Annotated in this window: 45 protein-coding genes, 1 tRNA gene and 2 riboswitches; of the genes, 19 read left to right on the forward strand and 27 right to left on the reverse strand. The window is 41.9% G+C overall.

What is annotated here, in order from left to right; genetic code table 11:
• Nucleotides 1-672 (forward strand): RNA-guided endonuclease InsQ/TnpB family protein (locus tag H6G32_RS19980; protein WP_190461386.1); only part of this gene is annotated, 672 nt, incomplete at its 5' end.
• A gap of 102 nt (nucleotides 673-774) precedes the next feature.
• Here the strand turns inward: H6G32_RS19980 and H6G32_RS19985 are convergent.
• A complete protein-coding gene (locus tag H6G32_RS19985) occupies nucleotides 775-1,155 on the reverse strand; it encodes a DUF4359 domain-containing protein (protein WP_190461388.1) in 381 nt (126 codons plus the stop codon).
• A 113-nt stretch (nucleotides 1,156-1,268) separates the two neighbouring features.
• Here H6G32_RS19985 and H6G32_RS19990 point away from each other — a divergent pair.
• Nucleotides 1,269-1,341: transfer RNA gene (locus H6G32_RS19990), tRNA-His, on the forward strand.
• Between the two features lie 169 nt (nucleotides 1,342-1,510).
• Here the strand turns inward: H6G32_RS19990 and H6G32_RS19995 are convergent.
• Both H6G32_RS19995 and cax read right to left on the reverse strand, forming a co-directional pair.
• On the reverse strand, nucleotides 1,511-2,062 hold the full coding sequence (locus H6G32_RS19995) for a peptidoglycan-binding domain-containing protein (protein ID WP_190461389.1): 552 nt from the start codon (nucleotides 2,060-2,062) through the stop codon (nucleotides 1,511-1,513).
• Nucleotides 2,063-2,595: 533 nt separating this feature from the next.
• A complete protein-coding gene (cax, locus tag H6G32_RS20000) occupies nucleotides 2,596-3,675 on the reverse strand; it encodes a calcium/proton exchanger (RefSeq protein WP_190461391.1) in 1,080 nt (359 codons plus the stop codon).
• 612 nt (nucleotides 3,676-4,287) lie between these two features.
• On the opposite strand from cax, the gene H6G32_RS20005 reads away from it, so the two are divergent.
• Nucleotides 4,288-6,999, forward strand: a complete 2,712-nt coding sequence (locus H6G32_RS20005) for a DUF3536 domain-containing protein (protein ID WP_190461393.1) — start codon at nucleotides 4,288-4,290, stop codon at nucleotides 6,997-6,999.
• 75 nt (nucleotides 7,000-7,074) lie between these two features.
• On the opposite strand, the gene H6G32_RS20010 is transcribed toward H6G32_RS20005, so the two are convergent.
• The 4 genes from H6G32_RS20010 to H6G32_RS20025 all read right to left on the reverse strand — a co-directional run bounded on the left by H6G32_RS20010 (nucleotide 7,075) and on the right by H6G32_RS20025 (nucleotide 11,490).
• On the reverse strand, nucleotides 7,075-7,320 hold the full coding sequence (locus tag H6G32_RS20010) for an HNH endonuclease (protein WP_190461395.1): 246 nt from the start codon (nucleotides 7,318-7,320) through the stop codon (nucleotides 7,075-7,077).
• On the reverse strand, nucleotides 7,317-8,504 hold the full coding sequence (locus tag H6G32_RS20015; RefSeq protein WP_190461397.1) for a DUF2252 domain-containing protein: 1,188 nt from the start codon (nucleotides 8,502-8,504) through the stop codon (nucleotides 7,317-7,319). Before H6G32_RS20015 ends, H6G32_RS20010 begins: the two co-directional genes overlap by 4 nt.
• Before the next feature lie 72 nt (nucleotides 8,505-8,576).
• Nucleotides 8,577-8,945, reverse strand: coding sequence for a KGK domain-containing protein (locus H6G32_RS20020; protein ID WP_190461399.1), 369 nt, complete (start codon nucleotides 8,943-8,945; stop codon nucleotides 8,577-8,579).
• 115 nt (nucleotides 8,946-9,060) lie between these two features.
• Nucleotides 9,061-11,490, reverse strand: coding sequence for a dynamin-like GTPase family protein (locus H6G32_RS20025; RefSeq protein ID WP_190461471.1), 2,430 nt, complete (start codon nucleotides 11,488-11,490; stop codon nucleotides 9,061-9,063).
• Nucleotides 11,491-12,377: 887 nt separating this feature from the next.
• On the opposite strand from H6G32_RS20025, the gene pip reads away from it, so the two are divergent.
• Nucleotides 12,378-13,325: a prolyl aminopeptidase gene (gene pip / locus H6G32_RS20030; protein WP_190461401.1), complete on the forward strand. Its 948-nt coding sequence runs from the start codon at nucleotides 12,378-12,380 to the stop codon at nucleotides 13,323-13,325.
• Nucleotides 13,326-13,448: 123 nt separating this feature from the next.
• Here the strand turns inward: pip and H6G32_RS20035 are convergent, their stop codons facing one another.
• Together H6G32_RS20035 and H6G32_RS20040 are read right to left on the reverse strand one after the other, a co-directional pair.
• On the reverse strand, nucleotides 13,449-14,054 hold the full coding sequence (locus H6G32_RS20035; protein ID WP_190461403.1) for a hypothetical protein: 606 nt from the start codon (nucleotides 14,052-14,054) through the stop codon (nucleotides 13,449-13,451).
• A gap of 525 nt (nucleotides 14,055-14,579) precedes the next feature.
• Nucleotides 14,580-15,539 (reverse strand): RsmB/NOP family class I SAM-dependent RNA methyltransferase, encoded by a 960-nt coding sequence (locus tag H6G32_RS20040; protein WP_190461405.1) that lies wholly within the window; start codon nucleotides 15,537-15,539, stop codon nucleotides 14,580-14,582.
• A gap of 201 nt (nucleotides 15,540-15,740) precedes the next feature.
• Here H6G32_RS20040 and H6G32_RS20045 point away from each other — a divergent pair, with 201 nt between their 5' ends.
• Nucleotides 15,741-17,174 carry a DUF2157 domain-containing protein gene (locus tag H6G32_RS20045; RefSeq protein ID WP_190461407.1) on the forward strand — a complete coding sequence of 478 codons (1,434 nt, stop codon included), beginning with the start codon at nucleotides 15,741-15,743 and terminating at the stop codon, nucleotides 17,172-17,174.
• Nucleotides 17,175-17,260: 86 nt separating this feature from the next.
• Entirely contained in the window at nucleotides 17,261-17,971 is a 711-nt protein-coding gene (locus H6G32_RS20050; RefSeq protein ID WP_190461410.1) for a GDYXXLXY domain-containing protein, read from the forward strand.
• Here H6G32_RS20050 and H6G32_RS20055 read toward each other — a convergent pair.
• The 6 genes from H6G32_RS20055 to H6G32_RS20080 all read right to left on the reverse strand — a co-directional run bounded on the left by H6G32_RS20055 (nucleotide 17,968) and on the right by H6G32_RS20080 (nucleotide 23,357).
• Nucleotides 17,968-18,207, reverse strand: a complete 240-nt coding sequence (locus H6G32_RS20055) for a hypothetical protein (RefSeq protein ID WP_190461412.1) — start codon at nucleotides 18,205-18,207, stop codon at nucleotides 17,968-17,970. The genes H6G32_RS20050 and H6G32_RS20055 overlap by 4 nt on opposite strands.
• A gap of 164 nt (nucleotides 18,208-18,371) precedes the next feature.
• Nucleotides 18,372-20,201, reverse strand: coding sequence for a signal peptide peptidase SppA (gene sppA / locus H6G32_RS20060; RefSeq protein WP_190461414.1), 1,830 nt, complete (start codon nucleotides 20,199-20,201; stop codon nucleotides 18,372-18,374).
• Nucleotides 20,202-20,312: 111 nt separating this feature from the next.
• A complete protein-coding gene (fni, locus tag H6G32_RS20065; RefSeq protein ID WP_190461416.1) occupies nucleotides 20,313-21,362 on the reverse strand; it encodes a type 2 isopentenyl-diphosphate Delta-isomerase in 1,050 nt (349 codons plus the stop codon).
• Nucleotides 21,363-21,424: 62 nt separating this feature from the next.
• Nucleotides 21,425-22,060, reverse strand: a complete 636-nt coding sequence (locus H6G32_RS20070; RefSeq protein ID WP_190461417.1) for a PAP/fibrillin family protein — start codon at nucleotides 22,058-22,060, stop codon at nucleotides 21,425-21,427.
• Nucleotides 22,061-22,310: 250 nt separating this feature from the next.
• Entirely contained in the window at nucleotides 22,311-22,757 is a 447-nt protein-coding gene (locus H6G32_RS20075) for a DUF2127 domain-containing protein (protein ID WP_190461420.1), read from the reverse strand.
• Between the two features lie 114 nt (nucleotides 22,758-22,871).
• On the reverse strand, nucleotides 22,872-23,357 hold the full coding sequence (locus H6G32_RS20080) for a DUF937 domain-containing protein (RefSeq protein ID WP_190461421.1): 486 nt from the start codon (nucleotides 23,355-23,357) through the stop codon (nucleotides 22,872-22,874).
• A gap of 200 nt (nucleotides 23,358-23,557) precedes the next feature.
• Here H6G32_RS20080 and H6G32_RS20085 point away from each other — a divergent pair, with 200 nt between their 5' ends.
• Nucleotides 23,558-25,111, forward strand: a complete 1,554-nt coding sequence (locus tag H6G32_RS20085) for a YcjF family protein (protein WP_190461423.1) — start codon at nucleotides 23,558-23,560, stop codon at nucleotides 25,109-25,111.
• A gap of 137 nt (nucleotides 25,112-25,248) precedes the next feature.
• Nucleotides 25,249-27,024, forward strand: a complete 1,776-nt coding sequence (locus tag H6G32_RS20090) for a serine/threonine-protein kinase (RefSeq protein ID WP_190461425.1) — start codon at nucleotides 25,249-25,251, stop codon at nucleotides 27,022-27,024.
• Between the two features lie 117 nt (nucleotides 27,025-27,141).
• Here H6G32_RS20090 and H6G32_RS20095 read toward each other — a convergent pair whose 3' ends face one another.
• Entirely contained in the window at nucleotides 27,142-29,256 is a 2,115-nt protein-coding gene (locus tag H6G32_RS20095) for a serine/threonine-protein kinase (RefSeq protein WP_190461427.1), read from the reverse strand.
• A 121-nt stretch (nucleotides 29,257-29,377) separates the two neighbouring features.
• On the opposite strand from H6G32_RS20095, the gene H6G32_RS20100 reads away from it, so the two are divergent.
• Nucleotides 29,378-30,079 (forward strand): rhomboid family intramembrane serine protease, encoded by a 702-nt coding sequence (locus tag H6G32_RS20100; RefSeq protein WP_190461429.1) that lies wholly within the window; start codon nucleotides 29,378-29,380, stop codon nucleotides 30,077-30,079.
• Nucleotides 30,080-30,123: 44 nt separating this feature from the next.
• Complete coding sequence (locus H6G32_RS20105) at nucleotides 30,124-30,942, forward strand: Uma2 family endonuclease (protein WP_190461431.1); 819 nt, start codon at nucleotides 30,124-30,126, stop codon at nucleotides 30,940-30,942.
• Nucleotides 30,943-31,028: 86 nt separating this feature from the next.
• Here the strand turns inward: H6G32_RS20105 and H6G32_RS20110 are convergent, their stop codons facing one another.
• The gene (locus tag H6G32_RS20110) at nucleotides 31,029-34,133 is read right to left on the reverse strand and encodes an MFS transporter (RefSeq protein WP_190461434.1); all 3,105 of its coding nucleotides are present in this window, start codon (nucleotides 34,131-34,133) and stop codon (nucleotides 31,029-31,031) included.
• Nucleotides 34,134-34,722: 589 nt separating this feature from the next.
• Here H6G32_RS20110 and H6G32_RS20115 point away from each other — a divergent pair.
• Both H6G32_RS20115 and H6G32_RS20120 read left to right on the forward strand, forming a co-directional pair.
• Nucleotides 34,723-34,923, forward strand: coding sequence for a chlorophyll a/b-binding protein (locus H6G32_RS20115; RefSeq protein ID WP_190461435.1), 201 nt, complete (start codon nucleotides 34,723-34,725; stop codon nucleotides 34,921-34,923).
• A gap of 41 nt (nucleotides 34,924-34,964) precedes the next feature.
• Entirely contained in the window at nucleotides 34,965-35,168 is a 204-nt protein-coding gene (locus H6G32_RS20120) for a chlorophyll a/b-binding protein (protein ID WP_190461437.1), read from the forward strand.
• 139 nt (nucleotides 35,169-35,307) lie between these two features.
• Here H6G32_RS20120 and H6G32_RS20125 read toward each other — a convergent pair whose 3' ends face one another.
• The 4 genes from H6G32_RS20125 to ntrB all read right to left on the reverse strand — a co-directional run bounded on the left by H6G32_RS20125 (nucleotide 35,308) and on the right by ntrB (nucleotide 39,602).
• Nucleotides 35,308-35,952 carry a universal stress protein gene (locus tag H6G32_RS20125; protein ID WP_190461440.1) on the reverse strand — a complete coding sequence of 215 codons (645 nt, stop codon included), beginning with the start codon at nucleotides 35,950-35,952 and terminating at the stop codon, nucleotides 35,308-35,310.
• A 166-nt stretch (nucleotides 35,953-36,118) separates the two neighbouring features.
• A riboswitch (cyclic di-AMP (ydaO/yuaA leader) is annotated at nucleotides 36,119-36,237 on the reverse strand.
• 30 nt (nucleotides 36,238-36,267) lie between these two features.
• Complete coding sequence (locus H6G32_RS20130; protein WP_190461473.1) at nucleotides 36,268-37,104, reverse strand: ABC transporter ATP-binding protein; 837 nt, start codon at nucleotides 37,102-37,104, stop codon at nucleotides 36,268-36,270.
• A 53-nt stretch (nucleotides 37,105-37,157) separates the two neighbouring features.
• Nucleotides 37,158-38,600 (reverse strand): ABC transporter substrate-binding protein, encoded by a 1,443-nt coding sequence (locus H6G32_RS20135; RefSeq protein ID WP_190461443.1) that lies wholly within the window; start codon nucleotides 38,598-38,600, stop codon nucleotides 37,158-37,160.
• 150 nt (nucleotides 38,601-38,750) lie between these two features.
• Entirely contained in the window at nucleotides 38,751-39,602 is an 852-nt protein-coding gene (ntrB, locus tag H6G32_RS20140) for a nitrate ABC transporter permease (protein ID WP_190461445.1), read from the reverse strand.
• A gap of 97 nt (nucleotides 39,603-39,699) precedes the next feature.
• A riboswitch (cyclic di-AMP (ydaO/yuaA leader) is annotated at nucleotides 39,700-39,901 on the reverse strand.
• 426 nt (nucleotides 39,902-40,327) lie between these two features.
• Here ntrB and H6G32_RS20145 point away from each other — a divergent pair.
• Nucleotides 40,328-41,515: a sensor histidine kinase gene (locus H6G32_RS20145; protein WP_190461447.1), complete on the forward strand. Its 1,188-nt coding sequence runs from the start codon at nucleotides 40,328-40,330 to the stop codon at nucleotides 41,513-41,515.
• Between the two features lie 160 nt (nucleotides 41,516-41,675).
• On the opposite strand, the gene rnc is transcribed toward H6G32_RS20145, so the two are convergent.
• The 4 genes from rnc to H6G32_RS20165 form a co-directional block, all read right to left on the reverse strand.
• Nucleotides 41,676-42,359 (reverse strand): ribonuclease III, encoded by a 684-nt coding sequence (gene rnc / locus H6G32_RS20150; RefSeq protein ID WP_190461449.1) that lies wholly within the window; start codon nucleotides 42,357-42,359, stop codon nucleotides 41,676-41,678.
• A 136-nt stretch (nucleotides 42,360-42,495) separates the two neighbouring features.
• Complete coding sequence (locus H6G32_RS20155) at nucleotides 42,496-43,266, reverse strand: NYN domain-containing protein (RefSeq protein ID WP_190461450.1); 771 nt, start codon at nucleotides 43,264-43,266, stop codon at nucleotides 42,496-42,498.
• Between the two features lie 801 nt (nucleotides 43,267-44,067).
• Nucleotides 44,068-44,763 (reverse strand): Uma2 family endonuclease, encoded by a 696-nt coding sequence (locus H6G32_RS20160; RefSeq protein ID WP_190461453.1) that lies wholly within the window; start codon nucleotides 44,761-44,763, stop codon nucleotides 44,068-44,070.
• Nucleotides 44,764-44,875: 112 nt separating this feature from the next.
• Entirely contained in the window at nucleotides 44,876-45,451 is a 576-nt protein-coding gene (locus tag H6G32_RS20165; RefSeq protein ID WP_190461475.1) for a Uma2 family endonuclease, read from the reverse strand.
• An 89-nt stretch (nucleotides 45,452-45,540) separates the two neighbouring features.
• Here H6G32_RS20165 and bchD point away from each other — a divergent pair, with 89 nt between their 5' ends.
• The 4 genes from bchD (at nucleotide 45,541) to H6G32_RS20185 (ending at nucleotide 51,619) form a co-directional block, all read left to right on the forward strand.
• On the forward strand, nucleotides 45,541-47,577 hold the full coding sequence (bchD, locus tag H6G32_RS20170) for a magnesium chelatase ATPase subunit D (protein ID WP_190461456.1): 2,037 nt from the start codon (nucleotides 45,541-45,543) through the stop codon (nucleotides 47,575-47,577).
• 369 nt (nucleotides 47,578-47,946) lie between these two features.
• Nucleotides 47,947-48,801, forward strand: a complete 855-nt coding sequence (locus H6G32_RS20175; RefSeq protein ID WP_190461458.1) for a bile acid:sodium symporter family protein — start codon at nucleotides 47,947-47,949, stop codon at nucleotides 48,799-48,801.
• Nucleotides 48,798-49,235, forward strand: coding sequence for a YidH family protein (locus H6G32_RS20180; protein WP_190461459.1), 438 nt, complete (start codon nucleotides 48,798-48,800; stop codon nucleotides 49,233-49,235). Before H6G32_RS20175 ends, H6G32_RS20180 begins: the two co-directional genes overlap by 4 nt.
• 29 nt (nucleotides 49,236-49,264) lie before the next feature.
• The gene (locus H6G32_RS20185) at nucleotides 49,265-51,619 is read left to right on the forward strand and encodes an arylsulfatase (RefSeq protein WP_190461461.1); all 2,355 of its coding nucleotides are present in this window, start codon (nucleotides 49,265-49,267) and stop codon (nucleotides 51,617-51,619) included.
• 358 nt (nucleotides 51,620-51,977) lie between these two features.
• On the opposite strand, the gene H6G32_RS20190 is transcribed toward H6G32_RS20185, so the two are convergent.
• The gene (locus H6G32_RS20190) at nucleotides 51,978-52,763 is read right to left on the reverse strand and encodes an RNA polymerase sigma factor SigF (protein WP_190461463.1); all 786 of its coding nucleotides are present in this window, start codon (nucleotides 52,761-52,763) and stop codon (nucleotides 51,978-51,980) included.
• Nucleotides 52,764-53,316: 553 nt separating this feature from the next.
• On the opposite strand from H6G32_RS20190, the gene H6G32_RS20195 reads away from it, so the two are divergent.
• The gene (locus tag H6G32_RS20195; RefSeq protein WP_190461465.1) at nucleotides 53,317-54,045 is read left to right on the forward strand and encodes a Bax inhibitor-1/YccA family protein; all 729 of its coding nucleotides are present in this window, start codon (nucleotides 53,317-53,319) and stop codon (nucleotides 54,043-54,045) included.
• A gap of 216 nt (nucleotides 54,046-54,261) precedes the next feature.
• A protein-coding gene (prfB, locus tag H6G32_RS20200; protein WP_190461467.1) for a peptide chain release factor 2 occupies nucleotides 54,262-55,384 on the forward strand; the annotation gives its coding sequence in 2 pieces (ribosomal slippage) (nucleotides 54,262-54,333 and nucleotides 54,335-55,384; 1,122 coding nt in all).
• 99 nt (nucleotides 55,385-55,483) lie between these two features.
• Here prfB and H6G32_RS20205 read toward each other — a convergent pair.
• Nucleotides 55,484-55,636 carry a hypothetical protein gene (locus H6G32_RS20205; protein ID WP_190461469.1) on the reverse strand — a complete coding sequence of 51 codons (153 nt, stop codon included), beginning with the start codon at nucleotides 55,634-55,636 and terminating at the stop codon, nucleotides 55,484-55,486.
• Between the last annotated feature and the right edge of the window lie 115 nt (nucleotides 55,637-55,751).

Below are 55,751 nucleotides of genomic sequence, written 5' to 3' on the forward strand. Positions count from 1 at the left end.
TTAGGAGTTAATAACTTAATGGCTGTAACTACAAATCAAACAGGCATAGCACCTATTTTGATTAAAGGCAGACCAATAAAAGCGATTAACACCTTTTATAACAAACAACGTTCCTGGTTACAATCTCAGCTAAAAATCCCACATAATCAAACCAATTGCCAAAGGTTAAAAAATCTCACTCATAAACGAAACTGTCGAGTAGAGAATTATCTACATACAGCAAGTAAAAGAGTAATAGATTGGTGTGTGCAGCATCAAATAGGAATCCTGGTTATTGGACATAATGTTACTTGGAAACAACAAATTAATTTGGGCAGAAAAAACAATCAACAATTTGTGAACATTCCACATTATAGGTTAATAGAAATGTTAACGTATAAAGCCCAATTAAAAGGAATCAAAGTAATCATTACGGAAGAATCCTATACATCTCAAGCCAGTGCTTTAGATGGAGATAAGTTGCCTAAATATGGGGATAAAAAACCTGTTTTTCAGGGAAAGAGAATAGCGAGAGGATTGTATAAAACCGGGGATAGTAGGTTATTAAATGCCGATATCAATGGGTCATTTAATATTATCAGAAAAGTAATTCCTGATGTCTTTGACCAAGGAATAAAGGGTTTGCCGTTTAACCCTGTGGTGGTTGATCCACTACGAATGACTAGACTTTAAGACTTTGAGTAAGTTTGAGTAGGTTTGGTTGAGCGGTTTTCCAGGGATTTCTATATACAAGTATTCCCAACTACTACCATATTCCCCCCGCTGCTTCTGGCCTTATTGCTGTTCAGAGCTATAAGTATAAAAATTACCAAATGCTCCCACTGTCTCAAATCTGTAAGAAGGTATCCAAGAGTTGAGTTTTAAGTCTGTACTATAAACGCTAAAAATCATGTAATTTTGCCTTACTGTAGTTGCAGCAATCAGTTCCCGGATTTGTGGGTTAGCCGAATCAACCAATTTATTGCAATTTATTTTGATTAAATTCTCTAAAAGGTTGGGTGTCTTTTTACAAACATCAGACTTTAAATACTTTGTCAACCCTTGCACTGCATACTCTTCATATTTAGGCTGATCGGGATTTGTCTGAGCCATTGTTATTGCCAAGGCGGCTAGTCCGGCTGCTCCCACATATGTAATAATGGTTAAGGCTTTCATATTTCCCAAATTTGATCCGCTATAGTCCAAGACTCTAGATTAACTGAGTCCGTTCCTTGGAAAAAAGCTCTTGATCAATTTCCCAAATACGTGCTATACTCCAAGAGTGAATGGCGAGCGTAGCCAAGTGGTTAAGGCAGTGGTTTGTGGTACCACCATTCGTGGGTTCAAGTCCCATCGTTCGCCCTGTATTACATATTACAAAAATGTTATCCTGTGGGATAATATTTTTCAGAAATCAATTAACCGAGTTAACAGCGCGAATCCCTTCCCACTGCAAAATAGCTCAAGCGCTAGGTCACAATTTACCCTTTTGAGTTTTGGTAATTTAATTGTGGGAAGGGGTAGTTTTGATTTAGATTGTCAACTTGCGCCAGGTTTTTTGACCAACTATTCCATCTACTCCTAAATTGTGATAATTTTGAAATGCTTCCACAGCTATCTCTGTCAGTGGGCCAAAAACTCCATCAACTCGAATTCCGTAGCCGTTAGATACTAACAAGCGTTGCAAGACTCTAACGGAAATACCTGAATTACCAAATTTTAGAATTGGCAAGGGTTGATTATTAAAGTTTTGGGATCGTTTTGTGATCTTTACACCGTCTTTGTCTGTCTTTTGGACTATTTGACCATCGGCTAAGGTAGACGAATCTGGGGACAGATACTTTTTACTAATTTTCTGAAGTATTTTGTTCTTTTTTAGTGTCAGTGCTGATAGTCTAGTTTGGGAAGTTCCGTTTATCTGCATGAATTCAGGTGCTGTGATTTGAACAGCAGGAACTGAGTGAGGTAACTGACTATTTGTTAACTTTTGCACGCCATTTTCTTGCTGAAATGATCGCTGCTCTGGCAAATATGGTTGTTTTGTATTTAAAGCGCCTGTCATCAGCAAGCCAATTTCAGTCATTGTAGTTCATTTTGCTAAAGCCAATATTTATTCTGACATTTAAAATTGAACTATTCCGGAATAGTAGATACTGATAATTATCAAAATAATCATGTAATGGTTTGCCTCTAGAGAAATTATCCCCTAGTCAAATCAGCATTATTTTAGCTGATTGTGGGCTATTTTTCTCTGTCATTGCGGCGTTGGATGTAAAATACAACACTTAAATTAACTGTTGCCGTCAGAGCAAATTGTCTAAATAATTGACAATTTTTTGGATCAGAGATATTAGTGCTTGTTTGAAACAGTTTGAGAGCAATAAATTATTAATTTAGAAAAAGCGATCGCGCTGGGCTAAACAAACCGCAAGCGATCGCATCTCGTCTAATTGCTAATTCAGTGGATAGAACGCATCAGTTTGACATTCTCAGGTCTAAAGACGCCCTCGTTTTACGCTTACCGAGTAATCCTATTTGGCAGGGAAGAAAAGCACGTAGTGCCTCTTCCTCCGGGGTTTTTAGCCAGCCTTCCTGATAACTACCCCATGCCATCGATTAAGGGACTGGAAAGAAATAGAAGGCGAACCCCAAGACTGTATAGGTAGCCAAGAGTAAAGTTCCTTCCAGCCAATTTGACCTACCATCGGAACTAATGGTGTTAGCAATCAATACCGACACAGCCACAGCTACTAATTCAAAGGGGTTGAAATCCAAGTCCATAGGTTGGCCAATTACCCGCCCGGCGATAACTAAAACAGGAGCGACAAATAAGGCAATCTGCATACTCGAGCCCACAGCTACAGAAACAGAAAGATCCATTTTGTCTTTCATGGCTACTGTGACTGCTGTAGCGTGTTCAGCGGCATTACCTACGATGGGAACTAGAATCACCCCTGTAAACAATGCCGTTAAACCTAGCTGAGATGTAGCTACTTCCAAAGCACTGACCAGTAATTCTGATTCAATTGCTACTAGCAGGGTACATACTAGCAAGACACCACTCCACAACAAAACATTGGGTTTTTCATGGGGGATTCCCTCGGCTTCTATCTCTGCTACACCCAATTCATAGAGATAGGCGTGGGTTTTCATAGAAAATAGCAGGGTCAGACCGTAGACCAAAATTAAGACTACAGCAACGGCAAGAGAGAGATTTTGCAGCGTTTTTTCGGGAATGCCTTGAGAGGAAAAATTCATTGCTGTGGGCAGCAGAATGGCTATGACTGCTAAGTTCATAGAAGCAGCATTCACCCGCGCCACAATTGGCTGAAATGTCTGTTCTTTGTAGCGCAGTCCGCCCAACAGCATGGAAAGACCCATCACTAATAATAAGTTGCCAATAATGGAACCGGTGATACTGGCTTTGACTACATCTACTAACCCAGCGTTGAGGGCAACTAGGGCAATGATTAGTTCTGTAGCGTTACCAAAGGTGGCGTTCAACAATCCCCCCAAGGTGGGCCCTACTACTACAGCAATTTCTTCTGTGGCTGTACCCATCCAAGCTGCTAGGGGCAGAATTGCTAATCCTGCTGTGATGAAAACTATTAAGTCACCCCACTGCAAAAAGTGGGCAGCTAAGGAAACTGGTATAAAGAGTAACAGAACGAATAAAATAATGCTTTTACCTGACATGTATCACCTTGAGTTGAGGGATTAACCCATTCGACATCGGGGCTTTCATTTCATTGGCGGTTCCGTATCCGATGGTTGAGAACCAGTATTTCACAGTTTTGGCGATCGCATAAGCATAAGATCAGATCCGACCCAAAGCGGTAAACCCTATCTTCGTGGGCAACGACAACAGATCAGACATCATTGCTCAACAGTCTGTGGAGCCAGTGAGAATTTTTACTGTTTGCAATCGGGAAGAAGATATGTAAAATAGGATTGCGATTTACTGAGCTGTTGCAATCTTTTGTTGCAAAACTATGAACTTAAGCCAGAATTTTTAGCCAAAAATGGGGTTTAATAGTTTAAAAGACCATTCAAATGAATAGCTTCTTGGCGCTGCCAACGAGAAAACCCTCCCTAACTAAATCTGTTGTTTAATTACTGTTTGTTTTGTACCTCCGGGGAACGGGCTGTGCGATAACGCAGATTTCCCGCAAGACTAAAACCACTTTCGCAAAAATATTAGTTGTATCCCATAGTTGTATATACCGGAATTTGTGTTCTAGAGACTGTAAACAGGTATACATACAATATTTTTGGCACAACTGCAAGTTTTTTTTGGATAAATATATTATGACTTCAGCTGCTGAAATGCCAGTGAGTACTGGCTCAACATTTACATTTCACCAAGATTCTCAACACAGTCCTGATAGCGATCCCCTGAAAACAGCTACGGGTGTTTATGTGACGGTTCATGGTCATTTTTACCAGCCACCACGAGAAAACCCTTATCTGGACGCGATTGAACGCCAACCGAGTGCAACACCTTTCCATGACTGGAATGAGCGCATTCACTGGGAATGCTATCGTCCCAATGCCTTTGCCAGGGTGTTAAATGACCGAGGCGAGGTTGTGGGGATTGTGAATAATTATGAGTACATGAGCTTTAATATTGGGCCAACGCTGATGTCGTGGTTGGAACGCCATGATGTGGAAGTGTATCAGCGAATTTTGGAGGCAGATGAGGCGAGTTCGCTACGTTTGCAAGGTCATGGGAATGCGATCGCCCAAGTATATAATCACATCATCATGCCTTTGGCGAACGAACGGGATAAATATACTCAAATTCGCTGGGGTAAGGAAGACTTCAAATCCCGCTTTGGACGTGATCCCGAAGGGATGTGGCTGGCTGAAACCGCTGTAGATTATGCCACCTTAGAAGCTTTGGTGGCGGAAGGGATTCGCTTTATTGTGTTAGCACCATCTCAAGCACAGCGTTGTCGTCTCCTAGCAACGAAGAATGATCCCCACCCCGAATGGCATGAAGTTGGTGGTAATCAGATTGATCCCACCCGTCCCTATCGTTGTTATTTGAAGCCCAGCCTCAGTTGTCCATCTTCACCTCTGAATGTCAGCGCTACCAGTAACGGCAGAGCCTCAAACCAGGAAAGTACAGAGGGATTACCTTATATTGATATCTTCTTCTACGATGGCCCGATATCGCGGGATATGGGTTTTAGTGATGTTGTTTATAATTCTAGTCACTTTGCTGGACGCATCGGTTCCGCAATCCGTGGGGATCATCGTCCAGCACAATTAATTTCTGTAGCGACGGATGGAGAAACCTTTGGGCATCACAAAAAGGGGACTGAGAAAACTTTAGCCTATGCCTTTACAGGTGAGTTTCCTAACCACCGTTGGACGGTGACGAACTTTGCCCACTACCTGAGCTTAAATACTCCTGCTTGGGAAGTAGAGTTAAAGTCAATCACGGCTTGGAGTTGCGCCCACGGTGTAGACAGATGGCAAGAAGATTGCGGTTGCGGTGGTGAAGGGGGCGTTTGGCATCAAAAATGGCGTCGTCCTTTGCGGAATGCCCTGAATTGGCTGCGGGATCAGCTAGTAGCGGTGTATGAGGAACAAGGTAAGCAGTTATTTCGTGATCCCTGGCAAGCAAGGGATGAATATATTCACGTAATGCGCGATCGCACACCTGCCAATGTTAACCGTTTTCTCGGACGCCATCAAAACCACAAACTGACAGCAGCCGAACAGGTAGACGCATTGCGGCTATTGGAAATGCAACGTCATGCTTTGTTGATGTACACCAGTTGCGGCTGGTTTTTTGAAGAAATTTCTCGCCCAGAGGGAACACAAATTTTGCGTTACGCCTCCCGTGCTTTAGAACTGGCGGGAGATGTGGCGGGTGTACAGTTAGAAAAAGGCTTTTTGAAACGCCTAGGTTTAGCTCCTAGTAATGTTGAACATTTTAAGCATGGTGCAGAGATTTATCGTCAACTGGTGCTAACTGCCCAAATTGGTTTTAAGCAAGTTGCTGCCCATTACGCGATTACTTCTCTATTTACCAATCATAAAAATTCTTCGCCACAAGATGGGGCTCAAAAAACTCCTCATGCTTTGCAAAATCGTGTTTATTGCTACAATGCCAACGAGTTAGATTACCAAATGCAACGCATGGGATCGTTGACTATGGTTGTCGGTAATTTAAAGCTAGTGTCAGAAATTACCTGGGAAAGTGAACATTTGGTGTTTGCTGTACTCCATTTAGGAGGCTGGGATTTCCATTGCTGTATTCAACAATTTACCGGCAGGCGTGACTACAGCCAATTGAAAGAAAAGCTGTTTGGGGCGTTGCAACAGGCAAGTGCGGCTCAATGCATTTTGGTAATGACGCAGGTTTTTGGGGATGAAACTTTTAGTTTGCAGAATCTATTTGCGGAAGAACGCCACCGGATTATGCGGCTGTTAAGTCAGGAAACACTGTCACGCTTAGACCAACTATATACCCAAGCATACCGTGAAAATTACGGTGTGATTATGGCGTTTCATCGGGATGAGCTAGAAGTGCCGCAAGAATTGCAGGTAGCAGCGGAGATTGCTTTAGGCTATCGCTGTATGACAACATTGCGATCGCTAGAGCAAGACATCACCGAAGCGCAATTAAGTTCTAATCACATAGCAGAACTAGAGGCGATCGCCACCGAAGCCAAACATCTGCGTTGCCGGCTAAATATTCCCGAAGGTAGGCAGATATTAGAACAGTTAATTGTGCGATCGCTCTGGAATTTGTTGCATGAAGCCAACGGTAGCTTTGATGCAGATATCCACAGGTTAGAAAGGCTAATTGATGTTGGATATCAGCTAAATCTGGGCATCTCCTTACAGCGATCCCAGGAACTTTACTTCAGTCGTTTACACAATCAAATCTTACCACTGTGTCTGAGCACCCTAGCGAAAGGATCTGATGCTACTCAATCTCGTCAATTGCTGAAGTTGGGACAAAAGTTAGCCGTTGATGTCAGCATGATTCTGAGCAAATTGTGATTTCAGTAGTCCACAATGTAGAGACGTTGTATACAACGTCTCCACCGGAAAGGGGGTTAGGGGGAATCTTCAAGGTTAACCCTGAAAATGTCGCCGGAAGCGGGGATCAATTTTATCCGTTTTTTCTTGGTTACAGGTAAAGCAGAGACTTTGTAAATTGCTAATATCATTTTGACCACCACGAGCCAAAGGGATAATATGATCAATAGAAAGACTAGCCTCTAAAGTTGTTTTACCACAGCTTTGACATTGGTATTTATCACGTTGAAAGACATATTTCCTTACTTCTGGCGGGATGGGAATACGGGGGGTTTTGCTCATGGTTGTTGACAAAACTCCTGATAATCTTGTTTTACACGTTGAGAATAGCTGCTGGCGTACTTCAGAAGTTCATCGCGCCAATCAGACGAGTGAGCAAAATTAATTAAATCATCTGCTGTAGCTGAACCTTGTCTACCACCACTACGCAATTGATCCCAAGCCGTCACCTCACCCATTGTTTGCATCAACTTTTCTAAACGTCCCAACTTTCCATCCCAAGCCAGCAAATTCACCTTATCTTGTGTTGGTTGCAACTCCCGCAAAGCATAGGATTTATCACCGTCAACTATCGCCTCCAACAGCGCCGGCGAGGTTCCTTGCACCCGTTTTTGAATCGCTACTACCCGCGCTGCTGGACTCTCCCACTGCGGCTGAGGGACTGTTAAATGTTGTTGCAATGAGCTTTTTTGTGTTTCCTTAAAATCTAATAGATAATTTTGGTCAGGAGAACCTTTACCTTCCACCAAAATTACATAACGTTCTAACCCTAAACTACCCGTACCAGCTATTCGCTGTTGCACATCCAAAACTTGGTAAAAATCTCCATCTTGTTGTGAAGATTTATGCCAAGCAGCGATTAGTTCTTTTACCTTGTGCTGCTGTTCTTCCGTGGCTTCAGCAGTCCGTTTATTGTCAATAATTAAGCGAAGCTTGCCTTTTTTTTCTTTTGTGTGTTTATCTAAAAATTCTGTGCGATCGCGTTTCTTCAGACTTTCTAATAAATCTTTAACTAAACCTTTAGCAGTTTCCTTTTCCACACTCCTAGCCTTTCCTTTTACTAAGGCATTAGTATAAGCATCAAGAAAGTGATTGCTTAAATGCAGTGCTTCTGATTCATTGACTCCCAGCGTGTGATAACCAACTATGATACTCGTGAGAAGTCTTACCACATCCCAGGTACAGGGTGCAAGACAAGATTCATCAAAATCATTAATATCAAAATAAACTAATCGGTTATCACCCTTATAACTGCCAAAAATTTCTAAATGCAAATCGCCACAAATCCAGGCTAGCGGCGCTGCATTTAAAGGAGAATCTTTAGGGAAGTCTTCATAAAATAAATGACAAGTACCGCGATAAAAAGTAAATATATCAGAACGCATATTCTTATATTTTAACTTCAGCAGTTCTGGGTGACGTCCTTTGTTAAATTCGTCAATTCTCTCAATGATATTATTTGTCATTTTTTATTAATGCGTTAGTTTTATGGAAATTCTCTCACCTTTGCACGAATAAAAAATGTAAATTTTTGTTGATTAACCTTCCTCATTCATCATTCGCCTTAGATCGTCAAGTGGTGATTCTGGTTCAGTGATTTCTGTTTCTTGTTCAATTTCTGGTTCATCAGGAATAAACTCTAGAGTTACTTTGATTCTCAATTTTCCTTTTTGCCAGCCTTGTGAAGCAATCTTTAAAACTTCACAATCTAACCCATCACCTAATAATTCTTGAGTATTAGGTACTGGCAAATTTCTTTCTTCAAATGTTCCGTTTAGTGTATGTCCGAATTCCTGTATAAATGCATGATTCACAGTATCTCTAAATCTACCCAGTTTAAACAATTTATCCTTGAATGAAATAACATCATCATCACCACATTTTTCTAAAGACAAATTATCTTCCATATCAACCTCATTCTTCTCTTTTCTTGCTCTGCGCCTCTGCGCCTCTGCGTGAGACAAATATTTATTAAACCACAGATAAACACAGATAATTGTCTATGTTTACCTGCGATAACTCCTAAACCTCTTTTACTTCCTCAGAAATAAGTACCTCATTCAAAAGTATCACATCAGCATCACTAATTATCGGCAAAAAATGCTCATATAACTGCATCGCCTGGAAACAACTATTAATACTTGCAACCGCCGAATTATACGTCTCAATCTTCTGTTCCACAACACTCAACAACCGACGATTATTAGCAATTTTTTCCTCAGCTTCTTGTTCCAGAGTCTTCTCCAAATAAGCACGTGCATGGGAGTACTGCTGCAAAATATGATCAGCTTGCTTTTCCGCCATTGGTAACAACTGAGTTTTCAAAATTTGGTTGATAGTTTGGCGGAAAGATTTGCGAATAGTTTGAGAAACTTTCGGCTCAAAATCTAACTTTAATAACTGTCTAATTGCCGGTTCAGCTTCCACTATACTTTCGGCGTCGTAACCTTGAGAAGTTTGTTGCAAAGTCTGCCGAAATTGATATATAGAAAAAGTACCTTCATCATAAAATCTAGGACTTTCCCGCACAAAGCGATCGCACTCTACACTAGCAGCACTCACCAACCCATAAGAAACCTGTCTTTCTACCGCTTTCACCTCTTGTTCTATCCCGCCATCATTACCTAATAAGCGATATAACTGACGATAATATTCTGACTGGCGAACATTTTCAATTAGCCGTTGGAATAGATTAGAAATTACTTGCTGAGTAGAGTCAATCAAAATATCTTCCAACTGATTTGCTAAGTAATAAAAAGCCTCCACTAAAATCGCCAATAAAGGTGCAGTAGCATTGCGAGGGTGACTGAGAGTTGCACGTCGATAAGCCTCAGCCACAGAAAAGGTATCTAGCAACTCATCCAATCGGCGAATCATCCGTGATTGTAATTGCCGAAAATCTGCTTCAAATTCATCACAAGTATTGTTAATTAATTTGTTAACTTCCATTGTGATATGCTGACTAAAGTCTTTGCCAACTTGCTGGAGTTGCTGGTTGAGGCGTTGTAACTCCTGCGCCTTCATTGCCTCAATTTCTCGTGGTTGACTGTCTAAATCTCGTTGGAAACCCTGATAATTTTTCTTCAGCTTAATACAAATATCTTCTAAATCATCAGCAAGATTTTTAAACAATTGCGGACGCTTTTCTTCGGTAAGATAGCGAGTAATCGCCGTGCGGAATTCCTCAATGCCACTATCTTGAATTAGTTGATTAATTAAAGGCATTCCCTGTTCAGCTAAAATCCGCACATAGTTTTCATTTGCTGTTTCAAAGCTGTTGACAGAAATGCGAAATTTACTAGGGGATAACTTACCAGAGTTACCACAGTAGCGATTAAATTCATTAACAAATTGTGGCGTTTCTTCTCCACCACCTAAACCTTTGACACTTTCTGCAAATACCGAGTCTAAGCCAAACCGAGTAAGTCCGTTTGTCTGCTTAATCTGACTACCATAAAATCCGAGTAATCCACTAGTTTTATAAACCCTGGTACTGTCGCGAAACTGTCCATTAATTAAATTTTCTAATCGTTGTCTTAGCTGGGGGTTATACCAAGTTTCATCAATGCGGTTGAAAATATAGAAAACGCGATCGCCTATACCGCTATTTTCCCGCATCAATTCCAAAAGTTCTGTTTCTTCCTTTGTCATGTCACCCGCAGCCGCAGGTTTGAGTACGCAGACAACCGCCGAAGTATCTGGATGTTGAATTTTCGCGTAGGTTAGTTGTGCATCCTTCTCTACTGGCGCATCAATTCCCGGCGTGTCAATAATCACATTGCCATCTTGTAACAAAAGATGGTTGCAGTAATATTCAATCCGTTTCAAAACCGCGCTGTTACTACCCCGACGCGCATATCCAGCAGCTTCCTTGACATTAGAAAAGTTAAATTGCTCCATTGAATATGTAGCATTGTTAACCGTGTGGATGCGATCGCGGTTGATCTCATATCCTTCTAACAACAGCATTAAAGCATTTGCTTGTTTTGCACGTTCTGATTTACTCTCACCACCCTCTTGTTGAATAATCGCTGCACAACCTTGACGAAGCAAGTTAATTACTTCAGCTTCATTAATATTAGCGACTGTGTTAAACCCCAACCCATGACACAAAGAAACTGCTTGTTCTCGAATCTCCGCTTCACTTAAAAAAGTCAAAACAACTCGTTCTTGATCTGGTTCTGCATACTCAATTTTGCATTCTGTTCCTGTAGCGTGTCCCTCGGCGCTATATAGCAATTCTCTTTCTAGCAGCGCATTGATTAGCATCGACTTACCCGCACTAAATGCACCTGCAAACACAATTTCAAACTTTGGCGAAATTGCTTTACCCAGAGACATTTGCACGGGTGTAATATCTTGAGAACGCAAAGAAGGTTCTTGCTGTACAAGTTGTAATATAGACTCAACTTGTGATTTCAAATTTTGACACTGAGGCGGCAAGGCTGGCATAATTAAGTAGCTAGAATTATTAAAATGCATTTTAATAATCTTTGCCTTGAATAGGACACAGTAGAATTACTGAGCATTGCTAAATTGTCTGATCTTACCCAGCTTTGACAAATTTAACTTATTGATTAGATAATGAAAATTATCGATAGCGATTTATTACTCTACACTAAAATCTTGACTACACAAAGTAGGGTATTTTATCCTAACTGTATTTTAAATGAGGCGTGAGATTATGCTTCAAAAAAGCATTTACAAAAAAAATAACCTCCAGAGAAGGGAAATCGCCGGAGGCTTTGAACAAAGACATTGAAATAGTGGACTAGTCTATATATAACTAAATCTTTTTTCTAAACATCTGCCCTCTATCTAAAGAATGGGTCAAATTAAGTTTGTAAATCATTCTGAAGATATAGATAATAATAATTTTCAACTTCCTAGAGATTAATTTGCTGTTTCTGGATTAAACACATAGCAATTCCCTTTTCATATAGCACTCGCTTAATCTAGTTCATCATGGCATTAAGGCTGGAATACAACTATCGAAGAGTCTGTTTTTTAGTCACTTAACTTTCTCTGAAAATTTTTGCAAGTTCTTTGTAACGAAATCTTTCCGGATAGTCTCGAAGTTGATTGAATAGGGTTATATACTGAACGAGCTATACAGAAAGTAGGGCATCACATAGATGTACCCTTTCAGATATAACGCCTTCTAACAAAGCCGCTTTAGGACTATCCTAGAGCGGTTTTGTATTGCAAACCTGTTGCTATAGCAATTTTAGCTAATTTGGGAAAATTAATTTTAAAGAAACCGCCAAGGAGGCTAAGAGAAGAGATAATTTCACAAATGATTTAGAATTGGTAGATATGATTTTTAGTTAGTTCCCAGAATGCGAGAACTTTATCCATTGATTGAACCTTACCGAGAAGGTAATTTACAGGTTTCTGACCTCCATACTATTCATTTTGAAGAATCTGGTAATCCCCAAGGACAGCCAATTGTGTTACTACATGGGGGGCCCGGTGGTGGATGTCCACCCTTTTATCGGCAATATTTCCACCCAAAAAAATGGCGTTTGATCATGTTTGATCAGCGTGGTTGTGGTCAAAGTAAACCCCATGCTGAATTGCGGGAAAATACCACCTGGGATTTAGTCAGTGATATCGAAAAATTGCGGGAATATTTAGGTATAGAAAAGTGGGTTGTATTTGGTGGTAGTTGGGGGAGTACTCTGTCATTAGCTTATAGTCAAACCCATCCCTCTCGCTGCACAGGTTTAATTCTCCGTGGCATTTTTATGTTAAGACAAAAAGAGTTGCGTTGGTTCTATCAAGAGGGTGCTAGCTATATTTTTCCTGATGCTTGGGAAGAATATCTCAAACCAATTCCCATTGATGAACGGGAGGATATGATCACAGCTTATTATCAACGCTTGACTAGTCCAGATTTGCAAATTCAACTAGAAGCAGCGCGTGCTTGGTCGATTTGGGAAGGGAGTACAAGTAAGCTTTTTGTAGATCCAGAACTCAAGCAACATTTTGGTGATGATAAATTTGCAGCAGCTTTTGCGCGGATTGAATGCCATTATTTTATGAATAAGGGATTTTTAGAATCAGAAAATCAATTACTTTTGAATGTATCCCGTATTCGTCATATTCCGGCTGTGATTGTTCAGGGACGCTATGATGTGGTTTGTCCGATGATATCGGCTTGGGAATTACACCAAGCGTGGACAGAGGCTGAATTTATTGTGGTTCCTGATGCTGGACATTCGATGAGTGAACCAGGGATACGCAGCACTTTGATTGAGTCTACAGATAAGTTTGCTCTTCTGTAAGTTGTCTCTTTAAACGCAGACATAAAAAGCAAGCGATCGCCTCCCACAACTCACACCAGGAGAGCGATCGCTAGAACAGCTAATGACACAGCATCGTCTATGTTAACTTAATATCTTGTCAAGCTAAAGCTTGGTAGCATTCCTCATCAGGTGCTTGTATTTCTGGCATAAACCTACACCATAAATACTCCCTATCAATACACCTAAAATGCTCACAGGTTCAGGAACTTCCGTTACATTATCCGAACTAGTAATACTGAATGTAAAAGTACCGAAATCGTTGTTAGTGAATCCTGTATTTACGAAAAAGTATTGTGTCCCCGCTGTTAAAAACACGTTATTAAAACCAGATTGACCGATTATATTTGATAAATTATCATTCCCAATCAGAACGTTAACCAATGGGGTAGTTGAGTTAAAGCTGTTTTGATATAGGAACGTAGCGTTATCCCAGCCACTAGGAGAAATAGACGTACTCAAGAAGTTGTATAAGCCACTGGTATCGACAGAAAACCCTTGGAAGCTATATGGAGTAGCAGTTGCAAATACGCTAAGACTCGTAGGAGGGTTGCTCCCATCAAATTCGGGACGATTCCAGGTTTGACCTGTTGTTGTAGCAGTATCGAAGTTAATTGTAACAGCCATTGATGGCATAGCAGATCCCACTGCAATAAATGCAGTTCCTGCAACAGTCATCGATACTTTTTTGATCACAGTTGAAATAGACATTAAATTCTTCATCTCAAACGGTTTAGTATTGACAGTAGTGATAGGTCATCAATAAGCACAGCAAAATAGAGTATTTTATAGATAAATACTCTGTAATTCATAAGTGACTAAAAAATGAACATTAACCTATATTTCCAAAAAAATATTCGCCAAACATCTGGCTTGTAAACCTAGCTCAAGATGTTTCGCTTAATTATTATTTTGGTAGGTGTTATTTGTTTTATATCATGTCAAATGATAGCGATTATAGCCGCTATTCCGCAGTCTCAACTGTCACATACTTACATAAGTTAGTTATAGATATTACTTCTATAGCAAATCAACTCGATTGAGGACTTTGATGTATGATCATTAATCATCAGCTAATTTGGTGTATAAATTTATATCTAATACCATTTCTTTTTGAAGATGCGCTTATAGAACTTACGCAAAAGTACAGGCTTTCTGGGGCAATTCATGAATTACTCCAGAGTGAATAAAGCGACACCTTACATAGAATTGATCTAACTCTCAATAAATACTTTTTTATTGTGAAATAGCCGAGTATTTACACATAGAAATTAGAGTATCTAAATTTACTTTTAACTCCTCAGATTCTGAGGTATTTTTAAATAGCGCTGTAAATGCACCAGCGCCTAACCTATCTTGAGGAAACACTCGGTAACAAGGCATGGTAGTTAAATGGGATTGATATTTTGATAAATGACTAACTTCCACCGCTTGAAATTGAGGGAAGCGTTCTAAAAACCATGCACAAACCTGCTCGTTTTCTTCAGGTGAATAGGTGCAAGTCATATAAGCTAAATATCCTTGTGGTGCAACAATTTGCGCTGAATTAGCAATAATCCTTTTTTGGCGATTGGCACTTTTATTAATCGCAGTGTGGTGAAAACATCCAGGGGCTTTTTCCCCTTTAGCTAGTAAAGATTGCCCAGTGCAAGGAGCGTCTACTATGACTAAATTACTAGATGCGGGAAACATTTCTGCAAAAATGCTGGAATCTCGATTGACTACGCCACTAGGTTTAATTTGGCAACGCTTCAAGTTAGAAATTAGCATTCCTAGGCGTTTGCCAATTACTTCATTACTGATGAGTAATTCCGGTTTTAATGCTTTCCAAGCAAAGACACTCTTGCCTCCGGGTGCGGCACACATATCAAAAACTAAAGGTACTGGCTGAGGAATTGTTAATAAAATACTAGCGGCAAATACTGAAGAAAAATCTAAACAGTAAAAATATCCCTGTTGATGTAGGGGATGTTGACCTGGTTTTTCTCCCAGGTATAAACGGTCTACAAAATCTGGTTGCCAAAGAGTTGGTATTTCTACACCAAAGGGCGAAATATCTGGCTTTTCTTGACACCAAAGTATACAGGGAGGGAAAGGCTGGGGATTCATTAAGGCATCAATAAAGCTTGCTTGTTCATCTAGATTGGTAAACAAACGGCGCGAGACTTTAAGTAATAAATTTGATGGTTTTTCCATATAATTTTTTCAAGAAAAATGTTGGATTAGAACAGTAATGAAACTGTTACAGCAGAACAATGCAATCAATAGTTTTGGCATCATACTAAAAATCTAATGACCGTCATTCAGATTGCGTTCCATTCGCGGCTTCTAGTTTTTGACTGGAAGCTAACTGTGTTTGAACGCTAGCCAAACTACCATATTGCACCGGAGAAGGTCATGATATTAGACAATTTTCAGCGAAAGTTACGCCAAGAAGCGCAACTCTGGCGGGATGAAGGACTTATTAGTTCTTCACAGCACCAACAAATAGCAGACCGCTATCAATTTAATAAACTGGAAGCTGTTACCCGCGAACGGTTCGTATTTATTGTGATTGGTATTGGCGGCATACTTTTAGGGTTAGGTGTAATTACTTTTGTAGCAGCAAATTGGCAGACATGGACAAGAGAAGTCAAGTTTATCTTGTTAATGAGTTTGTTTATGTCTACTGCTATCACTGGTTTTTATACCTGGAGAGAACCTACACTAGCTAAAGCTGAAGCAAAGAAGTCACAAGAAGGTAAACGCATACTGGGAGAGTCGTTGCTTATTCTCAGCGCTTTTATTTTAGGGGCAAATTTATTGCTGATGTCCCAAATTTTCAATATTAGCGGTTCAGCTTCTGAGCTTTTTTTGGCTTGGGGGTTGGGTGTGTTAGTTATGGCTTATGGGTTGTCGTTAAATTCTTTGGGAGTTCTGGCAATTGTCCTGGTGCAAATCGGCTATTGGATCGGATGGGGGGACTTGTGGAACTCTCCTGGGGAATTAACTTGGGCGAGGTTTATGGTGCAACATATGCCGCTGCTGTCTTGGTTGTTGTTTGTCCCCTTAGCTTATTTTTGCCGATCGCGCTGGATTTTTGGACTAGGGGCGATCGCCTTTGCGACTTCTTTGCAATTCAACCTCACACCGCTACCACTTTTAAGTTCTAGTGATCTGGCGCCTTGGGTGGCGTCTTTTGCTTTTGCACTGCCATCTGCATTATTTTGGAGTTATGATGATTTGCTGTTCCCGACGGTTAATTACAGGTTGTTTCAACCCCTAGCCCGTAGTTTATCGTTGGTGTGTTTTAGCATATTCTTTTATTTCCTGTCCTTCCGTGGGCAATGGCAATCTCTAGATTATGGTTATGATCAGGCAAACAACTTGCGGTATGTGCCGATCATTGATTTAGGGATTCTCAGCGGTTTGGCGGTGTTGCAATGGTTGTATCTGCTGCGTCAGAGAAATAACCCCCCCCGTCGGGAAGTAGTTTTTACCCTGGTGGTGATTACTACCTATCTTGCCTTCCTGACTGTAGTACCTTTTTGGCATCAAGCTATCACCCGGATTGCTGATTTGGGCATTTTTATTTTCAATGTCCTTTTAGGACTATTCTCTTGGGGATTGATTCAAGAAGGCTTGAAGTTGCGCGACAGACGCCCTTTTTGGGGCGGGATGCTGTTGTTAACGCTGCAAATTATCAGTCGGGTGTTGGAGTACAATACCGATTTACTATTTAAGTCTCTGGTATTTGTCTTGTGCGGTTCGGCGTTGATTAGTTCCGGACTCTGGTTTGAACGTCGTTTATCTGCTGCATCTAGTTCTGCTAATAAGAATATAGCAAAGTAGCAACTGGCAATTTTATATGATACTGAATCTCTGCGTATATCTGCGTTTCTATTTCCCAATTCCTCCTCCTGTTTCGGACTACCTCCATGAAAAGTAATTCCCCTGAACCGAATAAATCCTTATCTCCAGAAAAGGAATTTTCCGAAAAATTGACTTTTCGGGATTACCTGATAGCGACTGAACAAAAAGCAAATAAGCCTTTACCACTGTATCGATTAGTTGTTCCCCTATTGCTGCAAGTAGGGCTAATTCTTGCCGTACCAGCCCAAGCGCTGTATACAGATTTAACTGGCAAGACAGTAATTTTGCAAACATTGCCCGTAAACCCTAATGATGTGCTGCGGGGCTATGCTTTAAACCTTGATTATAATATTTCTCGGATCACCACTTTGAGAAGGCTGCCTGGGTGGCAGGAGTGGGTACGGAGAAATTCTGTGAGGAATAGACAAGTGGTTGCTGGTAGCAGCTTATATTTGATTTTGCAAGAGCAACAATCCTTTGGTCGTGGTATTCCCAGGGCTTGGAGACCGATACGGGTGAGTAGCGATCGCCCCAATTCTCTGCCAAACAATCAAGTAGCGTTAAAAGGTGCTTATGAAGATGGCACCATCAACTACGGTTTGGAAAACTATTACATCCCAGAAGACCAACGGCAGCAAATTAATAATGATGTGATGGGGGCACAGCAAACCAGAGAGGGGAAGCTACCACCAATAGTGGTGAAAGTGAAGGTAGATCCCCAAGGTAAAGCCGTGCCTGTGAGTATGTGGGTGCGCGATCGCAACTATCGCTTTTAATGTTCCTGGCGTAAATTCCATGCTGCGCCGCAAGCCGCCCCAGCCCCAGCTAACAATCCGGTACTCATGCCTTGGAAAGTTTTTTGTACTGGGTCTTGGGTCAGGCACTCACTTGTAACTTGACTGGCTTGCAAGCAGATGGTGCTTTCTGCCCAACTGGCAGTACCGCCTAAAATTACACCAGTGACACTACAAGAAACAATCAGCAACAATAGGCGTTTAGTTTTTCTATCCATAGGTGGATGCGTTAAATAGAGGAGAGGTAATTGGTTCTCAACTACTGTACACATCTAGGAGCTTTCTGTCAGCTGATATGCAATTTTAGCAGCGGGCTGATAATAGTTTCCTCCAAATTTAGAGAGGTTATATTTAATGTTTTTACCGTTTTTTTGGCAAAAATCTAGTCAATTTTCAAGTTAAAAGGTAAACGGGCGTAAATTCCTTGGGGGTCGTTCATTTTTTGGAGCATCTCCATTTCTTGTAGTAGTTTCTGAAATTCAGCGGTGAGAGGGTTGGCTGGTTTGAGTTGGGACTGGGATAGCCCGAAAGCTGTCCGCGTTTCTTCAGCAGACCGCCCGAAAAAGCGCTGTCCCAGGCTGCTAGGGCGCGGATACTCTTGCAATTCCCAGTTATTGCCCAGTTTGGCTTGCTTGGCTGTGTAGGCGATCGCAGTATTCAAACCGCCAATTTCATCCACCAAACCAATTTCTTTAGCGGCACTACCTGACCAAACCCGTCCTTGGGCAATCTCTGCTACCTTACTAGTTGGCAGTTTCCGACCTTGAGAAACTTTATTCAAAAACATATAGTAAATACGGTTGACACTGCGCTGGTAAATCGCCAACTCTTCGGGTGATTTGGGACGGGAAACCGTTTGTGTGTCAGCATAGCGCCCGGTCTTGACTGTATCCCAAGTGATGCCATTGTCATTCGCCAGCTTTTGACCATTAAACAGCAAGCCAAACACGCCTATAGAACCTGTAATTGTGTTGGGTTGGGCAAAAATTCGGTTGGAGTCGCTAGCAATCCAATAACCACCAGAAGCGGCGACATCACCCATTGACACAACAACCGGTTTTACCTGACGAGTTAATTTTACTTCTCGCTGCATGATTTCAGCGGCGGTAGCGCTACCACCGGGACTGTTAATTCGCAACACAACTGCTTTTACATCATTATCTTGCCGCAGTTTGTTGAAGATTTTGGCAAAGCGATCGCCACCGATTTCTCCCTCATCACCTTTACCATCAACAATTTCGCCTTCAGCATAAACAACGGCCACTTTATTTTCTGATTTCTGTTCTCTATTCTGATCGGGAACTTGGGCGTAGTTACTCAGGTCTATTTGCCGGAATGTTTTGTCTTTTTTATCGCTATCTGTTAACTTCTTGAGGTCTGCGACTACTTGATCGATGTATGCTACTTGATCCACCAAGCCTTTGTTTTTAGCTTCCCCTGCTTCTAATAATGACTGATTATCTGCGATCGCCTGCAACTGTGCTGGTTTGAGTTGGCGACTTTTTCCCACAGCAGAACGCCACTCTCCCCAGACATCATTCAATAACTTCTGAGTTTGTTCGCGGTTCTCTGGACTCAGTTTGTCGAGAATAAACGGTTCTACTGCTCCCTTAAATTTCCCCACCCGCACAACCTGAACACCAACGCCATACTTCTCCAATGCTCCCGTCAAAAACATCGATTGTGAACTCAATCCGTTGACTTCCATCACTCCCACAGGGTTAAGGGCGATGTTATTGGCTACCGAACTCAGGTAATATTCTCGTTCACTCCAGTCTTGGCTGTATGCGACAATCTTTTTGCCAGATGCACGAAACTTTTCTAGGGCTTGACGGATTTCTTTGAGGGATGCATAGCCGACGTTACTAGTTTGGCTGGAGTTGGCGCCATCTAGGTAAATACCCACAATTCGCGGATCACGACTAGCTTTTTCTAAGGTTTCCACAACTTTGCGGAGTGTGATTCTATCTTCATCTACACCTGATAGTGCCCGCTGAAGCAATCTGCTAGAACTGGGTGTACTATCGGTGATTTTCATCGACAAGTCAAAAACCAGCACTGATTTATCTTTGACTACTGGCCCGGTATCTTTAGAGGACACAGCCGCTAGCAGCAGGATAAATAATCCAGTAGTACCAATACCGGCAAAAATAGTCAGTCCTAGTAAGCTGCCAACTAAGCTAGCAAAAGTTTGTTTAAGAAAATTATTCATTAGTTATTAGTCATTGGTCATTAGTCATTAGTCATTAGTCATTAGTCATTAGTCATTAGTCATTAGTCATTGAGACAAAACAAATGACTAACTGTCATATGACCTCTTTACCTATTGTAGGCTTTGTAAACTGCCAGAGTGCTTTAACTGATACAAGCTGATGTTGCCTGTGCAAAATAATACTGTGCTGATTTCGGCGATTAATACCTCAGCTAATTCGTAAACTGCGGCTTCTGAGTCTGCTGCTGCTTGTAAGAAAGGCATTGCTAAACCAGCAATATCTGCTCCTAAGGCGATGGCCTTGGCTGCATCAAGTCCATGACGCAAACCCCCGGAAGCGATTAACGGCGTATCTGGTGCGATCGCCCGAATCCCTGTAATACAATCTGCTGTTGGTAAACCCCAATCAGCAAAAGTCTTGCCCAAACGACGTTGCAAGGCATTTTCTGCTCTTTCGCTTTCTACCTTTGCCCAAGATGTACCACCGGCACCAGCCACATCAATTGCTGCTACTCCCACAGCAATTAGTTTCTCTGCCATTGCTGCGGAAATACCATTACCTACTTCCTTGGCAATTACAGGCACTGGCAATTGGTTGCATAATTTAGCTATTTTGTCAAATAATCCCCGGAAATTAGTATCACCTTTAGTTTGAATGCACTCTTGTAGGGGGTTGAGGTGCAAAATTAAGGCATCAGCTTGGAGGATATCGATGACTCGCAGACATTCATCTACACCATATTGATAATTCAGTTGCACAGCGCCCAAATTGGCAAATAACAGCACATCAGGGGCATATTTGCGGACAGCGAAGGTATCAGCTACTTGGGGTTTTTCTACCGCTACACGCTGAGAACCAACGCCCATGGCTAATTTGTAGTGTTGCGCGACTTGTGCTAGACGCTGGTTAATGATTCCCGCTTGTGCTGTCCCCCCAGTCATGGAAGAGATTAACAGGGGTGCTAAGAGGTTTTTGCCTAAAAAATCGGTGCTAATATCGATGTCGTGGCGATCGCATTCGGGTAAACAACAGTGAGTAAAGCGATAGCGTTCTAGTCCATTGGTGACCTGCTGACACTGTACATCTTCTTCTAAACAGATGCGGATGTGATCAGCTTTGCGGTTCTGAGTTGGCGCCCAAGTGCTGGTTGGAAGGTTCACAGGTAATCACTCCAAGCTTTTACCTTATTGTTACAGTCCCTAGAAAATTCTCACAAAAATTTTTACATAGGTAGATCATTAGCTTTATTCAGAATAAATAAACTTTCATCTCCACCACGCCCAATTCGTAAAAATTCATCTAAATAAGTAATATCGAGAGTAGCAATTCTACCTTGAGGATTATTAGCCGCTACAACTTTAAATGGATTTAGTTTAGGCGTATCTATGCCGAGAATCTTTTCAATTGCTAAATAACGTTTATCAAAATCAACATTAATCCGTTTATCCGCTAAACCTGATATATCACTTATAGCAGGCTCAAAACTAGCTGTCACCTTAACATACCCCGATACTAGCCCTAGAGGATGAGTAACTTGAGCTAAATTAAAAAACAGTTTATCTGCAATATTAATCACTTGATAAACCTTACCCACCCGTAAACCCAATGGCAGAGAATCTAAAGAACGGATTTCTCTAGCTGTGGAGTATTGCAGTTGCCAAGCCCCCTCTAACAAAGCAGTAGCATGGAGGAGAGGTTGAGGATGAGGATTGAGACTTTCTAGTTCGGTTGTCAATTGTTCAATTTCTTTGGCTAAAGCTTTATCTAGCTTCAAGTTAGTAACAGGAGAACCATCACTGTTAGTTTGAATCTTCTTGAGTGTCCCTTGTAATTTTTCCTTTAAGATTTGATTATTCATCAGATAAAATACTTGTAGTTGTGGAATACGAAAGAAAACTGTAACCCAAAAACGTCACAGTATCCTTTGAGTATAGCAATGGGAAACGAGTCCCGCTATTCGCGCTAACTCTAATAAAATTGCACTTTTCACCAGCTTTTATAATTTCGATTTCAGACACGGGAGTAGATGCAAAAAGCTAGAATTTGCACTGCATTTTACCATATTGCGTCCAGATTTAGAATGAAATAGCCCTTTTAGGCGACAAAAATTAGTGCTTATGTTTAGGGAAATTTTGCAATAAATACCAAAGTACTGCCACATTCACCGCAAATATGATTAATTTTATGATGGATATACCCCGAACTAATTCATAAATTTCTGGCGGAATACTGAAACCAACTAATCCCACCACTAGAATATGCGCCCAGCGCTTTTCATACCATAAGCCAATCGCTTCAATGGCGGTAACAATCGCATAAATTCCGGCGCCAATGCCGCTAAAAGCCAAGGTTTTGCGATTGGAATTGAGGATTTTTTCTACCAGCCAATTAATCATTACTCCTTTACCTTCTAAGACATAATTGCTAGAAAGGTTTTCAAGTACTTGATAATTTTTTAATGCCAATAATAAGGCTATAGAAGTAACCATAAGCAGTGCGGCAACAAAGGATTTATAACTAACAATTGCTACTAAACCAAATGGACGCTTTTTCACATAACCTCCTTGGGGGGGTGAAAAAACTATAGTAATCCTAAATCATTCATATACAAGAAGAAAGATCCCCGACATCTCTAAGAAGTTGGGGATCTGAAGCCCTTAAATTAAAGACTACCGTCCCAAAAACCGACTAGCTAACTTGATAGCGTCAGCGATATCAACATCACCATCAAGGAAAGAAGTTATGGCTGAATTTCCACCAGCTTGCAAGAAATTTAGCACTACGGGCACTATTGAAGGTAGTAATTGTTGAATCATGCCAGCATCTAAGCCAGTGTGCTGGGCCGCAATCTCAGCTACTTGTTGTTGGATGGCTGGAGAAAATAGCGACTCAACGGCTTGGGTGTCAGGAGATGTACCAGCAAATTGATTAACAAAATCTTGCGCTGCACCATCTCCATCTGTAGCTTGCTTATCTTGTAAAGACGATCGCACTTGACCACCGACCACTGTTAAAATCGTTTGGATAGTGGCGGAGTCTGCACCAGTAGTATTTTTCAGCTGCTCTACAGTGTTGAGAAGAGTGCCGATTTGACCTAAACCGCCTTGTTGATTAGAGTTAGAGACGGCACCGAGAATTTGATCAAAAAGTCCCATAAATTGATTTCTGCCTTGGTTCTGATTGCAATCAAATTCTTGCACAAGCTGCCACTTGCTGCTGACTCTGTACCTTGAGCCAACTGAGATTGAACTTTTACAGCAGGCAGGTTTAGAGTAAACTTCCTCTGGAGAAAAACGCTGAACCCATTAAGATGAGAAGCATATGCGTACTTCATACTTACTAAACCTTGCCATTCATGCCTCTCTCGCGCATAGTTACCCTGATTGTTGGTTTAATCGTCATTTTGGGGCTAACCCTGTGGCTGATTGATTCCCTCTCACGACTCTACTGGCAGCTGTCTTATTCTCCGCTGCTCGGTAATCTGCTGCTATTGTTGCTGATAGTCCTTGTCGGCGGCTTAGTTGCAGCCTTTATCTATTATGTCTTAGTGCTTCAAGCTGGTGAACAGCGATCGCACCGTGGACGTAAGCGAGTGACACCCGCCCAAATTCCTGCGGCTAAATCTGACGCAGCTTCTACCACTCTCCAAGCTGTCAAACAACAGGTGGCGCAAATTCAAGATGAAGTGACTCGCCAAGCTTTACTCAGTCGCACGCGAGAAATTGAGGCTAATTTAGCACGGGGGGAGATTCAAGTAGTTGTGTTTGGTACGGGGAGCGCTGGCAAAACTTCCTTGGTAAATGCGATTATGGGCAGGATGGTGGGGCAGGTAGATGCACCCATGGGCACAACCCAAGTAGGGGAAACCTATTGTCTGCGGTTGAAGGGATTAGAACGGAAAATTTTAATTACAGATACGCCAGGAATTTTAGAAGCGGGTGTTGCTGGTACCGAACGGGAACAGTTAGCAAGGGCTTTGGCGACGGAAGCCAATTTACTGTTGTTTGTTGTGGATAATGACTTGCGACGCTCAGAATATGAGCCATTACGGGGTTTGGCAGAAATCGGCAAGCGATCGCTTTTAGTTCTCAACAAAACTGACTTATATACAGAAGCTGATCAGGAATCCATTCTCGCCCGCTTGCGTCAACGGGTGTTAGGGTTTATTGCCCCTAATGATGTGGTGGCGATCGCCGCTAATCCCCAAAGTGCACAATTAGAAACTGGGGAAATCTTCGAGCCAGAACCAGATATTATCCCCTTATTGCGGCGGATGGCGGCTGTTTTACGCGCTGAGGGTGAAGATTTAGTTGCAGATAACATTCTCTTACAGTCTCTGCGATTGGGAGAAGAAGCGCGAAAACTCATTGATTCCCAGCGTCGTCGTCAAGCTGATAAAATCGTCGAGCGGTTTCAGTGGATTGGTGCTGGGGTGGTATCTGTTACTCCTCTACCAGTAGTAGATTTATTAGCAACAGCCGCCGTTAATGCCCAAATGGTTGTGGAAATTGGTAGAGTTTACGGTTGCGAATTAAACATGGAACGGGGGCGAGAGTTAGCCCTTTCTTTAGGCAAAACCATCGCCGGTTTAGGCATTGTCAAGGGAGCAATTGAATTACTTTCTACCGCTTTGCAACTCAATGTTGCCACTTTTATGATCGGTAGAGCAATTCAAGGGGTGACAGCAGCTTATTTAACAAGGATTGCTGGTAAGAGTTTTATTGAGTATTTTCGTCATGACCAAGATTGGGGTGATGGTGGGATGACTGAGGTAGTGCAGCAACAGTTTCAGATCAATCGCCGGGATGAGTTTATCAAAGTATTTATCCAAGAAGCGATCGCTAAAGTGGTCAAGCCTTTAACAGACACCTTTGAAGATCAAGAAGAAAACACCAAAGAATCTCAGTGACTTACAATTTATCAAAAGGGTTTTGCTATTCCAGTAATTAACGCTATAGTGATTTATTCCTCAGGGTTCCGGAAACAAGTAGCAATGTCAGAAAAAATATATATGGATCTGTAAGTAACCAGCTACTGAATCAGCACATGATTGGTAAAATACTACAAGCACGTTACAAAATTGTCCAAAGTCTAGGTGCAGGGGTATTTGGACAAACATATATCGCCGCAGATATAGATTGTCCAGAAAACTCCAAATGCGTTGTTAAACAGCTAAAGGTGAACAGTTGCCAATCTAGCTACTTAGATTACTTAAGATTGCGCTTTCTCACAGAAACTGAAACCCTTAAGCATCTAGGATGCCATCACCAAATTCCTAAACTCATCACTTGCTTTGAAGAAAACGAGCGCTTTTACTTAATACAAGAGTATATTGTAGGACATTCTTTAACTGTGGAGTTGCCGTCCAATCAACAGTGGCGTCAACTGTGGACTGAAAGCAAAGTTGTAGAATTTCTCCAAGATGTTTTAGGTATCTTAGAATTTGTTCACTCTCAAGGTTTTATTCATTGCGATATCAAACCAGAAAACATCATCAGACGTGCCTCTGACGGCAAGTTAGTTCTAATTGATTTTGGCTCAATTCAGCCAATTGACTTTAGTTTTGATAGCGAAATACCTATTTCTAAAATTCCTGTTACCTCATTGGGTTACATACCACCAGAACAATTTATTGGTCAAAGCAAGCCCAATAGTGACCTTTATGCTTTGGGGATGATCGCCATTCAAGCTTTAACAGGAATAACTCCTCTACAATTAAACCTCAATCCTCATGGCAATGAAATTATCTGGCGTTCGGAAAACACCCCAGTTAATAATTATTTAGCTGCTGTTCTCAGCCGAATGATCCGCTATAATTTCCTAGAGCGTTTTCAGTCTGCAACTGAGGTAATACGGGTACTCCAAGAAATGTTTCGCGGAACTCAGCTACCACAAATCACACAACCACAATCTCAAGTCTCTCAACCGTCAGAGGTTGAGGATAATAATTCTCACCAGCCATCTCCATTCAGTAGATCATCTCCACTCTTAACAGGGATTAAAGTCGGACTAACTGTTAATACTTTGTTGATGGGATTGGGAACCTATTCTTTAGTTAATAATTCTTCGGTTCAATCAGAGACAGAAACTTTATATAAAGCAGCAAAAGAATATCAAGCAGGGGATTTGCAAGAGGCGATCGCACTGGCTAAATCAATCCCTTCTCACAGCAACGTTTATCCAGAAGCTCAAGCCACAATTGAAGCATGGCACCAGCAATGGCAAATTGCTACAGAACACTATCTAGTCACAGAAGAAGCCTTTAATCAGGGTAGATGGTCAGATGTATTACAGACGGCTTCAAAAGTGCCAAAGATTGCATATTGGCAATTTAAAATTAGCAAATTACTTGAGCAAGCACAAGCAAACATCGAAACACAGACGCAAGACTTACTAGGTAAAGCTTACGAAAGAGCAGAAAACAGAGATTTTTCTGCTGCTTTAGGATATCTGCGTCAAATTCCCCAAGAAAGCACTGCTGGTGCTATAGTTCAACGAAAGTTGGCTGAATACAGTCAAAAACGGCAAATCAGAGCAAACTACTTTTTTCATAAAGCCCATAAAAAAGCATCTGCTGGTGAATTTAGCAGTGCAATACAATTCCTCAGCATGATTCCCAAAGATACTTCAGTATATGCTCAAGCTCAAATTAAATTGAATGAGTATACCCAGCAGCGTCTACTTGCTGAAGCAGAAAGTATAGCTAGATTTAAAATGATTCCTACTCCACCAAAATCCAATTCATTTGTTCCCAGTAATTCAGATAGTATGAATGATAATTTCCCGATGGAAAATTCTCTACAAGAGGTAAACATTCGCTAGTTATACCATTTGAGATTTTCAAATTTTGTGATATCAAACTATCTCCGTCATTGCTCAAATTGGTTTTATGAGTAAATTGCTGGCCAAAATTTCGGGTTAGGGGCTTAATTTCGCTGTTTAAGGTGTCAAAGCAGGAGTTGGTAGGGTTGGTACGATGAGAGAGTTTGATGTTGCGGCTTCTAATTGAGCTTGTGCTTGGTTACGGGAGTCTTTTGCTTGTTGGTAATCGGGTTTGTATTTAATCGCTTGATCATAGGATGCGATCGCCTCTTGATACCGCTGCAAATTCAAAAAGGCATTACCCCTACTATACCAAGTTTCGTAATGGTCAACTTTGTAACGAATTACCTTATTATAGGATGCGATCGCATCTTCATATTTCTGCAAATTATATTGTGAGTTTCCCAGTGCATACCACAATAGATAATCATTTCGTTTTAAGGCTATCGCTTTATTATAAGATGCGATCGCTTCTTGATAACGTTGGATTTGATGTAGCGACCAGCCCCGACTATACCAGGCTTGATAGTTGCTGGGATTGTATTTAATTACTTGATTGAAAGACTCAATTGCTTCTGGATAGCGCCGCAAGTTAATCAGCATATTACCTCTTGATGACCAAGCTTGGTAATAATTTGCCTTGTATTGCACTGCTTTATCGTAAGCTGTAAATGCATCTTGGTAGCGGTTTAAATTGACTAATGCATTTCCGCTATTATACCATGCTGAGTGATAATCTGGTTTTATTTCTATTACTTTATCATAGGCGCTAAGTGCCTCATCATACTGTTTTAAATCATGTAAAGTTAACCCTTTTTTATACCAAGCTTCATAATATTCTGGGTTGAATTCAATTGCTTTGTTATAAGCTTTAATAGCGTTGTCATATTGATTTAAGTTTCTAAAAGCATCACCCTTAGCATTCCATACTTCTGGGTAGTCATTTTTCAGTTGTATTGCTCTGTCAAAAGAGGCTATCGCTTCTGAATATCGCTGTAAATTTGCCAAACAAAAGCCCCTACCGCTCCAAGCTTCTAAATAATCCGGCTGGATTTGAATGGCTTTATCATAAGCTACCAGCGCTTCTGGATATTTTTTTAATTCAAATAGTGCTTTACCTTGCCCATTCCATCCTTGAACATAATTTGGTTTGAGATTAACTGCTTTTTCATAAACTGCCAGGGCGTCTTGATAGCGCTGTAAGTCTAAGAATGTATTTCCTTGTTTATATAATTCTGTAGCATTATTATTATTGATGTGCTTAACAATAAAGACTGAGGCTATGCCACTAACACCAACTAAAAATATTGCTAATAAAAACTTTAAAAATATCTCTTTTTTATTAAATGGGCGAGTTTTGATATGATTGAGTGGAGCAGCAGGAGCCAAAGCTATTGTCCCAGAGGGGAGAGTTGTGAACTCTCCCAGCGCTTGTAATGCCAACTTTGCCGAAGGGTAACGTTGCCGGAAGTCATAACACACCATCTTGTCTAAAAATTGGGCAAATTCTGGTGAGACGGTGGCATAATTTCGCCAGACAATTTCATTAGTTTCGGCATCTTTTTCTATTTGTTCAGGGTTTATTCCCGTGAGAAATTGAATAGCAACTATCCCTAAAGCATAGATATCGCTGCTAAATTTTGGTGTTCCCTGGGCTTGCTCCCCAGGAATATAACCGGGAGTACCGATAGCCACAGTAGATTTAGTTTGACCACCGGGAGTAATCATTTGGGTAGTAATTTGTTTAACTGCACCAAAATCTATTAAGATTAACTTGCCATCTTGTTGGCGTCTGAGAATATTTCGCGGATTGACATCACGGTGAATTACTTTTTGTTGATGGACAAATTCTAAGATTTGCAAAATTTCTCGCAGCAGGGAAATAACCTCATCTTGACTGAGGGTTTTTCCTGGTGTTAATTCTTTACTCAGGTCATCACCTGCAATAAATTCCTGTACAAGATAGAATTCTGCATTCTCCTCAAAATAAGCTAAAAGTTGGGGAATGCGATCGTGAGTACCTAACTGATACAGAACTTGGGCTTCCGTAGCAAATAACCGCCTAGCAGTCTCCAAAGTTACCGGATCAGTTGACTGAGGCTTGAGTTGTTTGACAACACATTGAGGTGTTCCAGGCAATTGGGTATCATAAGCGATAAAGGTTTCACCAAATCCCCCTCCTCCCAAGTGGCTAATAATTTGGTATCTTCCAACAAGTGTGTTTCCCAGCATCTGGTTTGCCTAGTTGAGTGAAATACTACCTAATTCCAATATTGCCACAGGCTAACCGGAAACTGGAAAACTGGAGATAGGAGGAGAACTATTCATCTAAAATCCAAATGTCAAAATACAGATGATTCCTATAAGTGATAATATTCGCAGTCAAAGCAAGCCGATTATTAACTATTGGCTAATTGGTATTAACCTGGTCATGTTCCTCTGGGAACTAAAACTAGAATTTAGTGGTGAACTAAGCTATTTTGTCAAAAGTTGGGGTCTGATTCCCGCGCAAATAAACGAGGCAATTACAAATGCCATATTTGTCAACCCAGCAGCTTGGGTAGTTGTATTTTGGCGTTTATTATCCGTAGCTTTATCGATGTTTATTCACGGTAGTTTTAGTCAAATATTGGGCAATTTGCTATTTTTGTGGGTTTTTGGCAAGACTGTAGAAAATATTTTTGGGACTAGACGCTATTTAGGACTTTACTTGACTGCTGGTATGGTAACAGGGGTGGTGCAAATTCTAGCGCAACCAAGTTTAACAGTGCCATTGATTGGAGCAAATGGGGCGATTTCAGCTATTTTAGGGGCTTATGTGATGAAATTCCCTCAAGCCAAAATTGACACAATTTTGCCGCTGATAATTTTGTATATCCCCATTGAATTACCAGCTTTTTATTATTTATTTTGGTGGTTTGTGCAACAGTTTTTTTATGGAATTGGCAGTTTAAATATTTCTGGTGGTGTGAATCAATCTAGCTTTAGCTATTCGGCACAGATTGCGGGTTTAGTTATTGGTGCAGGTGCGATGCGATTGGTGCAAAAACGTTAAATTTTAATAAAATAAAAGTATCAACCAATTCCCACGCTACAGCCATGACAGAAATTAGCCTCGCGGAAACTAGCGTGAAACTGCCCCCAACTCAGGCAGAATTACCCTGTGATGATGGTATACCAATGGAAACCCAACGGCATAAATATCAAATGGATCTGCTGATTGATACCTTATTACCTTGGCTAGAACAAAGGTCTGATGGATATGTGGGGGGCAATATGTTTGTCTACTTCAGCTTGGCACAGTTGAGAAACCAAGACTTTCGGGGGCCAGATTTCTTTGCTGTTTTGGGAGTACCGAAAAAAGAGCGTCTTTCTTGGGTGGTTTGGGAAGAAGGTAAATCTCCTGATGTGGTGATTGAGTTGCTTTCTGAAAGCACTGCTGCTCAAGATAAGAATGAGAAAAAGTTAATTTATCAAAATCTGTTGCGTGTCCCGGAATATTTTTGGTTTAATCCTTTTGACCCGCAAGATTTAGCGGGGTTTTATTTAAATCATGGAGTTTACCAATCCATTACACAAAATCCTGAAAATCAACTTGTGAGTCAATCATTAGGTTTAGCATTGGTATGCTGGCAAGGTAACTATAAAGGTGTTGATGCTACTTGGTTACGCTGGGCAAATTTGGAGGGGGAATTATTGCCAACTCCCCAAGAAATGGTAGATGAGGAACGCCGAAATGCTGACCAAGCGAGGCAACAGGCTGACCAAGCACAGCAACGCGCTGACCAAGCAGAAGCTCAACTTAGAGAAGTAGCTGTAAATTTGTTGCAGAGTGGGATGTCTTTAGAACAGGTGGCGAAGTTAACAGGTCTTGCAGAATCTGAGGTAGAAAAACTAGTCAAATGGAAACTGGCGTAATTGCCGCGATCCAAATTTTTGTGTTTCATCCAAAAAAAAGCCCCCCAAGTGGGAGGCGCAAAACTTAGCAGAGACAACTTATTAAACTACACAACTACAACGGCGATCGCACCGCCTAATGCTGAGAAAATAGCAGAGACGATTGCCGTGGCAAATAGCCACCAAGCCGCGGTTGCTGCTGCTTTTCTCGTTTCCTCAGCTTGCCGCTGGGCTTGGTGCTTCACCTCTTCTAGACGGCGTTGTGTTTCCTGTTGTATGCGTTCTGCCCGTTGCAAAACGCTGTTGCGGGCGTGTTCAATTTGGTCAATAATTCGGTTGACATCTTCCTCAGAGATATCCTCACGGGAACTTAAAACTGCTACTAAGGTATTACGGTCAAAATGGGATAGGCGATCGCGCAATGCATCAAATCCCGCATGGGGATCTTCCAACAACGTGCGAATATCGCGCTTGATACTATCATAGTTAAGTTCCGGGCGATCTAAAGAGTTGAGATAGTTACGAATCCGGGCAAAAACATCCTCAACTGCATCTTGAATCCGCCGTTGAATACCCCGCACCTGTTCCACAAATTGATCCCGCACTGAGACGATATTATCTGCAATTTTAGCCGCTTCTACATCAGAAATATCTTCCCGAATTTTCAGCAGGGCGATAATTGTCGAACGGTCAAAATGAGATAGGCGATCGCTAAAACTTTCGATTCCCACCTGTGGATCATGCAACAACAGTTGCACATCGCGCTTGATACTTTCTGGGTTCAATTCTTCCTTCCCAGTCTGGCGCAAATACTCTTCCAGATAAGCTTGGAAATTTTGCACCCTTTGCTGTGTCCGGGTAGCTAGACGGCGGGGCGATCGCACAATGTTGCGAATCGAAGTTTGCACACCATCAATAATCTGATTGACTTGCTGCTCACTCAAGTCTTGCCGCTGACTCAGCAACTTCACCAAGGTATCCCGGTCTATATGTGACAACCGCCGACGTAGTGCCACAGCCCCTTCTTGAGGATTTTCAAACAGTCTAGTGAAATCCCGCTGAATCCCTTCTGGGTTGAGTTCTTCCTTACCAGTTTTCCGGAGGTAATCTGCAATGGTCGTAGTCACAGAGTCATATTGCTCCTTAGCTTTATCTGCGACAATTTGCGGTGTATGGCGGATGCTATGCCAAGACTCTTCAACCACATCAATAATTTGATTAGCTTGTTCTGGGGTTAAGTCTTGGCGCTGACTCAACAACTTCACCAAGGTATCCCGGTCAAAGCGAGACAATCGCCAGCGAATTGCCGCAATTCCCCCTTGGGGATCTTCCAGCAGTCTTTTGAAATCGGCGCGGATGGCATCAGGGTTTAATTCTTCTTTCCTAGTGTTACGCAGATATGACTCGACATTCAACCACAGGGTTTCGGTTTGATATTGTGCCTGTTCTACCAGTCCTAGAGATTCCACCAAAACGAGATCGCGCTGTGCTTCCAATTCATCTAAAATCGGGTCTATTTCTGCTGGCTGAATATCATTGCGCTCTCGCAATATCTCCCTCAACTCCTGACGCTCAACTAGGGCCATTCGCCGGGACAGGGTTTCATGATCTGCTTCTGAATCTGCCAACAGCGGTTTGAAATTCTGCTCAATTCCTTCTGGCGTTAAATCTGCTTTACTACTAACAAGTAGATAAGTTTCCACTCGCCGTTGCAAGTCTTGTACAATCTCTCTTTCTTCAACAGCAGTAACTGTCACCAACACGTTTTGGCGCACAGCTTCCAGTTGGTCAGCAACTCGCTGAATTTGGGATTGAGTCAGCAGTCCCCGTTGTTGGAGAATGTTGACAAAATCGTTGCGGGAAAGTCGCTCTAGTTCTCTTCGCACCATTCCAGGGTCAGCAGCTGGATCGTAGATCACATCGCGAAATTCCTGGGCGATTTTTTCCTGACTCAGTTGCCAAGCATAGGTGTTGAGCAGGTAGTTTTCCACATCAGCGCGAATTGGGCTGTAGGGTTGTGCTCCTGTGGGTAATCCTAGCTTGTTTGCTTGTGTAGCCACTTTTTGTCTAGCAGAGGAAAGCGATCGCCAAATTTGCTCTACATCCAAATCTGACAAATCCGCTCTTCCCAAAACAACGCCGGTAAGTGCCGATATTGCCTGTTGTATGAAACCAGCAGGTTTTGCTTCCCCTTCCTTTGAAGTATGGGTTTCGGCAATTAGCCGATCCAGTTTGGCATTGAGTTCATCTGTCTTAGCTTGTCCAGGGGGCAGTGATTTGAGATATTCAACCAATTCACCCACATGATTTTGGGTGGGACGTTGCTGACTTACCACTTGTTGCCAAACCTTGTACAAGGTATCTGCTATGCGGTTAACCTCCTTTTTGGAGAGGTTAGTGCGATTACTAACTAAATCAATAAACCGCTGACGGTCGATGTTGCCGAGGTCTGGATGATTGGCAATCTCCTTAAATTGCGGTTCATTGAGTATTTTTTCAAACTCAGCCCGCATCCTGGAGACATCTATTTCTGGAGGACGTAGCTTTTCTATGTAATCTTCTATGTTCTCCCGGATAGTCGTAGGGTCAATAGCGTTGCCAATTTCCCGACCCATAGCAGAGACAGCTGCTTCAGCCGTCGCTACCACTTGCTGATTTACAGCCTTTGCCCCTAGTGCAGCGGTAGCTGTCCCCATAATTGCCTGAAAGCCATAAGTTGCTGTGTTCACCACTGAGCCAATTAAGGAACCCACAGTTGTAGAACTCACCCAGACTAAAAGCAAAAAGTATGCACCCCAAATCACCAAACCGAGAATTGCTCCCAGTCTGGGATCTAAAATCAACAAGCTCAATTTCACAGCCAAGAAACAAGCGATTAATAGGGCGATCGTTACTGTAACTAATGTCCAAACTCCTAGCGCTGTGCCAATTTTGCGAACAGTACTGCCCAAACTGTTGACTTCCCCAATACCTGAATCTGATTCAGATGAACGCCCCAGATAGGAAATACCAGCAGCAAAAGAGAGGTTTGTTAAAACTAATTGGAAAGCAAAAGCGAGAATCACACCAGAGATTAAAGCAACAAAAAATTGCGGTCCAGAAGTCAGAACCGATGCCTGTGCTGGTGTGACGGTTGATGATCCTACTGGAATCTGTCCCACCCACAATAGTGGTTTGTAGATTTCCAGTATGATTTCCGTACTTTGAATCATTGTATTGCCTGCCTCTAAGTTTAAATTTGGAGAATTAAAGATTTCACTGTATCTATGGCAATATTTAACTCTTACATTTCACAGAATCCAGGAATTAAGGTACTCAATGCATCCCCCCAAAGTTTGAAAACATTATCTAGCGCTAGGTAGAACTTTAGGAAATTATTACTAATAACCTGCATTGAATTGACCCAATTATGAATGAAAATTCTCAGCAGAATCTGGTTTCAAAATATTAACAACCATAGACATACACAGATACTTCTGGGCGGTTATATCTGTGGCTATCTGACTCATCCCTTCTCTACGAGACGCTGCGCTGACGCTCCAATTGAAAATTAATTAAATATTTTCCATCGCCAAAACACAGCAAATTTATTTAGCTGAACTATGTCTCAGCAATGATAGTTTACATTTATTTATAATTATGATTTTTGTCACCATCTCAAGGTGGATTTGTCTCCACCGATAGGTTTTTGATTATCTTCCACAAGAAGTGCCTTTAGTTTGTACCCACAGGCAGAAAGCAACTGTGTGTGCAAAAGCTAAATTAAAGTTAAGCACCAACAAGTTGTTAAAGACCAAAAAAATGGAAACTCGCTCTACAACTAATTTGCCAGTTGCCACAGAATATAACGGCAGAGATCGCAATGAATTTTTGTTTGGCTCAACTCCCCAAGCCGAACTCTGGAACGGTCGTTTGGCAATGATTGGCTTTCTGGCTTATTTACTTTGGGACTTAGCTGGCTATAGTGTCCTGCGGGACGTGTTGCACCTGATTGGCTACTAATAAAATTCAACTAAAAAGCCCTTGATTTTGGAGACAAAAAAATGGAAACTCGCTCTTCTACCGATTTACCACCTGTTGCTAAAGCCTACAATGGTATAGATCGGAACGCCTTTATTTTTGGCTGGAATCCCCAAGCTGAATTGTGGAACGGTCGCTTGGCAATGATTGGCTTCATAGCCTACTTACTTTGGGATTTACTAGGGTATAGTGTCCTACGTGACGTGTTGCACTTCATCAGATATTAGTGAGAAAAATTTGTACAGACTTATTGCAGTCTTATTAACTACATAATAGCAAAAAAAGTCACCTATATATAATATAGGTGACTTTTTTACAGCATTTTGCAGTGTTAGATATTTGTGCCAGCAGTCTAATCAGTGAAATTTATTCATCAATAGCGCTGGGAATACCCAAGACAGCGCAGGGGAAATTAGCCCCTAATCTCTCAATCATCGAATGATTAACAGATTTACATCCTAAAAACAGGATATCCGCAGCTTCTGATTCAACAACTTTTCTAACTTCTGTCGTTATACAGCCAAACCGCAAATGAGATTGGAAGCCACCCTGCCATTCTTCAGCTAAAGTTCTTGCTTGCCAGAGAATTTTATCAGCTTGTTTGATAGGAGTTAAGGATTCCCGTTGTTGGTGCAGTGCAATTGCTGTTAGTTTTGGCTGAGTTAAAACTAGTGTTACCGACTTGGAAACATCACTAACAGGACACTCTAATGGCATCTGATTTTTGGACAAGCTGAAGATATCTGGATACTGATTGCTAGGATTTTGTTCAACTACATAAACGGCTTGAACTGTAACCTGAGCATTGGTAGCTAAACGGGTTTGGTGAGCAATCCAAAAGGCAATATCCAGGGCTGTATGACTGTTGGGTGAAGCATCATAGGCAACAATTAAGTTGACTGATTTCGCTTTTGAAGCTCTTTTAGAAAAGGGTTTCTTTGGCTCAGGCAGCAATACCATTTGTTCAATTAAGTCATATCGACCTATGGCACTTTGCAAGCGCGCTAACATTGGCTTAATTTTCACAGCTTTAACTTCTCTCAATAAAATGAATAACGAACGAGAAGTAGGCCAACCAATTTACGATTTTGGATTAAACGAATAAAATCTTAATCTAAAATCTCAAATTGATCAAGGAAACCCCAATAAAAACTGATATTACAGCCACTATTTTGGGGGTTCCTTCCATTGCCGACGGAGTTAGCTGACGGGCTAAGACTGGAAGGTGTCTCTCATTACGATTAGCCCCATATTTTGGTTCCTCCGCTTCAAATTTAGATTTGATAAATTTGAATTAGGCTACCCACATAAAAATGATAATCTATTTTACTCGTCTTGAGTAAAATATCGGTCAAGAAAATTTAAGGCGTGGTTACGGAGTTCAAAATATTCTTTTGAATTTCGCATGGCACTACGATCACGTGGACGATCAAAAGGAACTTCTAAAATTTCTCCTATGTTAGCAGCTGGCCCATTGGTCATCAAAACGATGCGATCGGACATATAAATTGCTTCGTCTACATCGTGAGTAATCATCATCACTGCTTGACGATGATTTTCCCAAATATCCAATACCTGGCGCTGCAATTTAGAACGAGTTAGTGCATCCAGTGCCCCAAAAGGTTCATCCATCAATAACATTTTTGGGCGAATTGCCAAGGCTCTAGCAATACCCACCCGTTGTTTCATACCTCCAGAAATTTCATCGGGATACTTATCGGCTGCCGCTGTTAAGTTTACCATTGCCAAGTGTTCATTTACAAGGCTAACTTTTTCAGCACGACTAGCTTTTTTTAGCACTTCATCTACAGCTAATCGGATATTTTCTCGCACAGTTAACCAAGGTAGCAGCGAATAATTCTGAAATACCATCATCCTGTCTGCGCCTGGCTTGCGGATTTCTTTTCCATCTAGCCTTACTGAGCCAGAAGTAGATTTTTCAAAACCGCCAATTATTTTCAGTAGTGTTGACTTGCCACAGCCAGAGTGACCAATGACAGAAATATACTCATCTTCACTAATCGTCAGATTTACACCATTGAGAACGACAAAATCATCTTTGTCTGGTGTCGGATATGACTTGATCAAATCTTCAATTTCTAAAAATCCATTACGGGTCGTAACTTCTTGATAAGTATCTTCTGTAAATGAGGTATACTTCATCATCAAATGCTCCGGAAATAAGTTATTTATTAGTCACTATTGGTACTTAACACTTAAGACATGAAGAAGGGAGTAGGCGCATTAGCCCTGATGGTAAAACTATTGAGATATCCCACTGGATCACTGGGGTCAAATCCTTTCTTATCGATGAATGCTTCTGGATGTTCGACTTTATAATCATTCTTGGGACACTGAATTCCCATTTCAGCGGCTATTTCCCGATATAAATCTGTTCTCCAGCCTTTTTCAGCTACTTCATTGGCATTTTTGGGAACAGTCTTGATCTGTCCCCAGCGAGCTGCTTGGGTCATCAGCCAGATACTTCTGGATCTCCATAAAAATGTCGAGTGTTCTCCTGGCTCTTGGGCAATGTTGCTAGGTATGTCAAAGAAAATTGTCGTGTCAGCGGCGTTGATAGTGCGGTCTTTGCCATCGAACCCACCATAGTTGTAATTACCAATAATTCCGGGAGCGGTAAACTTGGTCATGGGTGCGCCTGGCTTTTTGGGTTTTGCACCGGTAAAGGAGCGGCCTGTAATCAGTTCGGCTACTTCTTGGCGGTTTTCCGGTTTGCTGCAATACTGGCAAGCTTCAATCATCGCCTTGACTAGGGAACGATAGGTTTTGGGATAGTTGTCGATGAAAGATTCCATCACCGCTAGCAGTCGATCTGGGTGTCCTTCCCAGACTTCTTTTCCTTGGGCAAAGGTGAAACCAATACCTTCATTACCTGTAATTGCTCTGGTGTTCCAAGGTTCCGCCACCATGTAAGCTTGCATCGCGTCGATTCTCATGTTGGTGAGCATTTGCGGTGGAGAAACGATGATCACCCGAAATTCCTTCAAGGGATCGACACCAGCGGCGGCGGCTACGTAGCGGACAAAGTATTCGTAAATGGCAGAACTCAGCACTACTGCCCAGATTTTCCGTTCTGGGGGTTGCTTGTCAAAGTAGTTCCGAAAATCCCGCCCAAAGGCTTCCAGCGCTCCATCACCATACTTTTGTTGGTATTCGTACCAGGGACGTATGCCAAAATTCCACATATCTTTGTTCATCGTCATGGCGTTACCGTGGCGATGAATTACCATAGCTGCACACAGGGGGGCATGGCGTGCGCCTTCAGCACCTACTCTGGCGTTGGTGACGGCACCGGATACTACAGGTGCAGCATCCAGACGACCAAAAATCAGCCCGTCGCGGGATGTGGCCCAACTGGCTTCTCGACTGAGTTGGACGTTTAAACCATATTTGCGGAAAAAGCCTTTTTTCCAGGCGATCGCAAATGGCGCACAATCATTAACAGGCACATAACCAACACTAATGTTGGGTTTTTCTAAGTCTTGGGGTCTAACTACTGGTTCCACAGCTAAGGCTTGTTCAGTTAGTCCTTTAACAGACTTATCTCCTGAAATTCCACAGGAAGAGAGAGCCATTCCCGCTGTCGCTACTCCTATTCCCTGAATAAAATCTCGTCGAGTCCAATTATTTTCATTCATGGTTATAGCTATTGTTTATTGATAAATAGGCTCGCGCCCAATATGGTTCGGATAAGATACCCCACGGGTTGACCCCCTTTTAAAGGAGGCAATTGAAGCATATAGCCCCCCAAGCCTTGGAGGGATTATCTTGCCATCAGGCAAATTTTGTTAGTTAGAAGTTTTCGGACGGTGGGTAACTAATTCTTCAATTTTCCCCACAGCAAAATCCAGAATTAACCCTGTTACGCCAATTATCAACACAGCAAGAAAGACTGAACTAAGATTTAAACGGCTCCATTCATCCCAGACAAAAAAGCCGATTCCCACACCGCCGGTGAGCATTTCTACGGCGACGATTACCAACCAAGCAATTCCTAAACTAATTCGCAAACCTGTAAAAATATATGGCAAACTCGCTGGCCAAATAATTTTAGTAATCCGTCGCCAACGGGGCATTTCTAACACCCGTGCCACATCTAAATAATCTTGAGAAACGCTAGAAACTCCCAAAGCAGTATTAATAATTGTCGGCCAAAGGGAAGTAATGAAGATCACAAAAATAGCTGAAGGGTCTGCTAAATTGAAAATGGCTAAAGATATCGGCAACCAAGCTAGGGGCGATACGGGTTTAAAAATCTGAATAATTGGATTGAAAGCTAGCATTGCCTGTCTAGACATACCAATGCAGAATCCCAGGGGAATAGCAACTACTGCACCCAACAGAAACCCCACCAATACCCGCCGCAAACTTGCTATTAATAACCAACCAATTCCCAAGTCTCCCGGGCCTCGTTCGTAAAACGGGTTTAAAATGTAGTCCAGATTAGCAATTAGAGCTTCTGGTGGAGTGGGCATTACATCGTGGTTAACAAGTGCTACCACCCACCACAACAAAATTATTCCCAAAAATCCTAAGACAGGCAATAAGAAGACATCCCGGAAAATCACAGGTTTTGCCTTTTTCCATGCAAACTGCCCAGCAACCGCCACGATTGCAGCTAAATTTAGTTGAAATACCATTTACAACCTCAACAGATCTAAGCGCGGGTACAAAAAAGCCTAACAGTACGAGCGTTGGACACTGATGAGATCGGAATATTTAAAAAATACCGTCTCTTCAGTCTCCCCTCAATGCTTACGAAGTTAGCTGACGGGCTAGGGCTGAGAGATGCCCCTCTCTTGAGAATGGTGAGTCTGATACTTCCTAACTCCTCAATCTTGACTCTTAACTTGCCACTTTCTGAGAGATACGCCCCACACACAATTGGGTTCCTCCGCTCCAGTGCTACGCAATGCACTGGATTAAGCTGACTAACTCTAAAGATGGATAATAACACACAAACTATAACATTATATAAGCTGTAAAAACATCTGCATCAATGATAATTTTTATTTACTTCAATACCATAACTTAGTAATTATTGTAAGTTTTCGGTAATCAGTAAAGGCTATACATCCGGTTGTCCTGTGAGTGAATCTCTAGTCATAGTATAGATACATATACTCTATATACATAGAGAGCAAGCAAGCATTAAATAAATTTACCTAAGTATGATTTTTAACTATATAATCTGTATTATCTAAGAATACTTAATTCGTGGCTAGTCAGTTCAGCAGGCTGATCTATAGATACAATCTATTTCGTTCGGTGAAATATCTCAATAGTTTTGGGAGTAAATTCCAGTACTTGCTAAACTAATTACATATACAATCTGATTCAGATACTACTCAGCAAAGTTAAGATAATGGATTTTAGTCACCTACTGGCTGAAAAAATTGATACCATTCTAGATAAATGGGTGGTAGCAGTTCGCAAAGATCGGCGGATTGAAAGTGCTGATGACCTATCCTACGGCGCGATTAAAGATCACATTCCTGATGTGTTGAAAGCAATGGTCACTGTGCTTTCAACAACTCAGGGTAATGATATTCGTTCGATAGTGACCGCCAGCTGGGAACATGGAGCTATTCGAGCTATACAAGGCTTTGACCCAGAAGAAATTGCTAGGGAATATCATCAGTTACGAATGGTAATATTTGACGCTATTGAAGTAGATTTATTGCAGGGAACACCAACAGAAATCATTCGTGCTACGAGATTGATTAATGCTGTGGTCGATGAAGCGATCGCTCTGTGTTTTAATAGTTATGTTAAAGAACGTTTAAGAGAATTAGAGCATCTGCATTCCTCACTGACGCTGCACAATGAGGAACTGACTCGCTTAATTAACGCTAATCGAGAGCATCTTTCTTACCTAGCTCATGATTTGAAACATCCTCTATCTTCAATTATTGGTTACTCCGATTTGTTTTTACGGGAACAACGCAAAAAAGTCGGAGGAAAAGAAAACTATGCCAATGTAGAACATATTGAGCGTGTACTACGCAATGGTAGACACTTACTCCACCTGATCAATGATTTACTAGAAATGTCACGTTTTGATACGGGGAAGATCAAACTCGAACTAGTACCGACAGATGTATGTGAATTAATAAATAATGTATATCAAATTTTGGAGCCTTTAGCCACGGAGAAAAATTTACAAATCGTGGTGGATTGTGTCCGTACTCCCAAACCGATAATCACAGATTCTTTTCAATTACAACAAATTGTTACAAATCTTGTGAGTAATGCGATTCGCTATACAGAATCGGGAACTATTAAGATAGTATCTCAAGTGTTGGATAATGACAAATGGGCGATCGCAGTTTCTGACACCGGCATTGGTATTGTACCAGAAGACCAAGAGCAGATTTTTGAACCCTACTTTCGCGCCAAGTCTTACCTTCCTGACAGCACTGGCTTAGGTTTGGCGATAGTTTCGCGATTGGTAAAACTCTTGCAAGGAGAAGTTAAACTGGTGTCTCAGGTGGGGGTTGGTTCTAGTTTCACCGTGATTTTGCCTTTGCAATTGGAGATAACCGAAAGTTGATTTCGCGCACCAGCGAAGCGTATCCCTTCGGGACACTATGGCTAACGCCACGCTCCGCGAACGTGAACGCGGAGCGTGCCGGAGGCTCTAGCACGAAGTGCGTTAGGCGCAAAGACACGAAGAAGAACTTTACACCTTTGCGTGAGATGCAACATCATCTCTACAACAAACCTTTCTTTTTTAATTTAGCTAGCGCATCTTCAGCAGCGGCTTTTTCAGCTTCTTTTTTATTGCGTCCTTTACCTTCACCGTATTCTTTTCCATCTACCACAACTTTAGCTACGAATTCTGGCGCGTGAGAAGGGCCACCTATTTGTTCTGTCTCATATATTGGGGGATTTGGGGTAACATTACGTTGCACCCATTCTTGAAAGCGGTTTTTTGAGTCTACATTAGAGCGAGACACAACAATTTTTTCTGATATGGAATCAAATAGCGGTTCTATAATTGCGCGAACTGCTTCAATATTGGAATTGTTATCTAAATAGTAAGCACCGAGAACTGCTTCAAAGGTGCTGCTGAGTAAATTAGGATTTTGATATCCTCCATCTCGAATTGCGCCTTGTCCTAAACGCATCCGAAAGTCTAAACCCACCTCAATAGCAAACCTTGCTAATTGCTTTTCATCTACTAATGCAGAACGGCGACGAGTTAATTCATCTTCTCCCTTTTCCGGGTGACGTTTATAGAGATATTCACCGCTTAAGAAATTTAGGATAGCATCACCAAGAAACTCTAGGCGTTCGTTGTGTTCCCCTTCTCCTGGGTGTTCGTTGACATAAGAACGGTGGGTGAGTGCTTGGCGGAGAAGTTTTTCATTTTTGAATGTGAGAAGTTTGTGCATTTTTATCTTTTGTCTTGTAGCGGAAATTAACTATTATCATCAAAAATCAAAAAACCGCAAGGTGCGGTAGTTTTGTTAAATCCCAGTTAATTAATATAACTGGATTTTATAAGCAAATTCAGGCAGCTAGTTTATGTTACTCTATTAAACGCAATTCCTGATTTTGCCTTTGGATTCTACCTAAATTTATAGCAGAATCAACAAACTTACCAAAGCTCTTAAATTTCTTCCCATCAGGTGTAGAGATAGAAAAAACACCCTGATATTTGGGAAATAGTTGACGCATCAATGTGTTAATGTAGCCTAATCCTGTACGCTTGCCTAGTTTCAGAGCAGTTGTAATAGCTTCAATTAGATATCCCACAGCCTCATTGTAACTAATTTGCATCTCGTTGACAGTGGTTTGAGGTTGAGTTTTTCCCCCAACTAATTTTGGTAAATCGTCTATAAAGTAAAACTCATCAGCACGTTCTTTCAGCTTTTGTTTTACTTGACCTATTTGACTAAAGATTATGAAAATCTTACCCAGCTTTTGCCCATTATTAACTAATTTTACAAAGTCTCCATCTCCTGATACTAGAATAACTATATCTGGAGATACGTTACTGTCAATATCCTCTAGATAATCAGCCATCAATTGATTATCTGCGCTATTTTTGAGAGAACAGGGAACATCAATACATTTACAACCAATACTATCTAGATAATCCATTGCAGCAGATTGATCTTTGCAATGCGAATTATAGTAGACCTTTATGCTAATTAAATCGCCCTTGGATTTGGCAAATTCCAGTAATAGCTTGGCTGTCTCTATATCTAATCTAGCATTCTGATAATCAACATAGATGAAAACCTTTAGTTGCTGTTGGCTGGTGTGTTCGTTTGAGGATTGATTAAGGTCTGACATTTTAATGCATCCAGTTTTTTTTTGAACTGGACAGCTTCAACAAATCACACATCTAGCAGCAGCCTAGATTTATCAAAGGGATTTATACTCAAAAAGTATTTCCCTTTTCGCTAGGCTCTCTTTTTGCAAATCTAATTGATTTCTAGTCTAAGAACGTAGAATCCACGGCTTACTGCTAAGTATCGCGTTATTCATTCCCCTGAACATTCACCTAAATATCTAGTCTTCCCGCTGATAAGCTGACGCGCATCTAAATTTAATATTTTGCAGCCTAAAGTCCTTGCAGCAAGGCTTTTGGGCAAAAGAATTAAGTGCGTAACAGCTTAGTCTAGTCAATGATTTGACGCGACATCAGGCTGAATGTTCAGCCGAAGGAATAACGCGATACCTGGTAGTAAGCCGGGGATTCTACGTCGTCTTAGACAACAATCAATTTTTGCACTTGTCGAGTTTTGCTTTAGAGTGCAGTTATCTCGCTGTCCTTAAATATACACTGGCATAGCTTAAAATATATGTCAAGCATTTTGTTTATTAATAACTGTAAAGCAGATGCCCTCATACCGATAAATTTTCAGGGACTTCCAATTAAAAAATATCCAATAGGTAGGGACACAGCAATGCTGTGTCCCTACAAGTCTATGATTACTGGATAATTTATTTTTTGGTATTCCCTAAGAATTTAGCTTTGGTGGAAACACCTGACTCAAATCAAGGGACAAATTAGGGAAACGAGGTAAAACAATCCTAAGTGATTCGTGACAAACTAGATCCCCGATTTTTTTGAGAAGTCGGGTTTCTCGCTCACAGATTATTGATATCAATGCCTTTGGCTTGCAATTTCGCTAATAAGTCTTGATAATTTTGATGTTCTTGTTCCGCACGTTGATATTCCTGTTCTGCACGTTGATGTTCTTGTTCTGCGCGTTGGTTTAATTCTAGAGAGGTGAGAAACTTTCGTTCATCAGGATAATAAATTTCTAATGTATCTGATGTTAACTCAAAACGTATATTTAAACGCGGACTTACCCAACAATTAATTTCTTCAATTTCTTCTAACCATTCTTGTTCACGAATAAATCCGGTTAACTCAATTGTTTCTGGATTATATATATAATATTCTTCTACTCCATAACGTTGATAAAAAAGCATTTTTTTAGCCATTTCCTGGCTGCGATTCCCTGGAGATAGGATTTCAAATACTACCTGTGGAGGAATATTATTTTCTTGCCATTGTTTGTAAGAACCTCGTCTACCTTTCGGTCTACCAAATATGACCATTACATCAGGTGCTTGGCGGATTTTTGCACTTCCTTCTACAGGATACCAAAGTAAATCACCTGCTATAAATACATCATTGGCGGATGCAAATAATATTTCTAAGTTTTCTTTAATTTTGACTATCCATTCATAGTGTTCTGTATTATCTGCCATTGGGTTTCCATCACTATCAGGATAGATGATTTCTGGTTTGGTTTCTGGTGTAAGTTGCTGTACCATATATGTACCTCCAATTTTGGGGAGTGGCACTGATGAACCTATTAATAATTATCTAGAAGTTCCAAATTATGGGTGAGAGGTTATATCCCGATTTATTTGATAACTTGAGAATTTATGTAGGCAAAATTCTCCTCAAATCAAGTAGTAAATCTGAGAAAACAGGTAAAGATATAATCTGGTTATATAAGACAATTCGCTTATTTAAATAGCCATGTTTACCTTGATGATTTTGATATGGTGTACTGTAACATTCCAGATGGTTATCAATTAAATTAAATATCCAATAATCAGCAATACCTGCTTGAGCATACAGGGAGATTTTTACATTTTGGTCATAATCTAAAGATGAATCTGCAACTTCGATCACTAACAACACATCAGCGGCTTGAGGATGAGATGATAAATAATCATCATCTCGGTTTTTTACAATTGCAAAATCTGGTTCAGGTTCGCTTTTAGGTGGTAGCGTAATTGGGGCTTGAGATTGTAAAGTTGCCCTGTCTCCTACAAGTTTTGGTAGTTCCTTCCATAATTTTCGTAAACAAGTTTCGTGTGCTTTACCTTTTGCTACCATTTCAATAATTTCTCCATTGACTAACTCAATATGGTCATCTTCATGAAAAAAGCCTAATTCTGTGAGTTTGTGATATTCAGCTAGGGTGAAGCGTTTAGCCTGAGTCATGGTCATAAATCTCGCTCCTAGAGGAGTTGTCATAATACTTATTCTAAATGTGCCAGAAGTTGATATGCTAAGAGTTGAGAACTATTAAAGAAACAATGCCTGCGCCTACTATCTCCCCTACTATCACTGCCTTTCCCCTGACAGCCGTAGTCGGTCAAGAAGCGATAAAATTAGCCTTGCTATTAACAGCGGTAGATCCGGGGTTGGGGGGAGTTGTGATTGCAGGCCGTCGCGGTACGGCAAAATCGGTGATGGCCCGCGCTATCCATGCTCTACTACCACCTATTGAAGTTGTCAAAGGCTCCATTAGCAACTGTGACCCCAACCACCCAGAAGACTGGGATGACTTACTTTTGGCGGAGTTCGCAGATCAAGATATTCAAGATATCCCGACAGAAATCATCCCTGCGCCTTTTTTGCAAATACCGTTAGGGATCACAGAAGATCGGCTTTTGGGTTCTGTGGATGTGGAGAAGTCGGTAAAACAAGGGGATACGGTTTTTCAGCCTGGGTTACTCGCTACAGCTAACCGGGGTGTGTTGTATGTGGATGAAATTAATTTATTAGATGACCAAATATCAAATCAACTTTTAACTGTATTATCTGAGGGAAGGAACCAGATTGAGCGGGAGGGTATTAGTTTTCAGCATCCCTGTAAATCTTTGTTTATTGCTACCTACAACCCAGAAGAAGGTGGTTTGCGGGAGCATTTGATGGATAGAATTGCGATCGCCCTCTCAGCAGACGGTGTTCTCGGTCTAGATCAAAGAGTACACGCAGTAGAAGTGGCGATCGCCTATTCCCAGTCTCCCACAGAATTCCTCCAGCAGTACAGCGAAGACTTAGACGGACTCAAAACTCAAATTATCCTTGCACGGGAATGGCTCAAGGATGTCTGCATTACCCAAGAACAAATTGCCTACCTCGTAAATGAAGCAATTCGCGGTGGAGTTCAGGGACATCGCGCTGAGTTATTTGCAGTCCGCGTCGCTAAAGCTGCAGCAGCCTTGGAAGGACGCAACACTGTAAGTGCTGAAGATTTACGCCGTGCCGTTGAATTGGTAATTGTACCACGGGCAACCATCGTCCAAACACCACCACCCGAACAACAACCACCACCACCTCCCCCCCCTCCCCAAAATCAAGACGAGTCTGAGCAGGAAGAACAAGAAGAAGAGGAAGAAGATAAAGAGGAGCAAGAAGAAGAACAGCAAGAGCAAGAACCCCCCAGCCTCCCAGAAGAGTTTATATTTGACCCGGAAGGAGTAATCCTTGACCCTACTGTGCTTTATTTTACCCAAATTGCGAAACGCCAGGGTAAATCAGGCAGTCGCAGCATTATCTTCTCCGACGACCGGGGACGTTATATCAAGCCAATGTTGCCCAAAGGTAAGGCGCGGCGTATAGCCGTAGATGCCACACTCAGAGCGGCTGCCCCGTATCAAAAAGCACGGCGCGAGAGGAACCCAGGCAAAAAAGTAATTGTGGAACAGGCAGATATTCGCTCCAAGCGCTTGGTACGCAAAGCTGGGGCCTTAGTCATATTTGTCGTTGATGCTTCCGGCTCTATGGCCCTAAACCGAATGCAGTCGGCTAAAGGTGCGGTAATGCAACTTTTGACAGAAGCTTACCAAAACCGCGACCAAGTGTCTTTAATTCCCTTCCGGGGAGAACAGGCAGAGGTATTATTACCCCCAACACGTTCTATTGCTTTAGCACGTAATCGTTTGGAACGGTTGCCTTGTGGTGGCGGTTCACCTCTAGCACATGGTTTAACTCAAGCTGTCCGTGTCGGTATGAATGCTCAGATGAGTGGTGATATTGGGCAAGTCGTGGTTGTAGCAATTACTGATGGGCGGGGCAATATTCCCTTGTCCCGTTCTTTGGGTGAACCTCAAGAACCAGGAGAAAAACCAGATATCAAAGCAGAATTGCTAGAAATTGCTGCCAGAATCCGGGCGTTGGGGATACAACTTTTGGTAATTGATACGGAAAGTAAATTTGTATCAACTGGTTTTGCTAAGGAATTAGCCCAAACAGCAGGAGGCAAATATTATCATTTACCAAAAGCGACAGAACAGGCTATTGCTGCTATGACTAGAGGTGCGATCGCTGATTTAAAAGCTAGATAAATTAGTCATTAGTCATTGGTGATTAGTCATTGGTGATTAACTAATTTCCTGCATATGATATTCCCATAGATAGATTAATACAAAGTTGCATTCAGAGATATTACTCGTAAAGCGGTTAATAGTTAACGGTCAATGGTTTAAAATTACCTGTTTGAATGCAATTTGGTATAACTATTGCCTTGGCTCTGGGCGCATATCTGCTGCTCAAAGGCAGGGTAAGTGCATTTTAAGAATTATTATCAATAGTATTTGAGGTGCGCTTGTTTGGATGACGGGGGTGGTTTGGGAAGCGATAGCTGCGATCGCTGTAGGCATCGCTCACCCACCAACTACCTTTGACCACACCCAGTATCAACCATTTTAAATCCAATGCACCATCCTTTACTGCTGATTTTTGTTAAAATCACTATTTTTTCTCTGATGTTAGCCCTAGGGAGCAACCTCTCTTTTGAGAAAATGCTCTCCCTCTGCCGAAAACCTGTCTTACTATTCCGCGGGCTTGTAGCCGTTGTTGTGCTAGTTCCTCTAGTGGTTATCCTCTTGCTGAAACTGTTTAACTTACCGGCAGAAGTGATGATAGGATTGGTCTTGTTGGCAGCTTCTCCAGGTGCGCCTCTAACTACAAAGCGAGCGTATAAGGCTGGAGGAAGATTCTGCTACTCAGCAAGTCTTCAGCTAACTCTCGCAATACTTGCGGTCTTCGTTACTCCCTTCACCTTGGCTATTTTCGTCACTCTATTTGAGAATCTTTCACAAAAGGTGACAATTTTAGAAGTTGCCCGGCAAGTGTTGATAGTACAGTTATTGCCTGTTAGTCTCGGTCTTTTGCTGCAAAAGTTTGCTCCTAAATTTGCCGAAAATATCGCCAAACCCTTAAGCTTTATTGCTAATAGCCTCTTTTTAGTGCTGGTTGTTTTGGCGTGTATTTTAGGGATTCCACTGTTTTTTAAACTTTGGGGATTACCAATGGTTGTTATTACGATCATGGTAATCGCTTCTTTAGGCATGGGACACGCTTTAGGAGGTCACAATGATCATACAAGGCCAATTATAGCGATTTCTTGTATTGCTCGCAATGTCGGGTTAGCTTTGTTTATCGCTATTTTGAATAACGTACAGCAGCAGGTGATTCCTACGCTAGTGGCTTATGTAATTTTGGGAGCAGTTCTGGGTGGTCTTTACTCAATCTGGAATCAGCGCAAATTAGCCGAATTCCCCTTATGAGTGAACCATCCATAAACTCAGAAACGCCTGAACAGCTTTCTACCAATGATTTAGCGGCAGATCGGACAGAACTAGCTAAATACCGCAGTCGGGCAGCAGCAGACCGCACCTTAATGGCGTGGATACGCACCTGTCTTTCCTTAATTGGTTTTGGCTTTGGTATCCCCACCATTGTCAGAGCGATTGAAAATACTCGTCTTGGTCATCACCTGAACCCAGTCAGATTTTCGGTCATTGTGGGACTCTCTTTTATTGGCACGGGAATGTTGGGAATGGTTTTAGGGTTAAGAGAACACCGTCGGTTACTCCAACAAATCCAAAGCGATCGCTATACCTACGAAACCTCTCACAGTGGGGAAATTATCGGGGTTGCTTTACTCGTGATTGGCTTAGTTAGTTTTATGGGCGTAGTAATTCGGGCAATGAATTTTTAAAGCTCACATATTCTCAAGAGGTCAGATTTATGTCTCTGCGTGAATACAAACCCGGAAACACTTTCCCCGGTGTCATAGGACGGACAGTTGATCGCTCCAGCCCTGCTTGGCCAGCACCTTTGCGAGCCAAAGAAGGTACACCAAACGTCCTATTTATCGTCTTTGATGATACGGGTTTTGGGCAATTTGGGAATTACGGAAGTCCTATCAAAACACCCAACCTAGACGCATTAGCCGCCAATGGGTTGCGCTACAACAATTTACATACAACGGCGTTGTGTTCACCCACCCGTTCTTGTCTGCTCACTGGGCGCAATCACCATTCCAACGCCATGTCCTGCATTACAGAAGGGTCTACGGGTTATCCCGGTGGTAATGGGAATATTCCTTTTGAAAATGGGTTTCTCTCAGAAATATTACTACAAAAGGGTTATAACACCTATGCCCTGGGAAAATGGCATTTAACCCCCTCAGACCAGTTGTCTGCCGCTGGCCCCTATGATCGCTGGCCTCTCGGTCGCGGTTTTGAACGTTTTTATGGCTTTTTGGGCGGAGAAACCCACCAGTATTATCCAGATTTGGTTTATGATAACCACACCGTCAAGCCAGAAAAGACCCCCGCAGAAGGCTACCATTTGACCGAAGACTTGGCAGACAAAGCAATTAGCTTCATCGCTGATGCCAAGCAGGTTGCCCCAAATAAGCCTTTTTTCATGTATTTTTGTCCTGGGGCAATGCACGCCCCCCATCATGTGCCGAAAGAATGGGCTGATGCCTACGCCGGACAGTTTGATGATGGTTGGGAAGCTTACAGGCAGAAGGTTTTTGCCCGTCAGCAGGAAATGGGGATTGTCCCCGCAGATGCCGAACTCTCCCGCCATGATCCCGATGTCCCTCACTGGGACACTCTCTCAGCCCCAGAAAAACGGCTTTATGCCCGGATGATGGAAGTATATGCTGGGTTTTTAACCCATACTGACTACCATATCGGTCGTTTACTCGATTTCCTCAAATCTATCGGTGAGTTCGAGAATACTGTAATTATGGTGATCTCGGACAATGGCGCCAGTTCGGAAGGGGGACCGACTGGTTCAGTGAATGAAAACCTGTTTTTTAACAATGTACCAGAATCCCTAGAGGAAAATCTCAAAGCATTGGATAAACTAGGCAGTGCAGAAACCTTTAACCATTATGCTTGGGGCTGGACTTGGGCAGGGAATACGCCTTTCCGTCGTTGGAAACGGGAAACCTATCGGGGGGGAATCAGCGATCCTTTAATCGTTCATTGGAATCAAGGCATTGAGGCAAAAGGGGAAATTCGTACTCAGTACGCTCATGCTATTGACCTTGTGCCGACGGTGCTTGAGTTGCTAGAAATTGAACCACCAACAACGATTAAGGGTGTGACTCAATCCCCTATTGAAGGTGTCAGTTTTGCCCATACTTTTAATCATAGTAACGCACCTACTAAGCATCTTACCCAATATTTCGAGATGATGGGACATCGTTCTCTTTACTATGATGGTTGGCGGGCGGTGTGTCCTTGGCCTGGTACCTCATTTACAGAAGCAGGGCAGTTTTTTGGTGCGGCAATTTCGGCGGAAACTCTGACGGACTTGGATACCCATCATTGGGAACTGTATCACGTCGCGTCAGATTTTGCGGAAAATCACAATATTGCTGCTGATAATCGCCCTAAGTTGATTGAGATGATTGCCACTTGGTATGTTGAGGCGGGTAAATACAATGTGTTGCCTGTGGATGGACGTGGCACGCAACGACTAGCGGAAGAACGCCCCCAGATTGCTGTCAATCGTAGCCGCTATACTTACTATCCTCATACTCAAGCAATTCCAGCCAATAGTGCCGTCAGAGTTTTAAATCGTCCCCACAGTATTACGGCTGATGTGGAGATTCCCACAGGTGGCGCAGAAGGAGTATTACTTGCTCACGGGGGTAATGATAGTGGCTACTCTTTCTATGTCAAAGATGGCAAACTGCACTGGGTTCATAACTATGTTGGGCGATCGCTCTATCATGTCGAGTCTGTAGAGTCAGTCCCAGAGGGTCGTCACCAGTTGCGTTTTGAGTTTAAAGTGACTGGTCAGCCAGATTTAGCGAAGGGGAAAGGAGCGCCCGGTCGTGCCCAACTTTATATCAATGAGAAATTGGTCGGGCAAGCTGATGTCCCTGTCACCACTGCCTTAGCACTAGGTCTAACAAGTGGCGTGACCTGTGGGATAGCCTCTGGTGCGCCTGTAACACCCGATTATGAACCGCCTTTCAAGTTTACAGGCAAGATTCATAGCGTGATAGTGGATGTTAGTGGAGATTTGATTCAAGACAGAGAAGCCGAAATGCGTACCATTATGGCACGACAGTAGGTGAATGGTATTAATTACCCCTCTTTTGTCACTTTCCGGGAGGGCAATCTCTGAAAGCTTTATCAACCAATCAATCCAACCTATCCTATTAGAAAAAAATGGGTGTTGTATTTGTTATTAGAAAGAAATTGTGCAATCGCTTGGTAGATAAAAGCTCTAGAATTCAGAAATGGCAAATGTTTTCGGAGGGTGACAGAACAGGGTTACAGCAGATTGCAGGTAAATGAGGTACAGATATAAATAATAAAACTACTGGTGCATTTTTTTGTTTTAATTTTGGACTTCCTCGTGAGCAGTTACGTTGAGGTCACCGAACGCGCTCAGTCGAAGGATTTTGAATGAGAGAATTGTGAATTGCCTATGATCCTGTTGGCATCACTTGTGGGTGTAAATAGCAAATCAGATCCTGAATGCCTTTTTGCAGATACCGCGTTACAGTCATGGGGCTGGTGCCAATCTTTTTAGCAGCATCCTTACGAGAAAACTCCTTCAAAAATACCAACTCAACTGCTATGCGGGGCTTGTCTTCTAATAAACTGATTGCCCCTTGGAGTTGTTGGCGTTCTTCTTCTTCTTGCTGGAGAATATGAGAACGGGGGCAAGGAAGTGCTTCACCCAAAGTTATTTGGCAGTCAACATAGTGAACTGCTGTAGCATCTAAACTCAAAGGCATACGATTTTGAGCTGCTAACTTAGTTTCTTGCCATTCTGGTAGAGATATTTGCAGCCTTTTGGCAATTTCAGCATCTCTAGGCGCACGTCCCAAAGATATTGCCAATTCTTTGCGAACCTTTTGCCCCTCATTGTAAAGTTCTTGCCAACGACGGGGAATTTTTAATAGCGTACTGCGATCGCGCAAAAAATGCAGCATCTCACCACGAATATATGGCACAGCAAAGGAACTAAAAGCATATCCTTGGCTGGGGTCAAAGCGCTCAATAGCTCTAATCAAACCAAAATAACCGATTTGTTCTAAATCTTCATAAGGTTCATTACATTGATGGCTGAATTTATGCGCCATCTTCCGCACTAAGCCAGTATGTAACTGTACTAGTTGGTTACGAAGTTTAATAGAAGGATTTTGGTGGTATAAGTGTAATAGCTCCATACCATCAGATCGCACAGAGGACTCACTCGCAGCCATATAAATTCCTTTGTAGTAACTCCTTTTCCTGAAGAATGGAGTTGCGTATAGTCTCTTCAAAGCTGTCATTATTTTCCTTAGTCAGCGCTGAATAAGCCATCGTCGTTTTACTGAACTTATGAGGGGTTTCAGTACTTAATTCAGTAATTACACGTATAATTTGCCAACCCAGCCTATTTCAGGTTGTTTTTGTTTTCTAAGCAACAATTTTTTATTGTAAATAATCGCTGTTTGCGTTACCAAACTTAGCTATTTATGCTGAACAATGCTGAGTTTTATGCTACCTTGATCTGCTAAGTAAAAGTCAACACAGCCCAGGGTTGCTTTCAGACTCAGAAAAACTAGATAACTTCAGAAGAATTGTGGAATTCTCGGAAGCCAATAACTCAGATTTTGCGTAATACAACTGTCTTTGACATTTAGCGATCGCCTCCGGTGGGCACTCCGTACCATCCCAACCATAAATATCCAGATATCCCCCCTCCCTTCCAGCCGCAAAAATCGGTAAGAATGATAATGATCAGGAAGTTTCCGTGAATAACTAGTTTTATATATGAGCAATACCAGCAATTTTCGTCAAGCTTTCCGTGAGGCTCAATCTCAGTCCCTCGTTGGCCCCAATGTGATTGCCAACGCCCTCCCCTACGTCGGTGGTGGGCTAGTGCTAACAGCATTGGGAACCTATGGTGGTTTAGGAGTTATCCGTACTAACCCAGGGCTATTCTTCCCCACCTTCATTGGTGCGGTGATTCTTGAGTTAATTCTGTTCTTTGTTGCCCAAAATGTAGCCTCAAAAGGTAACAAAGCCGTCGCCTTACCCCTACTGGGAATTTACAGCCTTTTATCCGGCTACACACTCAGCGGCTTAGTATTTCTCGCCTTGAGAACCCAAGGGGTTGGCATTCAAGGTATTGCTATAGCTGCCCTTGGTTGTGGCGTCACCTTTATTATTGCCCGTCAAATTGGTTCCAATCTCTCGGAATCAGACGGTATGGCTTTGACAAAAACCATCTCTCTCGGCATGATTGCCCTAGTGGTTGTCTGCCTGACCCAATTTGTGTTTGCCTTATTTGGTGTTTACAGCCCCAGTTGGTTAGAAATTGGCATCTCCGGCTTAGGAGTTTTTCTGTTCGTGGGAGTCTCAGTCGTCGATTTCTACATCCTGCCTCGCACTTACCGCAATGATGAGTATCTGCCAGCGGCTTTATCGATGTACCTGACCTACATCAACCTATTCATCTTTATCTTGCGTTTGCTAATTGCCATCAACAGTCGTGATTAAACACAGATAATCCGAACAAAAAGCACGATTTTCTCCGTGGTTATACGGAAGGAACCACGGTTTTTTATTGGCTGAGACGGAAACACAATTTTAGTACTACAATATGTAGTAAGTGATCAAAGCAAGTGAGAATTTGCCAAACTACGGCTAAAATCAAAAATACAAATAAACAGCAATCTCTTAAAATCAAAAGCGCTCCATACCTGAGCAAGTAATATGGATGTAATAGAACTCAAACGCGAAATCGAAACGTTGTCTGGCCGCCTGGGTAAAACCCAGGACTATCTTTGACATACCCGCACTAAAAGCCAAAATTCAAGATTTAGAACAAATATCAGCCCAGCCAGAATTTTGGGGCGACCAAAACCAAGCCCAAGAAATTCTGCAAGAACTTGACAGGCTCAAAGACCATCTCCAGCAATATTATCAATGGCTTGCCAATCTGGAAGATACTAGGGCAGTTGTTGAGTTATTAGAGCTAGAAACCGATGAAGCATTATTGCAAGAAGCGGAATCTACCATCACCAAACTCAATCACGAGCTCGACCAGTGGGAATTACAACAGTTACTCTCCGGCCCCTACGACGACAAAGGCGCAGTACTAACCATTAACGCTGGTGCTGGTGGCACAGATGCCCAAGATTGGGCATTTATGCTGATGCGGATGTACACCCGTTGGGCCGAAGATCACGGCTACAAAGTAACTTTAGCTGAAGAGTCAGAGGGTGATGAAGCAGGGATTAAATCAGCAACGCTGGAAATAACTGGTCGCTATGCCTATGGTTATTTGCGGTCGGAGATGGGTACACATCGCTTAGTGCGGATTTCACCCTTTAATGCCAATGGCAAGCGGCAAACCAGTTTTGCTGGGGTGGAAGTGATGCCCCAAATAGATAACTCCGTAAAACTGGAAATTCCAGAAAAGGATTTGGAAATCACCACAACCAGGTCTGGCGGTAAAGGTGGGCAGAATGTCAATAAAGTAGAAACAGCAGTACGAATTGTTCACCTACCCACTGGTCTTGCAGTGCGGTGTACAGAAGAACGCTCTCAGCTGCAAAATAAAGAAAAAGCCCTCGCCCGCCTCAAGGCAAAACTGCTGGTCATCGCCCAAGCGCAACGTGCCCAAGAAATTGCCGAAATCCGAGGTGATATGGTGGAAGCTTCTTGGGGCAACCAAATCCGTAACTATGTGTTTCACCCCTACCAAATGGTGAAAGACTTACGAACAAATACGGAAACTATGAACATTATTGATGTAATGAACGGTGAACTTGATACTTTTATCCAAGCCTATCTACGGCAAGAGAACCAACTCGTAGATAGTACTCCAGCGTAATTACAAGAAACAGACGGGAGTTTGAAAGCCCCGGAGGAACAGGCGCACAGCGCCATACTCCGTACATCAGACCGGGGATGAAAAACGACTCGGTAGGCTTTAGCCTACCTGTAATATATCTGTAATTTCAGGTAGAGTATCAAGCAATTCCTCTACAACTTGGGTAATAGTTGTATCTTTTTTTGCAGCATACAACCGCAGTTTATTCATTCTGCGTTCGGTAATTCTAATGTGTAATTCTTTTTTTGTCATATATGACACAATGACGACACACTTATGTTAGCATACAGGTAAGGAGGCAAAACAAATGTATGGATGCCAGCAAAATTTAATTAATCCAAATGAAGAGTTAAAAGCAGTACTTGAG

This window comes from Cylindrospermum sp. FACHB-282 (assembly GCF_014697195.1).
In the GTDB taxonomy this organism is placed as follows: domain Bacteria; phylum Cyanobacteriota; class Cyanobacteriia; order Cyanobacteriales; family Nostocaceae; genus Cylindrospermum.

Excerpts from the sequence above, each read along its gene's own strand:
- H6G32_RS19985 (WP_190461388.1), bottom strand. The coding sequence starts at position 1,155 with ATGAAAGCCTTAACCATTATTACATATGTGGGAGCAGCCGGACTAGCC.
- H6G32_RS19995 (WP_190461389.1), bottom strand. The coding sequence starts at position 2,062 with ATGACTGAAATTGGCTTGCTGATGACAGGCGCTTTAAATACAAAACAA.
- cax (WP_190461391.1), bottom strand. The coding sequence starts at position 3,675 with ATGTCAGGTAAAAGCATTATTTTATTCGTTCTGTTACTCTTTATACCA.
- H6G32_RS20005 (WP_190461393.1), top strand. The coding sequence starts at position 4,288 with ATGACTTCAGCTGCTGAAATGCCAGTGAGTACTGGCTCAACATTTACA.
- H6G32_RS20010 (WP_190461395.1), bottom strand. The coding sequence starts at position 7,320 with ATGAGCAAAACCCCCCGTATTCCCATCCCGCCAGAAGTAAGGAAATAT.
- H6G32_RS20015 (WP_190461397.1), bottom strand. The coding sequence starts at position 8,504 with ATGACAAATAATATCATTGAGAGAATTGACGAATTTAACAAAGGACGT.
- H6G32_RS20020 (WP_190461399.1), bottom strand. The coding sequence starts at position 8,945 with ATGGAAGATAATTTGTCTTTAGAAAAATGTGGTGATGATGATGTTATT.
- H6G32_RS20025 (WP_190461471.1), bottom strand. The coding sequence starts at position 11,490 with ATGCCAGCCTTGCCGCCTCAGTGTCAAAATTTGAAATCACAAGTTGAG.
- pip (WP_190461401.1), top strand. The coding sequence starts at position 12,378 with ATGCGAGAACTTTATCCATTGATTGAACCTTACCGAGAAGGTAATTTA.
- H6G32_RS20035 (WP_190461403.1), bottom strand. The coding sequence starts at position 14,054 with ATGTCTATTTCAACTGTGATCAAAAAAGTATCGATGACTGTTGCAGGA.
- H6G32_RS20040 (WP_190461405.1), bottom strand. The coding sequence starts at position 15,539 with ATGGAAAAACCATCAAATTTATTACTTAAAGTCTCGCGCCGTTTGTTT.
- H6G32_RS20045 (WP_190461407.1), top strand. The coding sequence starts at position 15,741 with ATGATATTAGACAATTTTCAGCGAAAGTTACGCCAAGAAGCGCAACTC.
- H6G32_RS20050 (WP_190461410.1), top strand. The coding sequence starts at position 17,261 with ATGAAAAGTAATTCCCCTGAACCGAATAAATCCTTATCTCCAGAAAAG.
- H6G32_RS20055 (WP_190461412.1), bottom strand. The coding sequence starts at position 18,207 with ATGGATAGAAAAACTAAACGCCTATTGTTGCTGATTGTTTCTTGTAGT.
- sppA (WP_190461414.1), bottom strand. The coding sequence starts at position 20,201 with ATGAATAATTTTCTTAAACAAACTTTTGCTAGCTTAGTTGGCAGCTTA.
- H6G32_RS20070 (WP_190461417.1), bottom strand. The coding sequence starts at position 22,060 with ATGAATAATCAAATCTTAAAGGAAAAATTACAAGGGACACTCAAGAAG.
- H6G32_RS20080 (WP_190461421.1), bottom strand. The coding sequence starts at position 23,357 with ATGGGACTTTTTGATCAAATTCTCGGTGCCGTCTCTAACTCTAATCAA.
- H6G32_RS20085 (WP_190461423.1), top strand. The coding sequence starts at position 23,558 with ATGCCTCTCTCGCGCATAGTTACCCTGATTGTTGGTTTAATCGTCATT.
- H6G32_RS20090 (WP_190461425.1), top strand. The coding sequence starts at position 25,249 with ATGATTGGTAAAATACTACAAGCACGTTACAAAATTGTCCAAAGTCTA.
- H6G32_RS20095 (WP_190461427.1), bottom strand. The coding sequence starts at position 29,256 with ATGCTGGGAAACACACTTGTTGGAAGATACCAAATTATTAGCCACTTG.
- H6G32_RS20100 (WP_190461429.1), top strand. The coding sequence starts at position 29,378 with ATGATTCCTATAAGTGATAATATTCGCAGTCAAAGCAAGCCGATTATT.
- H6G32_RS20105 (WP_190461431.1), top strand. The coding sequence starts at position 30,124 with ATGACAGAAATTAGCCTCGCGGAAACTAGCGTGAAACTGCCCCCAACT.
- H6G32_RS20110 (WP_190461434.1), bottom strand. The coding sequence starts at position 34,133 with ATGATTCAAAGTACGGAAATCATACTGGAAATCTACAAACCACTATTG.
- H6G32_RS20115 (WP_190461435.1), top strand. The coding sequence starts at position 34,723 with ATGGAAACTCGCTCTACAACTAATTTGCCAGTTGCCACAGAATATAAC.
- H6G32_RS20120 (WP_190461437.1), top strand. The coding sequence starts at position 34,965 with ATGGAAACTCGCTCTTCTACCGATTTACCACCTGTTGCTAAAGCCTAC.
- H6G32_RS20125 (WP_190461440.1), bottom strand. The coding sequence starts at position 35,952 with ATGTTAGCGCGCTTGCAAAGTGCCATAGGTCGATATGACTTAATTGAA.
- H6G32_RS20130 (WP_190461473.1), bottom strand. The coding sequence starts at position 37,104 with ATGAAGTATACCTCATTTACAGAAGATACTTATCAAGAAGTTACGACC.
- H6G32_RS20135 (WP_190461443.1), bottom strand. The coding sequence starts at position 38,600 with ATGAATGAAAATAATTGGACTCGACGAGATTTTATTCAGGGAATAGGA.
- ntrB (WP_190461445.1), bottom strand. The coding sequence starts at position 39,602 with ATGGTATTTCAACTAAATTTAGCTGCAATCGTGGCGGTTGCTGGGCAG.
- H6G32_RS20145 (WP_190461447.1), top strand. The coding sequence starts at position 40,328 with ATGGATTTTAGTCACCTACTGGCTGAAAAAATTGATACCATTCTAGAT.
- rnc (WP_190461449.1), bottom strand. The coding sequence starts at position 42,359 with ATGCACAAACTTCTCACATTCAAAAATGAAAAACTTCTCCGCCAAGCA.
- H6G32_RS20155 (WP_190461450.1), bottom strand. The coding sequence starts at position 43,266 with ATGTCAGACCTTAATCAATCCTCAAACGAACACACCAGCCAACAGCAA.
- H6G32_RS20160 (WP_190461453.1), bottom strand. The coding sequence starts at position 44,763 with ATGGTACAGCAACTTACACCAGAAACCAAACCAGAAATCATCTATCCT.
- H6G32_RS20165 (WP_190461475.1), bottom strand. The coding sequence starts at position 45,451 with ATGACCATGACTCAGGCTAAACGCTTCACCCTAGCTGAATATCACAAA.
- bchD (WP_190461456.1), top strand. The coding sequence starts at position 45,541 with ATGCCTGCGCCTACTATCTCCCCTACTATCACTGCCTTTCCCCTGACA.
- H6G32_RS20175 (WP_190461458.1), top strand. The coding sequence starts at position 47,947 with ATGCACCATCCTTTACTGCTGATTTTTGTTAAAATCACTATTTTTTCT.
- H6G32_RS20180 (WP_190461459.1), top strand. The coding sequence starts at position 48,798 with ATGAGTGAACCATCCATAAACTCAGAAACGCCTGAACAGCTTTCTACC.
- H6G32_RS20185 (WP_190461461.1), top strand. The coding sequence starts at position 49,265 with ATGTCTCTGCGTGAATACAAACCCGGAAACACTTTCCCCGGTGTCATA.
- H6G32_RS20190 (WP_190461463.1), bottom strand. The coding sequence starts at position 52,763 with ATGGCTGCGAGTGAGTCCTCTGTGCGATCTGATGGTATGGAGCTATTA.
- H6G32_RS20195 (WP_190461465.1), top strand. The coding sequence starts at position 53,317 with ATGAGCAATACCAGCAATTTTCGTCAAGCTTTCCGTGAGGCTCAATCT.
- H6G32_RS20205 (WP_190461469.1), bottom strand. The coding sequence starts at position 55,636 with ATGACAAAAAAAGAATTACACATTAGAATTACCGAACGCAGAATGAAT.